Annotated in this window: 48 protein-coding genes, 1 tRNA gene and 1 pseudogene; 25 read left to right on the plus strand and 25 right to left on the minus strand. The window is 64.3% G+C overall.

Translation table 11 applies throughout. The features are described 5' to 3' along the window. Positions 1-64: 64 nt before the first annotated feature. Positions 65-535 (plus strand): hypothetical protein, encoded by a 471-nt coding sequence (locus K225_RS22265; protein WP_155885288.1) that lies wholly within the window; start codon positions 65-67, stop codon positions 533-535. 648 nt (positions 536-1,183) lie between these two features. Here K225_RS22265 and hrcA read toward each other — a convergent pair. Then, positions 1,184-2,188, minus strand: coding sequence for a heat-inducible transcriptional repressor HrcA (hrcA, locus tag K225_RS0114900; protein WP_026437149.1), 1,005 nt, complete (start codon positions 2,186-2,188; stop codon positions 1,184-1,186). 28 nt (positions 2,189-2,216) lie between these two features. Between hrcA and K225_RS0114905 the strand changes: the two genes are divergently transcribed. From K225_RS0114905 to rapZ, 3 genes are read left to right on the plus strand one after another with little or no spacing between them, the layout of a single operon-like run. Next, entirely contained in the window at positions 2,217-3,113 is an 897-nt protein-coding gene (locus K225_RS0114905; RefSeq protein WP_026437150.1) for an NAD kinase, read from the plus strand. Between the two features lie 2 nt (positions 3,114-3,115). Continuing rightward, positions 3,116-4,780, plus strand: a complete 1,665-nt coding sequence (gene recN, locus K225_RS0114910; protein ID WP_026437151.1) for a DNA repair protein RecN — start codon at positions 3,116-3,118, stop codon at positions 4,778-4,780. A gap of 5 nt (positions 4,781-4,785) precedes the next feature. Beyond that, entirely contained in the window at positions 4,786-5,649 is an 864-nt protein-coding gene (rapZ, locus tag K225_RS0114915) for an RNase adapter RapZ (protein ID WP_026437152.1), read from the plus strand. Between the two features lie 31 nt (positions 5,650-5,680). On the opposite strand, the gene mutY is transcribed toward rapZ, so the two are convergent. The 3 genes from mutY to mutM form a co-directional block, all read right to left on the minus strand. Then, the gene (gene mutY, locus K225_RS0114920) at positions 5,681-6,733 is read right to left on the minus strand and encodes an A/G-specific adenine glycosylase (RefSeq protein WP_026437153.1); all 1,053 of its coding nucleotides are present in this window, start codon (positions 6,731-6,733) and stop codon (positions 5,681-5,683) included. Further along, positions 6,730-8,691, minus strand: a complete 1,962-nt coding sequence (locus tag K225_RS0114925; protein ID WP_034712916.1) for a dynamin family protein — start codon at positions 8,689-8,691, stop codon at positions 6,730-6,732. The genes mutY and K225_RS0114925 overlap by 4 nt, the downstream gene beginning before the upstream one ends. A 105-nt stretch (positions 8,692-8,796) precedes the next feature. Next, the gene (gene mutM, locus K225_RS0114930) at positions 8,797-9,612 is read right to left on the minus strand and encodes a bifunctional DNA-formamidopyrimidine glycosylase/DNA-(apurinic or apyrimidinic site) lyase (RefSeq protein ID WP_026437155.1); all 816 of its coding nucleotides are present in this window, start codon (positions 9,610-9,612) and stop codon (positions 8,797-8,799) included. 29 nt (positions 9,613-9,641) lie between these two features. Here mutM and K225_RS0114935 point away from each other — a divergent pair, with 29 nt between their 5' ends. The 7 genes from K225_RS0114935 (at position 9,642) to pth (ending at position 15,475) form a co-directional block, all read left to right on the plus strand. Next, positions 9,642-11,420: a tetratricopeptide repeat protein gene (locus K225_RS0114935; protein ID WP_026437156.1), complete on the plus strand. Its 1,779-nt coding sequence runs from the start codon at positions 9,642-9,644 to the stop codon at positions 11,418-11,420. Then, complete coding sequence (locus K225_RS0114940) at positions 11,420-11,956, plus strand: lipoprotein insertase outer membrane protein LolB (RefSeq protein WP_026437157.1); 537 nt, start codon at positions 11,420-11,422, stop codon at positions 11,954-11,956. Before K225_RS0114935 ends, K225_RS0114940 begins: the two co-directional genes overlap by 1 nt. 9 nt (positions 11,957-11,965) lie before the next feature. Continuing rightward, entirely contained in the window at positions 11,966-12,829 is an 864-nt protein-coding gene (gene ispE, locus K225_RS0114945; protein WP_026437158.1) for a 4-(cytidine 5'-diphospho)-2-C-methyl-D-erythritol kinase, read from the plus strand. A 22-nt stretch (positions 12,830-12,851) separates the two neighbouring features. Continuing rightward, positions 12,852-12,928, plus strand: a tRNA-Gln gene (locus K225_RS0114950). Between the two features lie 46 nt (positions 12,929-12,974). Next, positions 12,975-13,949, plus strand: a complete 975-nt coding sequence (locus tag K225_RS0114955; protein ID WP_026437159.1) for a ribose-phosphate pyrophosphokinase — start codon at positions 12,975-12,977, stop codon at positions 13,947-13,949. 179 nt (positions 13,950-14,128) lie between these two features. Further along, a complete protein-coding gene (locus K225_RS0114960; protein ID WP_026437160.1) occupies positions 14,129-14,767 on the plus strand; it encodes a 50S ribosomal protein L25/general stress protein Ctc in 639 nt (212 codons plus the stop codon). A gap of 99 nt (positions 14,768-14,866) precedes the next feature. Continuing rightward, positions 14,867-15,475 (plus strand): aminoacyl-tRNA hydrolase, encoded by a 609-nt coding sequence (pth, locus tag K225_RS0114965; RefSeq protein ID WP_026437161.1) that lies wholly within the window; start codon positions 14,867-14,869, stop codon positions 15,473-15,475. Between the two features lie 84 nt (positions 15,476-15,559). Here the strand turns inward: pth and K225_RS0114970 are convergent, their stop codons facing one another. Next, positions 15,560-15,817 carry a YfhL family 4Fe-4S dicluster ferredoxin gene (locus tag K225_RS0114970; RefSeq protein WP_026437162.1) on the minus strand — a complete coding sequence of 86 codons (258 nt, stop codon included), beginning with the start codon at positions 15,815-15,817 and terminating at the stop codon, positions 15,560-15,562. A 214-nt stretch (positions 15,818-16,031) separates the two neighbouring features. Here K225_RS0114970 and K225_RS0114975 point away from each other — a divergent pair, with 214 nt between their 5' ends. The 7 genes from K225_RS0114975 (at position 16,032) to K225_RS0115005 (ending at position 23,477) form a co-directional block, all read left to right on the plus strand. After that, positions 16,032-16,994, plus strand: a complete 963-nt coding sequence (locus K225_RS0114975) for an ABC transporter permease (protein ID WP_026437163.1) — start codon at positions 16,032-16,034, stop codon at positions 16,992-16,994. Next, positions 16,991-17,872 (plus strand): ABC transporter permease, encoded by an 882-nt coding sequence (locus tag K225_RS0114980; RefSeq protein WP_026437164.1) that lies wholly within the window; start codon positions 16,991-16,993, stop codon positions 17,870-17,872. Before K225_RS0114975 ends, K225_RS0114980 begins: the two co-directional genes overlap by 4 nt. A gap of 29 nt (positions 17,873-17,901) precedes the next feature. Continuing rightward, positions 17,902-18,909 carry an ABC transporter ATP-binding protein gene (locus K225_RS0114985; protein WP_026437165.1) on the plus strand — a complete coding sequence of 336 codons (1,008 nt, stop codon included), beginning with the start codon at positions 17,902-17,904 and terminating at the stop codon, positions 18,907-18,909. Continuing rightward, positions 18,906-19,856 (plus strand): ATP-binding cassette domain-containing protein, encoded by a 951-nt coding sequence (locus K225_RS0114990; protein WP_081679703.1) that lies wholly within the window; start codon positions 18,906-18,908, stop codon positions 19,854-19,856. The genes K225_RS0114985 and K225_RS0114990 overlap by 4 nt, the downstream gene beginning before the upstream one ends. 73 nt (positions 19,857-19,929) lie before the next feature. After that, the gene (locus K225_RS0114995) at positions 19,930-21,420 is read left to right on the plus strand and encodes an ABC transporter substrate-binding protein (RefSeq protein WP_026437167.1); all 1,491 of its coding nucleotides are present in this window, start codon (positions 19,930-19,932) and stop codon (positions 21,418-21,420) included. 19 nt (positions 21,421-21,439) lie between these two features. Next, a complete protein-coding gene (locus K225_RS0115000) occupies positions 21,440-22,843 on the plus strand; it encodes an amidase (RefSeq protein ID WP_026437168.1) in 1,404 nt (467 codons plus the stop codon). A 7-nt stretch (positions 22,844-22,850) separates the two neighbouring features. Next, positions 22,851-23,477, plus strand: a complete 627-nt coding sequence (locus K225_RS0115005; RefSeq protein ID WP_026437169.1) for a hypothetical protein — start codon at positions 22,851-22,853, stop codon at positions 23,475-23,477. On the opposite strand, the gene K225_RS0115010 is transcribed toward K225_RS0115005, so the two are convergent. From K225_RS0115010 to serA, 20 genes are all read right to left on the minus strand, one after another. Then, positions 23,464-24,162: a histidine phosphatase family protein gene (locus K225_RS0115010; RefSeq protein ID WP_155885289.1), complete on the minus strand. Its 699-nt coding sequence runs from the start codon at positions 24,160-24,162 to the stop codon at positions 23,464-23,466. The two genes, K225_RS0115005 and K225_RS0115010, sit on opposite strands and share 14 nt — an antisense overlap. Positions 24,163-24,310: 148 nt before the next feature. After that, positions 24,311-24,958: a LysE family translocator gene (locus tag K225_RS0115015; protein WP_026437171.1), complete on the minus strand. Its 648-nt coding sequence runs from the start codon at positions 24,956-24,958 to the stop codon at positions 24,311-24,313. A gap of 182 nt (positions 24,959-25,140) precedes the next feature. Continuing rightward, on the minus strand, positions 25,141-25,980 hold the full coding sequence (locus K225_RS0115020) for a DUF429 domain-containing protein (RefSeq protein WP_026437172.1): 840 nt from the start codon (positions 25,978-25,980) through the stop codon (positions 25,141-25,143). Positions 25,981-26,200: 220 nt separating this feature from the next. Continuing rightward, positions 26,201-26,623: a BLUF domain-containing protein gene (locus tag K225_RS0115025; protein ID WP_026437173.1), complete on the minus strand. Its 423-nt coding sequence runs from the start codon at positions 26,621-26,623 to the stop codon at positions 26,201-26,203. Position 26,624: 1 nt separating this feature from the next. Beyond that, positions 26,625-27,350 carry a GTP cyclohydrolase I gene (folE, locus tag K225_RS0115030; protein WP_026437174.1) on the minus strand — a complete coding sequence of 242 codons (726 nt, stop codon included), beginning with the start codon at positions 27,348-27,350 and terminating at the stop codon, positions 26,625-26,627. A gap of 113 nt (positions 27,351-27,463) precedes the next feature. Continuing rightward, the gene (clsB, locus tag K225_RS0115035; protein ID WP_026437175.1) at positions 27,464-28,681 is read right to left on the minus strand and encodes a cardiolipin synthase ClsB; all 1,218 of its coding nucleotides are present in this window, start codon (positions 28,679-28,681) and stop codon (positions 27,464-27,466) included. A 7-nt stretch (positions 28,682-28,688) separates the two neighbouring features. Then, positions 28,689-29,438 carry an endonuclease/exonuclease/phosphatase family protein gene (locus K225_RS0115040; protein WP_026437176.1) on the minus strand — a complete coding sequence of 250 codons (750 nt, stop codon included), beginning with the start codon at positions 29,436-29,438 and terminating at the stop codon, positions 28,689-28,691. Beyond that, positions 29,435-29,923: a dihydroneopterin triphosphate diphosphatase gene (nudB, locus tag K225_RS0115045; protein ID WP_026437177.1), complete on the minus strand. Its 489-nt coding sequence runs from the start codon at positions 29,921-29,923 to the stop codon at positions 29,435-29,437. Before nudB ends, K225_RS0115040 begins: the two co-directional genes overlap by 4 nt. 109 nt (positions 29,924-30,032) lie before the next feature. Then, positions 30,033-31,847: an aspartate--tRNA ligase gene (gene aspS / locus K225_RS0115050; protein ID WP_026437178.1), complete on the minus strand. Its 1,815-nt coding sequence runs from the start codon at positions 31,845-31,847 to the stop codon at positions 30,033-30,035. 40 nt (positions 31,848-31,887) lie between these two features. Continuing rightward, positions 31,888-32,514, minus strand: a complete 627-nt coding sequence (locus K225_RS0115055; protein WP_026437179.1) for a DUF502 domain-containing protein — start codon at positions 32,512-32,514, stop codon at positions 31,888-31,890. An 8-nt stretch (positions 32,515-32,522) separates the two neighbouring features. Next, positions 32,523-32,870 carry an FmdB family zinc ribbon protein gene (locus K225_RS0115060; RefSeq protein ID WP_026437180.1) on the minus strand — a complete coding sequence of 116 codons (348 nt, stop codon included), beginning with the start codon at positions 32,868-32,870 and terminating at the stop codon, positions 32,523-32,525. Positions 32,871-32,940: 70 nt separating this feature from the next. Beyond that, positions 32,941-34,386 carry a sodium:solute symporter family protein gene (locus K225_RS0115065; RefSeq protein WP_026437181.1) on the minus strand — a complete coding sequence of 482 codons (1,446 nt, stop codon included), beginning with the start codon at positions 34,384-34,386 and terminating at the stop codon, positions 32,941-32,943. A 70-nt stretch (positions 34,387-34,456) separates the two neighbouring features. Further along, the gene (ubiB, locus tag K225_RS0115070; RefSeq protein WP_026437182.1) at positions 34,457-36,022 is read right to left on the minus strand and encodes a ubiquinone biosynthesis regulatory protein kinase UbiB; all 1,566 of its coding nucleotides are present in this window, start codon (positions 36,020-36,022) and stop codon (positions 34,457-34,459) included. Then, positions 36,019-36,636 (minus strand): hypothetical protein, encoded by a 618-nt coding sequence (locus K225_RS0115075; RefSeq protein ID WP_026437183.1) that lies wholly within the window; start codon positions 36,634-36,636, stop codon positions 36,019-36,021. Before K225_RS0115075 ends, ubiB begins: the two co-directional genes overlap by 4 nt. A gap of 39 nt (positions 36,637-36,675) precedes the next feature. Next, positions 36,676-37,683 carry a Tim44 domain-containing protein gene (locus K225_RS0115080; protein ID WP_026437184.1) on the minus strand — a complete coding sequence of 336 codons (1,008 nt, stop codon included), beginning with the start codon at positions 37,681-37,683 and terminating at the stop codon, positions 36,676-36,678. Positions 37,684-37,733: 50 nt separating this feature from the next. Continuing rightward, a complete protein-coding gene (gene ubiE / locus K225_RS0115085; RefSeq protein ID WP_026437185.1) occupies positions 37,734-38,465 on the minus strand; it encodes a bifunctional demethylmenaquinone methyltransferase/2-methoxy-6-polyprenyl-1,4-benzoquinol methylase UbiE in 732 nt (243 codons plus the stop codon). Positions 38,466-38,673: 208 nt separating this feature from the next. Further along, a complete protein-coding gene (locus K225_RS0115090) occupies positions 38,674-39,096 on the minus strand; it encodes a gamma-butyrobetaine hydroxylase-like domain-containing protein (protein ID WP_026437186.1) in 423 nt (140 codons plus the stop codon). A 77-nt stretch (positions 39,097-39,173) separates the two neighbouring features. Continuing rightward, entirely contained in the window at positions 39,174-39,605 is a 432-nt protein-coding gene (locus K225_RS0115095) for an HIT family protein (RefSeq protein WP_026437187.1), read from the minus strand. Next, a complete protein-coding gene (locus tag K225_RS0115100) occupies positions 39,605-43,522 on the minus strand; it encodes a DUF3683 domain-containing protein (protein ID WP_026437188.1) in 3,918 nt (1,305 codons plus the stop codon). The genes K225_RS0115095 and K225_RS0115100 overlap by 1 nt, the downstream gene beginning before the upstream one ends. Before the next feature lie 85 nt (positions 43,523-43,607). Further along, positions 43,608-44,837: a phosphoglycerate dehydrogenase gene (gene serA / locus K225_RS0115105; RefSeq protein ID WP_026437189.1), complete on the minus strand. Its 1,230-nt coding sequence runs from the start codon at positions 44,835-44,837 to the stop codon at positions 43,608-43,610. A 297-nt stretch (positions 44,838-45,134) separates the two neighbouring features. On the opposite strand from serA, the gene ugpB reads away from it, so the two are divergent. From ugpB to K225_RS20930, 7 genes and pseudogenes are all read left to right on the plus strand, one after another. Further along, positions 45,135-46,451: a sn-glycerol-3-phosphate ABC transporter substrate-binding protein UgpB gene (gene ugpB / locus K225_RS0115110; protein WP_026437190.1), complete on the plus strand. Its 1,317-nt coding sequence runs from the start codon at positions 45,135-45,137 to the stop codon at positions 46,449-46,451. Positions 46,452-46,569: 118 nt separating this feature from the next. Continuing rightward, entirely contained in the window at positions 46,570-47,451 is an 882-nt protein-coding gene (gene ugpA / locus K225_RS0115115) for a sn-glycerol-3-phosphate ABC transporter permease UgpA (RefSeq protein ID WP_026437191.1), read from the plus strand. Positions 47,452-47,457: 6 nt separating this feature from the next. Further along, the gene (gene ugpE, locus K225_RS0115120; protein ID WP_026437192.1) at positions 47,458-48,306 is read left to right on the plus strand and encodes a sn-glycerol-3-phosphate ABC transporter permease UgpE; all 849 of its coding nucleotides are present in this window, start codon (positions 47,458-47,460) and stop codon (positions 48,304-48,306) included. Between the two features lie 63 nt (positions 48,307-48,369). Beyond that, positions 48,370-49,374 (plus strand): sn-glycerol-3-phosphate import ATP-binding protein UgpC, encoded by a 1,005-nt coding sequence (locus tag K225_RS0115125; protein ID WP_026437193.1) that lies wholly within the window; start codon positions 48,370-48,372, stop codon positions 49,372-49,374. A gap of 22 nt (positions 49,375-49,396) precedes the next feature. Next, on the plus strand, positions 49,397-50,137 hold the full coding sequence (gene ugpQ, locus K225_RS0115130; RefSeq protein ID WP_026437194.1) for a glycerophosphodiester phosphodiesterase: 741 nt from the start codon (positions 49,397-49,399) through the stop codon (positions 50,135-50,137). Between the two features lie 232 nt (positions 50,138-50,369). Then, positions 50,370-52,715: a DUF3772 domain-containing protein gene (locus K225_RS0115135; RefSeq protein ID WP_238323245.1), complete on the plus strand. Its 2,346-nt coding sequence runs from the start codon at positions 50,370-50,372 to the stop codon at positions 52,713-52,715. Between the two features lie 398 nt (positions 52,716-53,113). Next, positions 53,114-53,319, plus strand: a pseudogene (locus K225_RS20930) (IS110 family transposase); the annotation flags it as partial.

Consider the following 53,319-nt stretch of genomic DNA (forward strand, 5'->3'; position numbering starts at 1 on the left):
CGCCGTCACACCCGAGTCGTCATAATCCGACCGTCCTGCCTGGGGGAATTTGGGGTGGCCAAGGGTGGGGGAATTTGACCTGGCCATCGGGGGCCAAAAGGACCTTCCAGCTAACATCTTGGGATACGTTACAGCCTTCGACTCTTCACTTTCCGAAGAGGAGTACAACCATCCACGGTATGCGTATCGTGTTTTATTCATTCCCAAGACTGCCAACAGGAAGGGTCAAGCGGACCAAGTTATTGAGTTTGTCAAGGCTGACTCAGAGCTTGCAAAAGGTGTAAATGCCCAATACACAGTAATCAAAGAGACTGAGAAAAAGAAATATCTCCCTGGTGAAGTTGTTTCAATCATCCAGTCAGAGGGCTTCACCAAGTTCAATATGCATGCGCACACCTCACTGTGGCAGTCACAAGATGCCAAGAACTCATCGAAAGGACTGGGCGTCCAAGTTGCAAAAACTTGGTACTGGTACGAACCTTGGCTTGATCTCGTAAGAGCTCACTGCAGGGAAAATGCGGTGAGCTATTCATGATAGAAATCTGACTATAGATGATGGTGTGGCGACACGGCGACAGTGGCGACACAAACGAAAAAGCCAACCCCGAAAGAGGTTGGCTTTTCGTTTTGGTGGGCCCCCCGAGAGTCGAACTCGGCACCAACGGATTCCGGTTTGTGTGACTTTCGCCACTCCCTGGACTATGCCTTCACCATAGCTTTCGCCTTAGGTGGGTGCCGTCTAGTCTCTACACCTTCAACAGCACTTTCGCACTGAAGCTTGGCTCGGCGTTGCCATACGCATTGCTGCGCTTAGGTTTCGCCGAATTTGACACCATCCCATACGCAGTTTCCAAACGTATGGCACAAATTTTATGAGTCCGCTGCTCTAACCAGGCATGAGCTAGAGGCCCGAAACTTCTAATGCTACAGCTTCTAAGCGCTTCGCTGAAGCGCCCATCACCTGAGCATTTCCTGAGTCGGCCCGGAAATGCACCGGCTCAGGGATTATTTCGACCCACGCACCTCTATGCCTTGCGCGTAAGTCGTTGAAACGTAACAAAGAACACTACAGGGCCACGCTCACTCACAGGGATTATGAGTCCTCTGCTCTAACCAACTGAGCTAACGCCCCCTCGCGCGCCAACGCTGAACCAGACGGGGCACTGCAAGTATTGTAGGGTGTTTATTTGCGGTAACTGAGCGCGTTGGACACCAGCTTGGAAGTGATGTCCACGATCTGAATCATCCGGTCATAGGGCATGCGGGTGGGGCCAATCACCCCCAGCGTACCCACCACCCTGCCATCCACTTCGTAAGGTGCGCTAACAATCGAAAGCTCTTCGAACGGCACAACCTGGCTCTCTCCGCCGATGTAGATACGGACACCCTCTGCCTGGCTGGAGATGTCCAGAAGGCGAAGTATCTGGGTTTTCTGCTCGAACAAATCGAAGGCCCTGCGAAGGTTGCCCATGTCGCTCGAGAAATCGCTCACTGCCAGCAGGTTTCTTTCGCCAGAGATGACGACTTCATCCTGGGCTTCGGAAAGGGCTTCCGAACTGATGTTGACCGCAGCCTGCATCAATGAAGCGATCTCCCCTCGCAGCATGTCCACCTCCGATTTGAGCTTTTCACGGACTTGCTCCATGGCCAAACCGGCATAGTGGGCATTCAGGAAGTTGGCGGCCTCGATCAACTGCGACTGCGAATAGTCCACATCGGTGAAGATGACACGGTTTTGCACATCGCCCTCCGGTGACACAATGATCACCAGCAACCGGCGCTCCGACAGTCGAAGAAATTCGATATGGCGGAACACGGAGGTGCGCCGCGGCGCCATCACTACGCCCACAAACTGGGAGAGGTTCGACAAAAGGTGCGCCGCATTGGCAATCACTTTTTGCGGCTGCTCTGGCGCCAGCTGTGGCGGCGTCAGTGGATCCCGTTGCACCGTCAGCATGGTGTCCACAAACAGGCGGTAGCCGCGCGCCGTGGGGATCCTTCCAGCGGATGTGTGGGGGCTTGCGATCAACCCCAGTTCCTCCAGATCCGCCATGACATTGCGTATCGTTGCCGGGGACAGCTCCAGCCCGGAAGCGCGCGACAGGGTGCGAGAACCCACAGGCTGCCCATCGGCGATGTAGCGCTCGACCAGCGCTTTCAGCAACAACTTGGCACGGTCATCGAGCATGGAATGATTTTAATGATGTAATTTCGCGATGACGTCCAATTTCCGCCATGTTGCGCTTATCGGCAAGTATCAGGCAACTGCTGCAGGCGCCATGGCCGATAGCTCGCGCCACGCCCTCGAAGAGATAGCTCAGTTTCTGGTTCGCCAGGGATGTCAGGTGGTGCTTGAAAAAGAAACCGCCATCAATACCAAACTGACCGCCTATCCCGCCATGGACGTGGACACCATTGGTGCCCAATGCGAACTGGGGCTCGTCGTTGGCGGAGATGGCACCATGCTCGGCATCGGTCGACAGCTCGCGCGCTATGGCACCCCGCTGATCGGAATCAATCAGGGGCGCCTGGGCTTCATCACCGACATCCCCTTCGGCAGCTTTCAGGCGGCGCTCACGCCCATGCTGTGCGGAGAGTACGAAGAGGATTTGCGCCCCCTGATGCGCGCACGCGTGGTTCGTGGGCAGGCCACGGTTTTCGAAGCCCTTGCCATGAACGATGTCGTGGTGAACCGCGGAGCCACATCCGGCATGGTGGAGCTTCGCGTGGAAGTGGGCGGGCAATTCGTGGCCAACCAGAGGGCTGACGGGCTCATCATTGCTTCACCCACCGGATCAACAGCCTACGCACTTTCCGCGGGCGGCCCCATGCTCCATCCATCCATCCCAGGGTGGGTACTGGTTCCGATTGCACCCCATACCCTTTCAAACCGCCCTATCGTTCTATCGGATGCCACCGAAGTGGCCGTCGAGATAGTGAGTGGCAGGGATGTCAGCGCCAATTTCGACATGCAGTCGCTGGCGTCACTGCTGCATGGTGACCGGATTCTTGTCCAGCGCTCCGAGCACAGCGTCCGTTTTTTGCACCCGCTCGGCTGGAACTATTTCGCGACACTGCGCAAGAAGTTACGCTGGAACGAAGGGGGCTCCTGATCATGGCGCTCAGGCGAATCACCCTGCGGGACTTCGTGATTGTTCGAGAACTTGCTCTGGATCTACAGACAGGCTTCACCGTGTTGACCGGGGAAACCGGGGCCGGCAAATCGATTCTGGTGGATGCGCTGCAACTGGCACTGGGCGCTCGCGCGGATGCAGGGTACGTGCGTGAAGGTGCCCGCCATGCCGATGTGTGCGCGGAATTCGATTCCCCCCACCACTTGCAGCCATGGCTCGAAGAAGCGGGGATAGAGGCCAACGATATCTTGCTACTGCGCAGAACCGTAGACACCCAAGGGAAAAGCCGAGCGTGGATCAATGGCACGCCGGCGACCGCAACACAACTGCGCTATCTCGGGGATCAACTATTGGACATTCATGGCCAGCACGCATGGCAGAGTCTGACCCGCCCGGATTCCGTGCGCGGCTTGCTGGACGCTTATGCGGGTATTTCGCTGCAGGAATTGGCCGCAAGCTGGACCCAATGGCGTGTCGCCCAGAAGATCCTGGAGGAAGCACGTGCGGCCCAATCCTCTCTTCAGCAAGAGCGCGAGCGGCTGCAATGGCAAATTGCTGAAATCAGCAAACTGGCCCCCGGAGACGATGAGTGGGTGGATCTGGAAATTCAGCACCAGCGTCTCTCGCACGCCCACACGCTGCTGGAAGCCGCTCAGGATGCACTGGCAACCCTTGACGAGGAGGAATCGGGCGCACATTCCAGGCTGACGCGCGCGGTCTCACGACTGCAAAACCACGAGCAGCTCGAACCCGCATTTGGCGACCTGGCAAATATCCTTTCGTCCAGCCTGGCGCAAACCAGCGATGTCATCCGTTCGCTGCAAGCCTATCTGAGGCGTACCGACCTGGACCCAGACCGTCTTGCAGATCTCGACGCGCGCATATCGCAATGGATGACTCTGGCGAGGCGCTACAAGCGCCAACCTTCGGAGTTGCCCGCCTTGCTGCACACCTGGAAAGCGGAGTTGCTGCGCCTGGACGCTGCAACCGACCTCGCCAGCCTCGAATCAACCCAGGCGAGCACCGCCAAGGCCTACCACACCATCGCACGCACCATCTCGCGCGGTAGAGCAAAGGCTGCCCCCCAGCTGTCCGCAGCCATCACACAGGCGATGCAGGGCCTGGGCATGACGGGAGGCGTGTTTGAGGTTTCGGTGACAAAGGCCTCTGAGCCCGCACTGCATGGATTGGACGACGTTGCCTTTCTCGTGGCAGGCCACCCTGGCATGACGCCGCGCCCCATCGACAAGGTCGCATCTGGCGGAGAGCTGTCACGGCTTTCCCTGGCCATCTCCGTGACCACCAGCGAACTGGGCACGGCGCCCACCCTGGTTTTTGACGAAGTGGATTCCGGCGTCGGAGGGGCCGTGGCAGAAACCGTGGGCAGACTGATGCGGCAACTGGGGCGCGACCGGCAGGTGCTGGCAGTCACCCACTTGCCGCAGGTGGCAGCCTATGCAGACCACCACCTCATGGTGTCCAAACGTCGCGATGCGGCCGGAACCACCAGCACTGTCGCGCCGCTTTCGGGCGAGCAGCGGATTGCAGAAGTGGCCCGCATGCTCGGCGGTGAACACCCCACTGGAACCACCCTGGCGCATGCCAGCGAAATGCTGGGCCTTGCCGCTACCCCCCCAAAGGTGTGATGACCATGTCGCTGGAAATTGTGCTGATCACCGGCATGTCTGGCTCGGGAAAATCCGTGGCATTGCATGCGATGGAAGATTCCGGCTATTACTGCGTTGACAACCTGCCCCCTGAATTGCTCCCCGCCTTTGTGGCACTGGAACACAAGCACCACGGAAACCGCGTGGCAATCGCCATGGATGTGCGCAGCGCCACGTCGCTACCGCAAGTACCCCGGGAACTGGACAGTCTGCGCAAACAGGGGGTGATTGTTCAGTCCATCTTCCTGGATGCCACCACAGAAACACTGGTTCGCCGTTTTTCCGAAACACGTCGTCGCCACCCTTTGTCGCACGATGATGTTCCAGATGGCCGTCGAGCACTCACGCAGGTGATTGAACTGGAGCGCGAATTGCTGGCTGATCTGCGGGAGCAGGCACATGTCATAGACACCAGCACGATCAGGGCATCCCAGCTCCAGAGCTATGTCAAAGACCTGATGCCATCGGCGCCGGGGCAGCTCACACTGGTTTTCCAGTCGTTCGCATTCAAGCGAGGAATTCCCGTGGATGCCGACTATGTGTTCGACGTCCGGATGCTGCCCAATCCCCATTACGAGCCCGCGCTGCGCGACCTGACAGGACTGGATGCCCCCGTCGCGGACTTTCTACGCCAACAGGTGGATGTGGGGCTGATGGGCCAACACATCGAGGAATTTCTCTCCTATTGGCTGGACATGCTGGACCGAAACCACCGAAGCTATGTGACGGTAGCCGTCGGATGCACGGGCGGTCAGCACAGATCCGTCTATCTCGTGGAGCAATTGGCCCAGGCATTCAGCGACCGATGGACCGTTCTGCGGCGCCATCGCGAATTGGATGGTCGCTGAAAACGGGTGCCACAGCGACGTCCCGCCGAAATTACAGCCCGGCCAGTAGCTTGCGAACGGGGGCAGGAAGACCCATGACAGCGATCTGTTGCGCAGTAAACCAGCCTCCGCCATCGTCTGGTGTTGTCTTGCGATATTGCCGCACGATCACAGGATGCAAGTACAGATCACGATGGGTCAGCACATGAAGGAAGGGGGGGGCCTCCTCCATGGTTTTCGCAGAGGGAAGCCCTGCTGCATCGCAAAATGCCGACACATCCGACCGAAGGGGAAAGATTGGCACGCAATACAGGCCAGCCCATATGCCTGCCGAAGGGCGACGGGACAGCCAGAATTTTCCCGCAGGATCCTCCAGGACCATGAGCCACCACGATTCTGAGCGGCGCTTGAGCTTGCGCGTTCTCACGGGATACCGTTCGGGCTCCCCAGCGCGATGTGCGACGCACAAAGTCTGCAAAGGGCATTGCGGACAAGCGGGATTGCGAGGCATGCACAAGCTTGCCCCCAAATCCATCAAACCCTGGGTATAGCGCGGCATCGCCGCATCAATGTCCGCCGATGGCAACAAGGCCTGCGCATGTGCCCACAATGTCCGCTCATTCCGGGCCACGGCGAGATCCTCATCAAAACCCAGCACGCGTGTCAGCACCCTTCGCACGTTGGCGTCCAGGATGGGCGTGCGCTCTGCAAAACAGAAAGCCGCAATCGCGCCGGCCGTTGAGCGCCCAATTCCGGGCAGCGTAGCCAGCACCTGCGCACTGCGGGGAAAAACCCCGCCGTGCTCGCTGACAACGGTCTGCGCACAGCGGTGGAGATTGCGTGCCCGGCTGTAGTACCCGAGGCCACTCCACAGAGCCATGACCTCATCCAGCGAGGCGTTGGCCAATGCGCTCACATCGGGGAACCGCTCCAAAAACCGCGCGTAATAGCCCAGCACCGTACTGACCTGGGTTTGTTGCAGCATGATCTCAGACAGCCAGACCCGATAGGGATCGCGTGTCTGCTGCCAAGGCAGGTGGTTGCGTCCATGGAGTGCCTGCCAACGAACCACCCGCGTGGCGACATCTGTTTCCGAAAGAATCATGCAGGCATAAGCCCGGGGCGTTCTGCGGCGTCTGCCAGGACGGGCAACGCTATCAACTGGGCTGTCAATTCGGTCAAGCGTCGTTCCAGCTGAATGAGTTCCTCTTCACCCGCCTCGATCTCTGAAATTCGCTCCACCAAGCCGGTCGCGGCATGCTGAATCCGGTCAACCGCCTCTATGCGCCTGGTAAAACTCCGACGGCGCTCACGCAACTGGGCGTCCAGTTGAGCCGTAGCAGACTTGCTCCACAACTCCAGATCATTGGCCGCCGACTCGTACACCGTGCGCAAACGCATGGCCAAGGCACGAACCAGGCGCTCGGCGAATTCAGGCTGCGCCAGCTTCAGGACATTGCCAACCCCAAGGTATTGCAGATGGCTCTGCTCAATCTGCGAGAGTTCCTGGACAAAGTGCTCGAGTTTCGGAGGGGGGGGCACCTGCAAAGAAAACCCGAATTCCGCATTCAACTGGCGAAACGTGCCCCCTAGCATCGCCTGTATTTCAATGCTGGATGCCTGCGCCTTATCCATGGTTCCCCTGAGTTTTTCAAAGGTCTGGACGTAGATCTTTCGCACACCGAGCTTCAGCCCTTTTGGCTGCAGCATTTGCGCCAACTCGGTCAGCTCCAGCTTGAGGGACTTCGCCCCCAACTGATGAAAAACGTCCCGCAACAGCTTGAGATGCACCGCACGAACCGCCTGAATCTTGGCAGCGCTCATATCAAACTCGCGCTGTTCCTGCTCAACACGGTGGCGCATCGACGCGATCACCGAGGCATTTTTGCCCCTGAGACTTCGCAGTTCGGCCATCTGGTCATCCAGATCCCTGCGACGAATGTTGATGACACGCGCAGTTTCAGCACGCAAACCCGCCACACCCGTTGCCACGGCAGCACGCAGGATGGCTTGGCGACGGCCCATGATCCCCCTGGCAAGCGCCCCTTCCAACGAAGGCAGGCCGCTGGATTCGAGAAGAAGATCGTCACACGTGATCTTTGCCAGCAACCCCTTTTGCGCAGAAACAGGCACCACCTGCGCCAGCGGCACGCCCAGCATTTCCGCAGAGATCGCGCATTGCCGGTTCATCTGCGCAATGATTTCGTGCGGTGAATTGAGGGTGTCCCACAAGGTGTCAATCTTGTTGAGAACCACCAGCCGTGCTTCCAGGCTTTCCGCAGACGTCGCCAGGTGCTCTCGCCAGATCGCCAGGTCCGAACGGGTAACTCCCGTGTCGGCACTCAAGATGAATACCACCGCATGGGCCTGCGGAATGAGATTGACGGTCAACTCGGGCTCGGCGCCCACCGCATTCAATCCCGGGGTGTCCAGAATCACCAACCCTTGCTTCAGCAAGGGATGGGGGATATTGATGATGGCATGGCGCCACATCGGCACTTCCACCAAGCCATCTGCATCAGGCACCGGGTTGTCATCTGCCAGCTCATCGTGCCAGAACCCAAGCGCCCGTGCGTCATCCAGCGTAACTTTTCGAACCTCTGCGACCTTCTCCAGCGCTTTGGCGATCTGGTCGGCATTGTTGACATCCAGCGGAATTTCCAGCCAGCGATCGGGTTTTAACCGCCATTCGGCCAGGCCCTGCAGCTGCAACCGGGTATCGATTGGCAGCAGCCGAAGGCAAGGTGCCACCAAAGCGTCGTAGCCCAGTTCCGTGGGGCACATCGTCGTGCGGCCGGCGCTGGCAGGCATGATGCGACGGCCATAGCCGGCAAAGAAGATGGCGTTGATCAGCTCTGATTTGCCACGCGAGAACTCCGCGACAAAAGCCACCGTCACCTTATCGCTGCGCACCTGTGCTTCCAGGCGATTCAGCCGCTCCTGAACCGCAGCATCCATGAGCTCGTGATCAGACATCCACTCGGACAGACGGCGAATCTGGTGCGCAAACTCACGCCGCCAGAGGCCGTGCTCCTCGAACTGCTCGTTGAATGATGGTCCCACTTTGCTCCCGGAGTGCAATGCACGGTCTATGCGTAGATAGGCACAAAATATAGCATTGACGGTGCCGTGGATGCGATCTGTGTGCTGACTGTCAACACCGCCCCGTTAAGCGCGTTGGCATCGCGGACAAAAATAGCTGCTGCGCTGTCCCTGGCGAAGCAGCTGGATGGCGCTGCCACAATGGTGGCAGGGAGCACCATCCCGCCCATACACATTCGCTTCGTGCTGGAAATGCCCGGCCATCCCGTCGGCACTGGAAAAGTCCTTCAGCGTACTGCCACCAAGCTCCACCGCACGCGCCAGCACCGCCCGGATGGCGTCAAAAAGCCTGCGCGCCCTCTGCGGACCTATGCGCTGCGCGGCCACGGTGGGACGAATGCCCGCCAGATACAACACCTCGGACGCATAGATATTGCCCACCCCCACGACCAGACGTCCCGCCAGCAACACCTGCTTGATGGGCGCACGACTCGCCTTGAGCCCCGCCTCGAAGGCCGGGTAGGTAAAGACGTCAGACAGCGGCTCCATCCCCAGCCCGCCAAGCAATTTCTGTGCAACTGCAGCCTGCTCGTCTACTGCATACACCACGGCACCAAAACGCCTGGGATCATGCAAGCGCAGCGTCCCCTGGGAGGTCATCACGTCGAAATGATCGTGCACGCCCGGCGGGGGCAGATCAGGGCTGAAGCGCAGGCTTCCGGACATGCCCAGATGCAGCAGCAAAAGACCGGAATCCAGATCCACCAGCAAATATTTGCCCCGTCGGCGTATCGACACCACCTTGTGCCCCACCAGCGATTGCGGCGCACACCCCAGCGGCCACCGCAATGGCTTGCCCACCCGAACCGACTCGATCCGAGCCCCGGCAATGGCCTGCGCAAAACTGCGGCGGGTGACTTCCACTTCAGGCAACTCAGGCATGCCGTCGCCTTGAAAACAGGTTGCAGAGCATGGATTATTATGACCCGATGGTGCTATCTCATCGCTTTCGAACAGTCCTCCTCACTGCCGCTGTGCTGGCCACAGCCACCACAGGATGGACCCAGTCCGGGGGGCGACCCAGCAGCGCTGAAGCCCCCCCCCCGCCCATCCCCAGCGCACAGCTCGATGCCGAGCTTTTCTATGAAATTTTTCTGGGCGAGCTGACCACCCAGTCCGGAGATCCCGGAGCAGGTTACTCGCTGATGCTGGAAGCGGCGCGGCGCAGCGGAGACAGCACCTTGTATCGGCGTGCCGCCGATATTGCCTTGCAAGCCCGGTCTGGCGACTACGCCTTGGCAGCGGCACGGGCATGGAAAGAGGCGCAACCCCAATCGCGAGAAGCCAACCGCTACACATTGCAGATTCTCATTGCACTCAATCGCATCGGCGAGACCCCGGAACTGCTGCGACAGGAGTTGGCGCAAATGCCCGCTGCCTCCAAAGCCGAGGCCCTGTCCGCCCTGCCCCAGATGTATGGCCGCGCCAGCGACAAGTCACTGGCGGCCAATGTGGTGGAGCGGGCGCTCACCGATGAACTTCTGCACCCCGCCACGGGTCCTGCAGCGTGGACCGCACTGGGCCGTATGCGCCTGGCGGCCGGCAACAAGGCGGGCGCTCTGGATGCGGCTCGCCAGGCACTGAAGCTCGACGGAGCCAACGCGGTTGCCATGCCGCTGGCCCTGGAACTGATGGAAGAGGGCGTGCCAGAAGCAGAGTTGCTGGTCACAACCCACCTTGCCAAACACCCCGACCCGGACCTGCGCACGGCATATGCCCGCGTCCTGCTGGGCCAGCAACGCTACCCAGCCGCGCGCCAGCAACTGGAGACAGTGACGCGCGACAAGCCGGATCTGCGGGAAGCATGGCTTGCCCTTGCCACGCTGCAATTTCAGGACAACCGACTACGCAATGCGGAAAAATCACTGCAGCGCTACATGGAGCTGACAAATGCCGCCACTTCAGACCCGGATCTGCAGCGGCGTGGGCTGACCCAGGCCTACCTTCTCTCTGCACAAATTGCCGAGAAGAACAAAGACTACGCCGCGGCCGAGTCCTGGCTCGGCCGCATCGAAAATTCGGAAGAAATGCTCAGCGCACAACGCCGCCGCGCATCCCTGCTTGCACAACAGGGCAAGCTTCCTCAGGCACGCGCCCTGCTGCGCGCACTGCCGGGCAATACCCCCAGCCATGCCCGCATGAAACTGCAGGCAGAGGTGCAGCTGCTGCAGGAAATGCGCTTGTACAAGGAGGCTTTGGCCGTCCAGGCGGAACTGGTAGCCCAGGACCCGCAAGACAACGAACTGGTCTACGACCAGGCCATGCTGGCCGAAAAATCAGGCGATCCGGCCATGATGGAGCAGTTGCTGCGACAGCTGATTGAGCGCAAGCCCGATTACCACCACGCCTACAACGCCTTGGGATACTCCTTCGCAGAACGGGGCTTGCGCCTGGAAGAGGCCAAAGGCCTGATCTCCAAGGCACTGGAATACGCTCCGGGCGATCCCTTCATCACAGACAGCCTGGGCTGGGTCGAATTTCGCCTCGGCAACAGCGCCGAGGCCTTGCGCCTGCTATCGATCGCCTTCAAGGCCCGACCCGATGCTGAAATTGCAGCGCACCTTGGTGAAGTCCTCTGGAGCACCGGAAACCGTGCACAGGCCGCCAGTGTCTGGCGCGAGGGCTTGCGCCTGAACCCGGACAACGAAACGCTCAAAGACACCCTGAAACGGCTGGGAGCCATGCCCTGATGCTGAATGCCACGCCACAGGGCCTGCAGCCGCAAGGCGCCACCCAAAGGCTGCCCCACTGGTTTGCCTCCTGGCTCGCGGTTTTTGTTCTGCTGCTGGCCGGCTGCGCCCATCCGCCGGCCACACCAGAAAGCCCCTATCGCGCCCCGTGGACAGGACGCCTAGCATTGCAAGTGGAAGAAACGGCGTCGCAGTCTTTTTCTGCATCTTTTGAGCTCTCCGGATCGGCGCAGCAAGGCCAATTCGTCTTGTTCAACCCTCTTGGCAACACCCTCGCACGGATCCAGTGGAATGCCAGCCACGCAGAGATCACCACGGGCCAAAACACCCGGGAGTCCGAATCATTGGATGCCCTGCTGCGGGATGTGCTGGGCACGGATATTCCGGTCGCGGCACTGTTCAGCTGGCTCGAAGGCACCCATGTGGATGCCGTTGGCTGGCAGGTCGATCTGTCGGCCATCTCCGCCGGGCGGTTGGTGGCGCAACGCCACACGCCGACGCCACAGGCCACATTGCGAATCATCCTGACCCGCTGATACCACTTCATGCTCGCCCTGTACGACGTGCCGGCTCCGGCCAAGCTCAACCTCTTCCTGCATATCACGGGCCGACGAACTGACGGCTATCACCTGATGCAGTCCGTCTTCATGATGATCGACTGGTGCGATACCCTGCATTTCGAGTTGCGCAACGATGGCCGCATCACCCGCGAGGACCTTGGCCCTCCGCTTCCCGACATCGACCTGACCGTCCGCGCAGCACAGGCCCTGCAAACGGCCACCGCCTGCCCCCTGGGCATCCACATCGGGGTGCAGAAAAGAGTCCCCGCGCAGGCGGGCATGGGAGGCGGCTCGTCAGACGCAGCCTCCACGCTGCTGGCACTCAACCGCCTCTGGAAACTCCACCTGCCCCTCACCGCACTGGAAGCGATCGGATTGAAACTGGGCGCCGACGTGCCATTTTTTTTGCGCGGCCGCAACGCCTGGGTAGAGGGAATTGGTGAGATAATCACGCCGCTCGAGAAGGCATATCAACTACCGCAAGCGCGCTTTGTCGTAGTAAAACCCGAGGCGGGTCTGGAAACGAAATCAATTTTTTCCGCTCCCGACCTGAAACGCGATTCAGATAGTGCTACAATCTTAGGCTTTGCTGCAGCACACTACAATTTCGGTTGTAATGACTTGCAACCAGTCGCCCAGGCCTTGTGCCCCGAAGTGACCCAAGCCATTCAGTGGCTCGAATCACGCGGTTTGCAAGGGCGAATGACCGGTTCAGGCAGTGCAGTGTTTGCGCAAATATCGCATGCTGTTGACCTGCAAAACGCCCCCAGTGGCTGGCAGGTCAGGGTATGTGAAAATCTGATGGTTCATCCTCTGGCAGGATGGGCATCAGGCAAGAATGAAGGTTGACTGCTTTGCAGTGGACCTGTGTAGGGGAGTCGCCAAGCTGGTTAAGGCACCGGATTTTGATTCCGGCATGCAAAGGTTCGAATCCTTTCTCCCCTGCCAAATTTCTTTTCGCGTACGGGCTCTTTTTTCAGACTGCTGGGACGCTATGCAAGCCAACCAACCCGACTTCATGGTTTTCACCGGCAATGCCAATCCTGGCATGGCAGCTGAAATTGCCCAACACCTTGGCACCACGCTGGGCGCCGCTGATGTGGGTCGCTTCTCCGACGGCGAAGTCACCGTCGAAATCAAACAGAACGTGCGGGCCCGCGACGTTTTCGTGGTGCAGTCCACCTGTGCGCCCACCAACGAAAACCTCATGGAGCTGCTGATCATGGTGGATGCGCTCAAGCGCGCCTCCGCAGAGCGCATCAGCGCCGTGATCCCCTACTTCGGCTACGCCCGCCAGGATCGCCGCCCCCGCTCCAGCCGGGTTCCGATCTCAGCCAAGGTGGTCGCCAACATGCTGCAAGCCGTGGGCGTAGCCCGTGTGCTGACCATGGACCTGCATGCCGACCAGATCCAGGGCTTCTTCGACATTCCCGTCGACAACATCTACGCGTCCCCCGTGCTGCTGGGCGATCTGCGCCAGAAAAACTACGAAGACCTGATCGTCGTCTCGCCCGATGTGGGCGGAGTGGTGCGCGCCCGGGCCCTTGCCAAGCAGCTCGGCTGCGACCTCGCCATCATCGACAAGCGTCGCCCCAAGGCCAACGTATCCGAAGTGATGCATGTGATCGGCGAGATCGAAGGCCGCAACTGCGTGATCATGGATGACATGATCGACACCGCCGGCACCCTGGTGAAGGCCGCCGAGGTGCTCAAGGAGCGTGGTGCCAAGAAGGTGTATGCCTACTGCACCCACCCCATTTTCTCGGGTCCCGCCATTGAACGCATCGCCCAGGGCTCTGCCCTCGACGAAGTGGTGGTGACCAATACCATTCCCTTGAACGATAACGCCAAGGGATGCACCAAAATCCGCCAGCTCTCCGTGGCTCCGCTGATCGCCGAGACGATCCAGCGCATCGCCAAGGGTGAGTCGGTGATGAGTTTGTTCTCGGACCAAGAGAATCTTTTCTGAGCGTCAGCCCCGCCTCTCGCGAGGCATGGTGGTTGTCGCCGGTTCAGATGCTTGCAGGCCTCCTTCGGGAGGCTTGCCTGTTCGGGGGCATTGTTGTGGGCTTGCCGCCATCCGGGCGCAACAAGCCTTTTTTCAACAGGGAATGACTGGTCGCGGTCGTCCCTTTTCAGGAGCTAACTATGAACTTCGTCGCTTTTGAGCGCGCCAAGCAGGGTACGGGTGCGAGCCGCCGTCTGCGCAATTCGGGCAAGACGCCTGGCATCGTGTACGGCGGTTCCGCCGAACCCCAACTCATCGAGATCGACCACAACGCACTGTGGCACGCCCTCAAGAAGGAAGCCTTCCACGCCAGCGTGCTGGACATGGAACTGGCCGGCACCACCTCCAAGGTGCTGCTGCGCGACGTGCAATACCACCCCTACAAGCAACTGGTGCTGCACATCGACTTCCAGCGCGTGGACGAAAAGACCAAGCTGCACATGAAGGTGCCACTGCACTACAGCGGCGCCGAAGAATCCGACGCGGTCAAGGTGGACAAGTGCCTGGTGAACCCCATCGTGAACGAACTCGACGTGACCTGCATGCCTTCGGACCTGCCAGAGTTCATCGCCATTGACCTGAGCACGCTGAAGAAGGGTGTCTCCCTGCACCTCAAGGACATCAAGCTGCCCAAGGGTGTGAGCGCCGTGATCCGTGGCGGCCAGAACAACAACCCCGTGCTGGTCTCCGTGGCCAACCCCGTGGTGGAAGTGGCTGCACCTGCTGCCGATGCAGCACCTGCCGCCGATGCCAAGGGCAAGGGCAAGGGCAAGAAGTAAGACCGGCGCACCGGTCTCTGCGGCCTGCCTCGGCAGCGCCGCATCCAACGGCCCACCTGTGTGGGCCGTTTTCATTGGCAGCTACCGATAATGGCGCACATGATCAAACTGTTTGTAGGCCTGGGCAACCCGGGGCCCGACTACGAGGCCACCCGCCACAATGCGGGGTTCTGGTGGATAGATGCGCTGGCCCACGAACTCAAGGCCACGCTGGTGCCCGAGCGCAGCTACCACGGCCTGGTGGCCCGCACCAGCGTGCATGGCCAGAGTGTCTGGCTGCTGCAGCCCCAGACCTTCATGAACCTGTCAGGGAAATCGGTGGCCTCGCTCGCGCGGTTCTTCAAGATCCAGCCCGAGGAAATCCTGGTGGCGCACGATGAACTGGACATTGCGCCCGGCCAGGTAAAGCTCAAGCGCGGCGGCAGCCATGCCGGGCACAACGGACTGCGGGACATCCATGCCCAACTCGGTTCACCCGATTACTGGCGCCTGCGCATCGGCATCGGCCATCCGGGCGTCAAGGCCGAAGTGGCCAACTGGGTCCTGAAAAAACCCTCGCCCGACCAGCGCACCCTGATCGAGGACAGCATCCAGCATTCGCTCAAGGCCCATGCCGCCATGCTGGCGGGCGACATGGAAAAAGCCACGCTGCTGGTCCACACCACCAAGCCCCCGCGTCCCAAGCCGCCGCGCCCCGAAGGCCAGTGACATTCCGCAGCGGCTGCGCCCTCGGGTACTGCAACTTTCATAGCATCCGGCACTGAATGGAAAAGTACCAGAGGCCCTAAACACTCAAACCTTGGTGGCCGCCTGCAGCCTTTGGAACTTCTGCCACAGTGTTTCCCGGCTCTCCACATGTTGCGGGTCCACCGGGATGCACGCCACCGGGCACAGCTGCACGCACTGGGGCTCGTCGAAATGGCCCACGCATTCCGTGCACTTGTCGGGGTCGATCTCGTAGATTTCCTCGCCCACAGAGATGGCCTGATTCGGGCACTCGGGCTCACACACATCGCAGTTGATGCACTCGTCGGTGATCCTCAGCGCCATGCGGGCCTCCCTGCGGAAAGCGGGCAGGCCGGATGCGGATACGGAGAGTTCAAGAAGACGGTCATGCCTTGGATTATCCCGCGCCCCTGCCCTGCACCGCCTTGACCTGCGGCACAACACACCACTGCGATCATGGGTGCTTTGCCGGTATGCTGCGCAAGCCGCTTTCGCCCACCGGCTGAAGCACACGGACAAGCACCACCCGCACCAACCCATGGGTTTCTTTCTTCTCAAGCGATTCCTGACCCTTCTGGCCACGCTGCTCGGTGCATCGGTGGTCGTTTTCCTGGTGCTGGACATCCTGCCGGGCAATGCCGCCCAGGTGCTCATGGGGCCCGATGCCTCGCCCGACGCGGTGGCCTCCCTCGCCACCCAGCTGGGGCTGGACCAGCCCGCTGCGCAGCGCTATGGGCAATGGATGGGTGGCCTGCTGGTGGGCGAGATGGGCGACAGCTACACCTATGGCAGCCCGGTGCTGGAACTGGTGCTGGAGCGCCTGGCGCTGACGGTACCGCTGGCGCTGATGGCCATGGCACTCAGCACGGTGCTGGCGCTCGCGGCCGGCCTTTACGCCGCCGCGCGCCACAACCGCTGGGGCGATGTGGGCACGATGGGCCTGGCCCAGCTGGGCATTGCCATCCCCAACTTCTGGTTCGCCATCCTGCTGATTCTGCTGTTCTCGGTGAAGCTGCAGTGGTTTGCCGCCGGCGGGTTTCCGGGTTGGACCGAAGACAGCGGCGGCAGCCCGCTGGCGGCCCTGAAGGCGCTGCTGCTGCCTGCCATCGCCCTGGCAGTGGTGCAGGCGGCCATATTGGCGCGCATCACGCGCTCGGCCGTGCTGGATGTGCTGCGCGAGGATTTCGTGCGCACCGCGCGCGCCAAGGGACTTTCGCGGCGGGCGGCGCTGTGGGGCCATGTGCTGCGCAATGCCATGATCCCGGTCATCACCGTGATGGGCCTGCAGTTCGCCAACCTGCTGGCCGGCACCATCGTGGTGGAGAACGTGTTTTATCTGCCGGGCCTGGGCCGGCTGATCTTCCAGTCGATCGCCAACCGCGATCTGATCGTAGTGCGCAACTGCGTGATGCTGCTGGCGGCCATGGTGGTGGTGGTGAACTTTGTGGTGGACCTGCTGTATGCAGTGATTGATCCCCGGGTAAAGGCCAGCGACCTATGAACCAGCCCGCCGCCACCAGCACCCCGCCCGCCCCGGCCCTGCCTGCGGGCTGGCTGCACCGCGCCCTGCGCCACCGCAGCTTTGTTGCCGGTGCGGTGCTGGTGTTGCTGCTGCTGGCCGCGGCGGCCCTGTCGCTGGTCTGGACGCCCTGGTCGCCCTACGACATGGACCTGCCAGCCAGGCTGCAGCCGCCCAGCGGCCAGCACTGGCTGGGCACCGATGCCTTTGGCCGCGACGTGGCCGCGCTGCTGCTGGTGGGCGCGCGCAACTCGCTCCTGGTGGGCGTGATCGCGGTGGGCATTGGCATGGGCCTGGGCGTGGCACTGGGGCTGCTTGCCGCCGCGCGGCGTGGCTGGGTGGAAGAAGCCATCATGCGCCTGGCCGACTTCACCTTCGCATTCCCGGCCATCCTGTCGGCCATCATGATGACAGCGGTGTTTGGCGCGGGCATCATCAACTCGATCATCGCCATCGGCATCTTCAACATTCCCACCTTTGCGCGGGTGACGCGGGCTTCGGCCAACGCCGTGGGGTCGCGCGATTTCATCCTGGCGGCGCGGGCCTGCGGCAAGGGCAGTGTGCGCATCACGCTCGAACATGTGCTGCCCAACATCGCCTCGGTGCTGATCGTGCAGGCCACGGTGCAGTTCGCCATCGCCATCCTGGCCGAGGCGGCGCTCTCGTACCTGGGCCTGGGCACGCAGCCGCCGCAGCCGTCCTGGGGCCGCATGCTCAGCGACGCCCAGACCCTGATGTTCCAGGCGCCGCTGCTGGCCGTGTGGCCCGGAGTGGCCATTGCCCTGGCCGTGCTGGGCCTGAACCTGCTGGGCGACGGCCTGCGCGACCTGCTCGACCCCCGCCTGACCCGCCAACGCTGATGCCGACCGACCGCCCACATACCGCACCCATGCCCTTGCTGCAGGTCGCCCAGCTGCGCATCCGCCTGCACACCCACCGGGGCGCCGCCGATGCGGTGCGCGGCATCGATTTCACGCTCCATCGCGGTGAAACCCTGGGCCTGGTGGGCGAATCGGGCTGCGGCAAGTCGCTCACCGCCCTCGCGCTCATGGGCCTGCTGCCCGATGCCGCGCAGGCCAGCGGCAGCCTTCTTCTGGATGGGCAGGAACTGGTGGGGCTGGACGACGCCGCGCTGTGCCGCCTGCGCGGCAACCGCATCGGTATGGTCTTCCAGGAGCCCATGACGGCGCTGAACCCCGTGCACCGCATTGGCGACCAGGTGGCCGAGCCGCTGCGGCTGCACCGCGGCATGGGCCGCACTGCGGCACGCCGCGAGGCCCTGGCCCTGCTGGAGCGCGTGGGCATTGCCGACGCTGCGCGGCGCCTGGATGACTACCCGCACCAGTTCTCGGGCGGGCAGCGCCAGCGCATCACCATTGCCATGGCGCTGGCCTGCGGGCCCGATCTGCTGATTGCCGACGAGCCCACCACGGCGCTCGACGTGACCGTGCAGCAGCAGATCCTTCAGCTTATCGGCGACCTGGTGGCCGAACGCGGCATGGCGCTGATCCTGATCTCGCACGACCTGGGCGTGATTGCGCAGAACACCGACCGCATGCTGGTGATGTATGGCGGCAGCGTGGTGGAGAGCGGCCCCACGGAGGCGGTTTTTTCGGCCATGGCCCACCCCTACACGCGCGGCCTGCTGGCGGCGCGCCCGCAGCTGGTGCCGCGCCGCGCCGGCGAACGCCCGCGCCTGTCCACCATCGCGGGCACCGTGCCCGAGCTGGCCCACCTGCCCGCCGGCTGCCCCTTTGCCGGGCGCTGCGGTTTCACCGTGGCCGCCTGCCACAGCACCGCACCGCCGCCCGTGCCGCTGGTGGCTGGGGGTGCGGGGCACCTGGCACGCTGCATCCGGCTGGATGCGGTGGCCGCCGCGCAAGAGGCCAGCGCATGAATTCCGCAAACACTGCTGAATCGATAGCTTCTGGCGCACACTCCATAAGCGCCACAGAGCCATCTGACTCAAAAATTCCCGCCACTTCGCAGCCCCCCCTGCTGCAGGTCACGCAACTGGTGCGCCACTACCCGCTGCCGCGCACGCACCTGTGTCAAACGCCGCAGCAGGTGCAGGCCCTGCAGGGCGTGGACTTGCGCGTGGAGTCGGGCCGCAGCCTGGGCATCGTGGGCGAATCGGGCTCGGGCAAGTCCACGCTGGCCCGGCTGGTGATGGCGCTCGACACCCCCACCGCTGGCTCGGTGCACCTGCTCGGCCGCGACCTGCACCGCCTGCCCGCCGCCGAGCTGCGGCATGCGCGGCGCGATTTCCAGATGGTGTTCCAGGACCCCTATGGCTCGCTGGACCCGCGCCAGAAGGTGGAGCGCATCGTCACCGAGCCGCTGCAGGCCCAGGGCCGCACCAGCCGTGCCGAGCAACGCGAGCAGGCCGCGCAGGTGCTGGCGCAGGTGGGCCTGCGCAGCACCGACCTGGCCAAGTACCCGCACGAGTTCTCGGGTGGCCAGCGCCAGCGCATCGCGATTGCACGCGCGCTCATCACCCGTCCCCGCCTGATCGTGGCCGACGAGCCCGTGAGTGCGCTCGATGTCTCGGTGCAGGCCCAGGTGCTCAACCTGATGCTGGATTTGCAGCAGCAGTTCGGCATCACCTACCTGCTCATCAGCCACGACCTGGCCGTGGTGAACCACCTGTGCGACGAGGTGGTGGTGCTGTACCAGGGGCGCATCGTGGAGCGCGGCACGCCCGAGGAACTGTTCCACAACGCGCGGCACCCCTACACCCGCGCCCTGGTCGACGCCGTGCCCCGCATCGAGCCGGGGCGCGCCCGGGCACGCCGGGCACCAATGGCACAAAGGGCCGGCGAAGCCCTGCGCCCCATGGTGTAAAAAGAATCCTTTCTGACCAAGGGCGCCCCTGCAAGCGGGCCCCATCGACCTGTTTCGCCTGGAGAACCCGAACATGCTGAACCGCCGCTCCGTCCTGGCCACTGGCGCCATTGCCGCAGCCCCCCTGGTCGCGCCCTGGGGCGCCCTGGCCAAAGCCAGCAAGGACACCGTGGTGCTGGCCATGACGCTGGAGCCACCAGGGCTGGACCCCACGGCCGGCGCCGCTTCGGCCATTGCCGAGATCGTGCACTACAACATCTTCGAGACGCTCACCAAGATCAACGCCGACGGCAGCGTGTCGCCGCTGCTGGCCGAAAGCTGGGAGGTGTCGCCCGATCTGCGAACCTACACCCTGCGCCTGCGCCGGGGGGTGAAGTTCAGCAACGGCGTGCCGCTGACGGCCAGCGCGGTCAAGTTCTCATTCGACCGTGCGGGCAGCGACAAGAGCACCAACAAGGACAAGCGCACCTTTGCCAACCTCACCACCCAGGTGGTGGACGACCACACCGTGGTGCTGATCCACAAGGACATCGACCCCGATTTCCTGTTCGTGCTGGGCCAGGCCACGGCCATCATCGTCGAGCCCCAAAGCGCCGCCACCAACGCAACCCGGCCCGTGGGCACCGGCCCCTACGTGCTGGGCGCCTGGAACCGGGGTGCGTCCATCACGCTGAACGCGTGGCCAGGTTTTCGGGCACCCGGCAGCATCCGAATGCGCCGGGCCACATTCCGCTTTATCTCCGACCCCGCCGCCCAGGTGGCGGCGCTGCTGGCGGGCGATGTGGACCTGTTCGCCCGCGTCACGCCGCGCAGCGTGGCCCAGTTCAAGGCCGACCCGCGCTTTCAGGTGGTGGTGAGCGGCTCGCGCGCCAAGACCATCCTGGCCATCAACAACAACCGAAAACCCCTGAACGACGTGCGCGTGCGCCGCGCCATTGCCGCCGCCATCGACCGCAAGGCCGTCATCGAAGGTGCAGGCGACGGCTACGGCGTGCCCATTGGCAGCCACTATGTGCCGGGCGCGTTTGGCTATATGGACACCACGGGCATCAACCCCTTTGACATCGACAAGGCCAGGAAACTGCTGGCCGAGGCCGGCGTCAAGACCCCGCTGGAGCTGACGCTCACCCTGCCTCCACCGCCCTATGCCCGCCAGGGCGGCGAGGTGATCGCGGCGCAGCTGGCCAAGATCGGCATCGTGTGCAAGCTCCAGAACGTGGAATGGGCCCAGTGGCTCAGCGGCACCTACGGCAACAAGAACTACGACCTCACGCTCATCTCGCATGTCGAGCCCTTCGACCTGGGCAACTTTGCCAAGCCCGACTACTACTGGGGCTACAACTCGCCGCAGTTCAACACGCTGTTCGACAAGATCAAGAACGCCCCGCGCCCGGCCGACCGCGCCCGCCTGCTGGGCGACGCCCAGCGCCTGCTGGCCGAAGAGGCCGTGCACGGTTTCCTCTACCAGCCGCAATGGGTGACGGTGGCGAACAAGAACCTCAAGGGGCTGTGGAAAGACATGCCCATCTTCGTGAACGATCTCTCGGCCCTCTCCTGGTCCTGACACCGGCGCCACCCGCACCATGAGCGCACTGCACGACCTGCCCGCCCACGCCCTGCTCGCGGCCTACCGCCAGCGCACCCTGTCCCCGGTCGAAGTGGTCGCCGATGTGCTGGCCCACATCGGGCGCTGGGAGCCCCACATCCAGGCCACCTACCTGCTGCGCCCCGAAGCCGCCCTGGCGCAGGCCAGGGCATCAGAGGCCCGCTGGCTGCGCAGCGAGCCCCTCGGTGCGCTCGATGGCGTGCCCGCCACCATCAAGGAAAACATCGCCACGCGCGGCGACCCCATGCCCCTGGGCACGGCTGCCACGGCGCTGGTGCCCGCCGCCGCCGACGCCCCGCCCGCCGCGCGCCTGCGTGAAGCCGGCGCCGTGGTCGTGGCCAAGACCACCATGCCCGACTACGGCATGCTGTCCTCGGGACTGTCGAGCTTTCACCCGCTGGCGCGCAACCCCTGGGACCTCTCCAAAGGCCCCGGCGGCTCCAGCGCCGGTGCGGGCGCTGCCGCTGCCGCCGGCTATGGCCCGCTGCACATCGGCACCGACATCGGGGGCTCGCTGCGCCTGCCGGCCAGCTGGTGCGGCATTTTCAGCCTGAAACCCAGCCTGGGCCGCATCCCCATCGACCCGCCCTACACCGGCCGCGCCGCCGGCCCCATGACGCGCACGGTCGCGGACGCCGCACTGGTGATGCAGGTGCTGAGCCAGAGCGACGCGCGCGACAGCATGGCCCTGCCCGCACAGGACATTGCCTGGGGCCGGTTCGACCAGGGTGCCGAACACCTTCGCGGTCTGCGCATCGGCCTGCTGCTGGAGGCCGGCTGCGGCCTTGCCGTCGAGCCCGAGGTCCGCGCCGCCATCGAGCAGGCGGCCCGCTGGCTGGAGCAGGCCGGCGCCCACATCGTGCCCATGCAGCCCTTCATGACCCAGGGCATGCTCGATGGCATGGACCATTTCTGGCGCATGCGCTCGTACATCGACCTGCAGGCCCTGCCCGTCGCGCAGCAGGGCAAGGTGCTGCCCTACATCCGCGCCTGGGCCGAGAGCGCCGCGGGCCTGAGCGGCACCGCGGTGTTCCACGCCAGCCAGCAGTTCCACCTGACCCGCATGGCCGCCGTGCGTGCCTGCAGCGCCTTCGACTACGTGATCTCGCCCGTGGCGCCCATGCCGGCGTTTGCAGCCGAGCTGCCCTCGCCCACCAACGACCCGCTGCGTCCGCTGGAGCACATCGGCTTCACCGTGCCCTTCAACATGTCGGAGCAGCCCGCTGCGTCGGTGAACTGCGGCTACACGGCCAGCGGCCTGCCGATCGGCCTGCAGATCGCCGGGCGGCGCTTTGACGACCTGGGTGTGCTGCAGCTGGCCCATGCGTTCGAGCAGATACGCCCACCGCAACGTACCTGGCCCCAGCCGCCGGGGATATAAACAGGCCATGGACATTCTCACCCTCGCCCTCCTGATCGCCATCGGCAGCTACATCCTCAACCACCAGCAGCAACGCAAGCGCATTGCCCTGCTGGCCAGCCACCTGGGCCATTACCAGATCGAAAAGCTCATGGAGACCCTGACCGAGGGCTATCTGCGCGCGCTGGGCGAGAGCACGCCCGAGCGGCGCGACCAGATCTGGAGCCTGCTCTCCACCACCGAATCGCAGCTGAGCGAGCAGTTCAACCGATTCGCCGCCGAGTTCGCCCAGGTGAACGAGGCCGACGCCCGCGTCAGCCACTTGGCCATGGCCGTTCCATTTGCCAGCCAGCTGTTTCCCGCCACCACCTTCGACATGCGCCAGGCCCTGGCAATCCACGCCCGGGGCATCGAGAACATGGTCCGCAACGCGGCGCACCTGGCCCCGCGCGACAAGGCCTTCACGATGTCGGCCGAGCTGTTTCTGATGCAGCACACCTGCCACTGGTTCTGCAAGTCCAAGACCATCGCCACGGCACGCATGCTGGCGCGGCACAAGACGCCGTATGAACAGCTGGTGAATTCCGTGTCGGCGCAGACCCGCAGCGCCTATCTGGCACTGGTCAGGGGTGACAAGGGCATCAAGCGGCCCTGACGCCTTCGGCGCGCTGCAGCCGGGTCTGGTCGTACACGGGCTGTGCGGGCAGGCCGGCCAGGTGCTGCGTGTCGGCCCAGTGCACGATCTCGACGGCATCGCCCTGCAGGCGCACGCGGTTCAGGCCCGCGTTGGGGATCTCGCTCTGGCGCGGACCGCCCAGTCCCAGGCCGCGCGCGGTGCGCCACACCATGTCGAGCACGCCGCCATGCGTGACCACGATGACGGTCTGCCCCGCATGCTGGTGGGCCAGGCCGCGCAGCGCCTCCATCACCCGTGCGTGGAACTGCCGCGCGGTCTCGCCGCCGGGCATGCCGCCATCGGCATCGAAGCGCAGCCACTGCGCCCAGGCCGATGCGTGCTGCACCTTGATGTCGTCCACGCGCAGGCCATCCACCACGCCAAAATGCTGCTCGCGCAGGCGCGGGTCGGTCAGCGCGTCGAGCGACAGCTGCGGCAGCAACGCGGCCAGCGCGGCCAGCGCGGGCTGTGCCGTCTGCCGGGTCCGCAGGAGGTCGCTGCACACCAGATGATCGACCGCCAGGTTCTCCGCCACCAGGCGCTGCGCCAGGCGCTGCGCCTGCGCGTGCCCGGTGGCGTTCAAGGGCACATCCACCTGGCCCTGGAAGCGCAGCTCGCGGTTCCAGTCGGTTTCACCGTGGCGGATGAGGATGAGTTCGGTCATGCGCCCATTATCAAACCCGGGCATGACAATTCAAGCATTTTTTGGTTTTAGCGCTTATGCAACAAGCGCCAGCAGCTATTGATTTGATAGTCTGCCGATGGTGCAACCTGCCGTGTGCGGCCGTGCGTTGGCGGGGCCGTTGCAGGCGTCAGCGCTCGGCCGTGGCCAGCCGCACCGCCAGGCCCAGAAACACCAGGCCCGCCACGCGGTTGAGCGCGGTCTGCGCGCGCGCCGAGCGCTGCAGCAGCGCCCCGAAGCCCCCGGAAAAGCAGGCGATGGCCCCGAACACCAGCAGCGTGGCCAGCATGAACACCACCCCCAGCAGCATGAGCTGCAGCGCCACGCTGCCGCGCGCCGGGTCGGCAAACTGCGGCAAAAAGGCCAGGAAGAACACCAGCACCTTGGGGTTGGTGAGGTTCATGACCATGCCGCGCCCCACCATGCGCCCCAGGCTGGGACCACCCCGGTTGCCCTGGGCCGTGGCGACGGCGGACTCCTGGGCCGTGGCAGCCGGCGCCCGCAGGGCCTGCCACGCCAGAAAGGCCAGATAGGCCGCGCCGCAGTACTTGAGCACGGTGAACGCCATGGCCGATGCGGCAAACACGGCCGCCAGCCCCAGGGCCACGGCCGCGGTGTGCACCACGAGGCCGGCGCACAGGCCCACCACCACCGCCATGCCGGCGCGCCAGCCGCGCTGGGCCGATTGCAGCAGCACAAACAGATTGTCAGGGCCGGGTGTCAGGCCCAGCAGCACCGACACGCCAAAGAAAGTGAGCAGGGTTTCGAAAGCAGGCATGGCCAGGAGAATCTACAAATGCGGAGTTGTCCATTGTGCCAACGTCGCGGCACAAACCCTCCGCAAGCTGCCACCGCATCGGCCGATGCGTCACGCGTCCAGCCCTTGCCGGGCGAGGTCTGCGCGCAGATGCGGTGGCTGTCCACCGGGCTGCGCCCGCAATACCAGGGCGGCGGCGCAGGTCAGGCCGTGACAATCCAGCCCTCCAGACCATCCAGCCCCTGGGGCAAGCCATAGAGCGCATCGCCCGCCGCATGGCGCTGCTGCGCCCAGGCCGCCTGCAGAAGGCACAGCACGGCGTCCAGGCGGTCGCCGCTGGCATCATCCACCAGCGCATCGCGCTGGGCGTGGCTGAGCTTGAGCCGCAGCCCGAGCCGGGTCTGCCCATGCTCGAGCGCGGTGATCAGGTCCTTGCGCGCGATCAGCCGCTCGGGCGTTTGCTTGGCGCGGTCGTCGCTCTTGTAGCTGCGGCGCGCCAGGATTTCGCGCGCCAGCAGGCCGGGGTAGGCCTCCAGCGCCACGCGTCCAGGGTCGCCGGAATGCAGGCCCGGCAGGTGGGCGTCGGCGTCCAGCAGCAGCGGCACGCCGGCGTGCAGCATGTAGGCCACGGGCGGGTTGACCCATTTCATGGAGGGGCTGGAGCCCGCGGGAGCGTCGGTGGCCCGGTGGGCAAACTTGCCGCCCACGGGGCGTGCAGCACAGAACGCGGCGAACTGGTCGCGGATCTGCGCCCGCGTGAGCGTGCGGTAGTGCTGCATGCAGGCCAGCCAGTCCGTGGGCCAGCCCAGCGCCTGGACCAGCGCGCGTGGCAGGCCAAAGGGCAGATCGAAGCCGCCCACCCAGGCGCGTGGCTGGGCCAGCCAGTGCGCAAAGCCATCGAGGGTGTCAAAGGTTTCCAGCCCCCGCAATTGCACCCGCGTTGCCACGCGCTGGCCCAGCGCCAGCACGATGGGCTTGCGCCGGCTGGGGCTGCTGGAGAAGTCGCAGCCCAGCAGCATGGGGTTGGCCAGGTCGGTCGTCATGGGTGCTTGTCCAAGATCACGGAAGCCGGAATGCAAAAGGCCGCAGCGCCGTGTTGGCGGCTGCGGCCCAAGAAGTTGCATCCCAATGGCATCAAGGAAAAGTGGGAGGGATTGGCATAGCGAGCGGCCTCAGCTTGCGTCGAGGAGCACAGCCGCACTCCCGTGCGGCGAGCACCGCAGGCGCAAGATCATGTCGCGCAGTAGCCAAGCGCCCCACTTTTCAGGCGCGGCCAATGATGCTCGCCGTCGCCATCAGCTCTTCGAGCAGCGCAAACGACACCTTGCCCGACACCGCATACGGGTCGAGCTCGGGTTTTTCGGAATACTTGAGCAGGATGGAGTGGTTGATCTTGGACAGGTTCACCTGCCCCATGGTCCAGCCGCCAAAGCGCCGCTCGGCGATTTCTTCGTAGTGCAGCAGTTCCACATCCTTGTGGCGCGGGTCGCGCTGGATGTGGCCATACAGTTCGTTGACGGCCGAGCGTCCGCCCTCGATGGCCTGCAGGAAGACCCCGCCGCCATAGCACAGGATGCCGGTGATGCCGCAGCCCGGGTTGTGCTGGCGCGACTGGGTGAGGATGGCCTCGATGGCGGCGGGCGAAGTGTCCACCGCACGGCTGGCATAGAGCAGGCGCACAAGCATGTCAGTTCCTTCCGGGAATGAGCGAGAGGAATTCGCGGCGCAGGGCGCTGTCCTTGAGGAACACGCCGCGCATCACGGAGTTGATCATCTTGCTGTCCATGTCGCGCACACCGCGCCAGGACATGCAGAAGTGGCTGGCCTCCATCACGATGGCCAGGCCGTCGGGCTGGGTTTTTTCCATGATGAGATCGGCCAGCTGCACCACGGCCTCTTCCTGGATCTGCGGGCGGCCCATGACCCAGTCGACGATGCGGGCGTATTTGGACAGACCGATCACGTTGGTGTGCTCGTTGGGCATGATGCCGATCCAGATCTTGCCCATGACGGGGCAGAAATGGTGGCTGCAGGCACTGCGCACCGTGAGCGGCCCCACGATCATGAGTTCGTTGAGGTGCTCGGCGTTGGGAAACTCGGTAATGGATGGCGCCTGCACATAGCGGCCCTTGAACACCTCGTTGAGGTACATCTTGGCCACGCGGCGCGCGGTGTTGTTGGTGTTGTGGTCGTCCTGGGTGTTGATGACCAGGCTGTCGAGCACGCCCTGCATCTTCACCTCGACCTCGTCGAGCAGCCGCTCCAGCTCGCCGGGCTCGATGAATTCGGCAATGTTGTCGTTGGCGTTGAAGCGCTTGCGCGCCGCGGCGATGCGCTCGCGGATCTTCACGGAAACAGGCGTGCCTTCATCCGGCGGAATGGGCGTCATATCGGCAACTGGTTGACTGGACATGGCTGCATCCTACCAGTGAATGCCAGCCTGCCAGTTTCAAGGGTTTTAGCCCTCTAGATCTTATAAAACAAGCGTCAATAGCTATATATTAAATAGCAAATCAGTGCGTGCGCTCAGTACCGGTTCCCCGTGACCCACAGGGCCAGGCGCATCAGGCCAAAGGCCATGCGGTCGAGCACGCGCTGGCGCAGGGGGCGGCCGGCGTAGCGGGCCGGGTCCATGCGCCGCCCGGCGTGCTGCATGGCATGCACCAGGCGCTGGCGCAGGTCAACGGCAAAGGCGGCATCTTCGACCACCACATTGGCCTCGCGCGCCAGCAGCAGGCTCAAAGGGTCGAGGTTGGACGATCCCACCGTGGCCCATGGTTTGTCGCCATGGGCGTCGATCACCGCCACCTTGGCGTGCAGGAAGCTGGGCTCGTATTCGTGGATCTCCACCCCGGCCGCCAGCAGCGCGCCATACACTGGCCGCGCCGCGTGGTACTGCATGAAATACTCGTAGCGCCCCTGCAGCAGCAGCTGCACGCGCACGCCCCGGCGGGCCGCCAGGATCAGGGCGCGGCGCAGTTTGCCGCCGGGCACGAAATAGGCGTTGGCGATGATGATCTCGTGGCGCGCGGCACCAATGGCGCGCCGGTAGGCCTTCTCGATGCGGCTGCGGTTGCGCACGTTGTCGCGCAGCACCAGCGCCGCCCGCATGCCAGGTGCGTCCGGGTCGTGCTGCGTGGCGTGCCGGGTGGCGCTGGCGGCCCGCAGGTCGCGCACGGCTTGCGGCAAACGGTGCAGGCGCACGTCGCGTACCGCCTGCAGGCGCCACCACAGGCGCTCCATGGTCTGGCTGGCCTGCCCTGCCAGCGAGCCGGTGGCCTGCACGGCAAAATCAAACCGCGGCGCATCCAGCTCGCCATGGTTGGGGTCGTACAGGTCGTCCAGCACATTGATGCCGCCGCAAAACACCAGCAGGCCATCGACCACGCACAGCTTGCGGTGCAGGCGGCGCCAGCGGTGGGGCAGCAGCAGCCCCAGCGGCCCCAGCGGCGAATACACCCGCACCTGCACACCCGCCGCCCGCAGGCGCTGCTGCCAGGTCTTGGGCAGTGGCCCGGTGCCCACGCCATCCACCACCAGGTGGGTGCGCACACCGCGCTGCGCAGCGCGGATCAGCGCCTCGGCCACCTGCGCGCCCGCGCCGGTGAAGTCAAAGATGTAGGTCTCGAACTGGATATCGGAAAGCGCCGCATCCATGGCCTCGATCAGGGCCGGAAACAGCTCCTGCGCGCCCTGCAGCAGGCGCACCCGGTGGTCTTTGGCAAAATCGGCCACCCGTTTCATCGGTGGGTCAAAGTCTGAACTCGGCAATCAGCGGCAGGTGATCGGACATGCGCCACCAGATGCGCCCGCGCGGCACATGCAACCCGATGGGCGACAGCCCGCGCACATAGACATGGTCCAGCTGCACCAGCGGCAGCCGGGCGGGGTAGGTAAAGGCCCGCGGCGCATCAAACTCATACAGGCCAAAGCCCGCCAGCATGCGCTTGATCTGCGCCCCCCAGTCGTTGAAGTCCCCGGCCACCACCACGGGCGAACCCGGCGGCACCTCGCGCTCGATGAACTGTTGCAGGCGCTCGACCTGCCGCACCCGGCTGCCGGGAATCAGCCCCAGGTGCACCACGATCACATGCACGCGGCGGCCATGCGCGTCCACCTCCACATGCAGCAGGCCGCGCTGCTCGAAGCGATGGTCGGAGATGTCTTCGTGCTGGTGCCCGATCACCGGCCAGCGCGAGAGCAATGCGTTGCCGTGTTCCCCATGTTTGGTGAAGGCGTTGGTGCGGTAGATTGCCTCGTAACCCTCGGGCGCCAGGTATTCAGCCTGCGGCACATCGGGCCAGCGCTGGAAATACGCGGCTTCCCGGCGGTGCAGCTTGCGCACCTCCTGCAGGCAGACGATGTCGGCATCGAGCTGCTCCACCGCCAGGCCCAGGTTGTGGATCTCCAGGCGGCGCGCCGGGCCTATGCCCTGCACCCCCTTGTGGATGTTGTAGGTGGCGACGCGCAGAATGTCGGAAGCGTGGGGCGATGGGTTCATGGCAGGACAAATTGTGGCAGCAACAGAATGGCCTCGGCATTGGACGGCGAGTAGCAGCGATCGGCCGCCTCGCACCAGGGCCACCAGGCCCAGTCCTGGTGCTCTCGCGGGCTCAGCACCACCGGCAGGGCGGCCGGAACCTGCAGGCCCCACAGGTGCTCGGTGTTGCGCCCCACCCCCGGTGCGTAGCGGTGCAGCCATTGCGGATAGATGTCATACACATTTTCCAGGCCCCAGTCGCGCAGCGTACACCCGGGGGCATCCGCGCGGATACCGGTCTCTTCCCACACCTCGCGCACGGCGGTTTCGTGCCAACTCTCCTGCAGGCTGTCCTTGCTGCCGGTGACCGATTGCCAGAATGCCTGGCCATCGGGCGCATCGACCGCGCGGCGGATCAGCAGCACTTCAAGCGCCGGCGTGTGGATCACCACCAGCACCGACTGGGGGATCTTGAATGCCGGCTCCGGCAAGGTCACCCCCCGCATCGCTGCGCCTGCATTGTGGATCTTAGGACTGGGGCGCGTGGCCATCTGGTCTCCCCAAGAAAAAGGGCGCCCCGAAGGCGCCCCTGGATTTTGCACAAAGTCCGGCCGATCAGTCCGCTTTCACGGCATCGGGGTTGCGCAGGCGGATGTGCAGTTCGCGCAGCTGCTTTTCATCGACCACGGATGGCGCCTGGGTCAGCAGGCACTGGGCGCGCTGGGTCTTGGGGAAGGCGATCACGTCGCGGATTGACTCGGCACCGGTCATCAGCGTGACGATGCGATCGAGACCGAAGGCCAGGCCGCCGTGCGGGGGCGCGCCGTATTGCAGGGCGTCGAGCAGGAAGCCGAACTTCTGCTGCGCTTCTTCGGGCGTGATCTTGAGGGCGTCGAACACTTTTTGCTGCACGTCGGCGCGGTGGATACGGACGGAGCCGCCACCCATTTCCCAGCCGTTGAGCACCATGTCGTAGCCCTTGGAGATGCACTTCTCGGGCGCGGTGACCATGTAGTCCTCGTGGCCGTCCTTGGGGGCGGTGAAGGGGTGGTGCACGGCAACCCAGCGGTCGTTTTCCTCGTCGTGCTCGAACATGGGGAAGTCCACCACCCACAGCGGCGCCCAGCGGTCATCGAACAGGCCGTTCTTCTTGCCGAACTCGCTGTGGCCGATCTTGATGCGCAACGCACCGATGGCGTCGTTGACGATCTTTTCCTTGTCGGCACCGAAGAACAGCAAATCGCCGTCCTGGGCGCCCGTGCGCTGCAGGACCGCTTGCAGGGCCGCATCGTGGATGTTTTTCACGATGGGCGACTGCAGGCCGTCGCGCCCCTTGGCCAGCTCGTTGACGCGGATGTAGGCCAGGCCCTTGGCACCGTAGATCTTGACGAACTCGGTGTAGGCGTCGATCTCGCCGCGGCTGATGCCACCGTTCTCTTGGGAGCCACCGGGTACGCGCAAGGCCACGACGCGGCCGTTCTTCATGTTGGCCGCGCCCGAGAAGACCTTGAAGTCCACGTCCTTCATCACGTCGGTCAGCTCGGTGAATTCGAGCTTCACACGCAGGTCGGGCTTGTCCGAACCGTACAGGCGCGCAGCCTCCTGGTAGGTCATGACGGGGAACTCGCCCAGGTCCACGCCCAGCGTGTTCTGGAACACCGTCTTGATCATGCCCTGGAACATGTCGCGGATTTCCTGCTCGTCCATGAACGAGGTCTCGATATCGATCTGCGTGAATTCGGGCTGGCGGTCAGCGCGCAGGTCTTCGTCGCGGAAGCACTTGGTGATCTGGTAGTAACGGTCGAACCCCGCCACCATCAGCAGCTGCTTGAACAGCTGGGGCGACTGGGGCAGCGCAAAGAAGTGGCCATCGTGCACGCGGCTGGGCACGAGGTAGTCGCGTGCGCCTTCGGGCGTGCTCTTGGTGAGCATCGGGGTTTCGATGTCGATGAAGCCGTTGGCATCGAGGAACTTGCGCACCTCCATGGACACGCGGTAGCGCAGCTTCAGGTTGTTCTGCATGTAGGGGCGGCGCAGATCGAGCACACGGTGCGTGAGGCGCGTGGTCTCCGACAGGTTTTCCTCGTCGATCTGGAACGGTGGCGTGACCGAGGGGTTGAGCACGTTCAGTTCGTGGCACAGCACCTCGATCCTGCCGCTTTGGAGGTTGTCATTGGTCGTGCCCTCGGGGCGCGCACGCACCAGACCTCTGACCTGCACGCAGAACTCGTTGCGCACGCCTTCGGCGGTCTTGAACATCTCGGCGCGGTCGGGGTCGCAGACCACCTGCACCGAGCCTTCGCGGTCGCGCAGGTCGATGAAGATCACGCCGCCATGGTCGCGGCGGCGGTTCACCCAGCCCGACAGGGTGACGGTTTGGCCCAGCTGGGCTTCGGTCACAAGACCGCAATAGTGGGAACGCATGGCCATGGCAAAACTTCCGGCGCCGCTGTGGCGCATTAAGAGAGACTCACTTGGAGGAGACAGGGGCAAGGGCGGGGTCGGACGGAGCGACCACGCCCATCGAAATAATGTATTTGAGCGCTGCGTCCACGCTCATGTCGAGCTCGACGCAGTCGCTCTTGCGCACCATCACGAAATACCCACCGGTGGGATTGGGGGTGGTGGGCACATACACGCTGACGAACTCATCGCGCAGATACGCCGCCACTTCGCCGCTGGGAGTGCCCGTGACGAAGGCGACGGTCCAGACCCCTTCACGGGGCCATTGCACCAGCACGGCAGTGCGAAAGGCGTTTCCGCTTTCGGAAAACAGCGTGTCGGAGACCTGCTTGACGCTCGAATAGATGGATCGCACCACCGGAATACGGCTGACCAGCGCATCGCCCCATTGCACCAGCTTGCGCCCGGCGAAGTTGCTGGCCGTCGCCCCCACCACCAGCAGGATCAGCAGGGTCAGCAGCACGCCAAAGCCCGGGATATGGAATCCCAGCAGCTTGTCGGGTTGCCAGGCACCGGGCAGGATCTGCAGGGTCTGGTCGAGCGTGCCCACGATCCAGTTGAGCACCGCGATGGTGATCACCCCCGGAACAATCACCAGCAGGCCGGTGAACAGCCATTTGCGCAAAGCGGACATTGAAGGACTCAGTCAGTAGTGGTGGCGCTGGCAGCCGTGGTGGCCGGGGCTGCACTGGCAACCTCTTTCCTGGCGGCACCGGTGTCGGCCGCGGCGGGCGCGGAAGCCGAAGCACCTGCGGCACCCTGGCCATCACCCTTTGCATCGGTGGCGGGGGCAGAGGTGCCACTGTTGCCACCCCGGAAATCCGTCACATACCAGCCGGAGCCCTTGAGCTGGAAGCCTGCGGCCGTGACCTGCTTGGAGAAGGCTTCGGCGCCGCACGCGGGGCACACCGTGAGTTGAGGATCCGAGATTTTTTGCAGCACATCCTTGGCATGGCCGCAGGAGCCGCATTTGTAGGCGTATATAGGCATGACGAGAGTGTTGGGGGAAAGTGCAAAACCTTTAATTATAGGCGGCAGCGCTTTCTTCAACACCTCTGGCTCATTCCACTCCCACCATGCGATGGTGCCCGGCGTGGCTGTTGCGCACGGCCTGCGGGCCCAGCGAGCCCGCCAGCATGCCCACCAGCGCTGCCAGCAAACCGGCCAGCTGCGCCGGAAACACCTGGCCGGCCGGAGTGGCCAGAAACAGCAGCCAGGTCAGCAGGCCCAGCACGATGGCAAAAACCGCGCCCTGGGTGGTGGCCCGCTTCCAGTAAAGGCCAAACACCAGCGGCACAAAGGCGCCGACCAGCGGCACCTGGTAGGCGCCGGAGACCAGCTCATAGATGGAAGTGCCCTCCATGCGGATGGCATAGGCCAGCACCAGGCCGCTGAACACCAGCGTGGTGATGCGCATGGTGCGCAAATGCTGCCTGTCGGAGGCATGCGGACGGAACTGGCGCCAGATGTTCTCGGTAAACGTCACGCTGGGCGCCAGCAGGGTGGCCGACGCGGTGGACTTGAGTGCCGACAGCAGCGCGCCAAAAAAGAGCACCTGCATGACAAAGGGCATCTTGTTCAGCACCAGCGTGGGCAGCACCTTTTGCGGGTCGTCCTTGAGCAGCGCTGCGGTCTCGGCGGGCATGATGAGGAGCGCGCTGGCCACCAGAAACATCGGGACAAAGGCAAACAGGATGTAGCAGATGCCACCAATCACGGGGCCGCGCGTGGCGGCCTGGATGTTGTTGGCCGACATGACGCGCTGAAACACATCCTGCTGGGGAATCGAGCCAAACATCATCGTGACACCGGCCGCAATGAAGAACACGATGTCGTGGAATTTGGGCTCGGGCAGAAAGCGGAACAGTTCACGGCTGGAGGCCAGCTCGATGACCTTGTCCGCCCCACCGGCCATGTTGCCCGCAAACACGGCAATCAACGTCAGCCCCACCACCAGGATGATCATCTGGATGAAGTCGGTCACGGCCACCGACCACATGCCGCCAAACAAGGTGTACGCCAGGATCGAAACCACCCCGATCGTCATGCCCATGGGGATGCTGATGGCCCCACCGGACAGCAGATTGAACACCAGTCCCAATGCGGTGACCTGGGCCGACACCCAGCCCAGGTAGCTCAGCATGATGATCAGCGAGCACACGACTTCCACCACGCGGCCATAGCGCTCGCGGTAATAGTCGCTGATGGTCAGCAGCGTCATGCGGTAGAGCTTGCCCGCAAAGAAGAGACCCACCAGAATCAGGCAGAAACCCGCACCAAACGGGTCTTCGACCACATTGCCCAGCCCACCCTCGATGAACTTGGCCGGAATCCCCAGCACCGTCTCCGAACCAAACCAGGTGGCGAACGTGGTGGTGACGATCATGTACAGCGGCAGGTGCCGCCCGGCAATCGCGAAATCGGCGGCATTCTTGACCCGCTTGGCGGCAACCAGGCCAATGGCGATGGTGATCAACAGATAGACGATAACCAGGGTCAACAGCACGGCATGTTCCTTGATGTCGCGAATGAAAAGAAAATTGAAAAAGAGAAAGCAATAGCTGAACCAGCCAGCGTCAGAAGAGCCGGACCCTGACCATCAGCTGCATCACCAGCAGGCCCAGCACAAAGCCCAGCCCCCCATAAATGATGCTTTGCAACAGGCGATTGGTGCGCTTTTGCGCCTCCAGCAAGTCGCGCATGGCGCTTTGCGACTCGGCCGGCCGCCGGCTCAGATAGTCATACAGCAGGCGCGGCAGCTCGGGCAAGAGCTTGGCATAGTGCGGCGCCTCGGCCCGCAGCTCGCGCCACAGGCGTTGCGGGCCCATCTGCTCCAGCATCCACTTCTCAAGGAAGGGCTTGGCGGTGCTCCAGAGATCCAGCTCCGGGTCGAGCTGGCGGCCCAGGCCTTCGATGTTGAGCAGGGTTTTTTGCAGCAGCACCAGTTGCGGCTGGATTTCGACCTGAAAGCGCCGCGACGTCTGAAACAGGCGCATCAGCACCATGCCCAGCGATATTTCCTTGAGCGGACGGTCAAAATAGGGTTCGCACACGGCGCGGATCGCCGATTCGAGGTCGTTGACGCGGGTTTCCGGGGGCACCCAGCCGCTTTCGATGTGCAGTTCGGCCACGCGCTTGTAGTCGCGGCGAAAAAAGGCCACGAAGTTCTGCGCCAGATACTCTTTGTCCACTTCGGTGAGCGTGCCCACGATGCCGAAATCCAGCGAGATATAGCGCCCGAAGGTGGCCGGCTCCAGGCTCACCTGGATGTTGCCCGGGTGCATGTCGGCATGAAAGAAGCCGTCGCGGAACACCTGGGTGAAGAAGATCGTGACGCCATCGCGCGCCAACTTGGGGATATCCACCCCTGCATCGCGCAGGCGCTCGACCTGGCTGATGGGCACGCCGTTCATGCGCTGCATCACCATGACTTCGGGGTGGCAGAAATCCCAGTGGATTTCCGGAATCAGCACCAGATCCAGCCCCTGCATGTTGCGGCGCAGCTGCGCGGCGTTGGCTGCTTCACGCACCAGATCCAGTTCATCGTGCAGGTAGTTGTCGAATTCGGCCACCACCTCGCGCGGCTTGAGGCGCTTGCCATCGGCCGACAGGTTCTCCAGCCACCCGGCCATCATGCGCATGAGGCTCAGGTCTTTTTCGATAACCGGCAGCATGCCCGGCCGCAGCACCTTGACGGCCACCTCGCGCTCCACGCCGCCCCGGTCGCGCAAGATGGCGAAATGCACCTGCGCAATCGAGGCACTGGCCACCGGCACGCGGTCGAACGCAACAAACACCTCGTCCACCGGGCGGCGGAAAGCGCGCTCGATGGTGGCAATGGCGATGTCCGGATCAAACGGCGGCACGCGGTCTTGCAGCCGCGCCAACTCATCGGCCATGTCGGCGGGCAGCAGGTCGCGCCGGGTCGAGAGCACTTGGCCAAACTTGACGAAGATGGGGCCGAGTTGCTCCAGCGCCTCGCGCAGGCGCTGGCCGCGCGGCGCCTCCAGATTGCGGCCGATCGAAAGAACGCGTGACAGCAGGCGCAGCCAGGGCTTCTGGAAACTGTCCAGCACCAGGCCATCAAGCCCATACCGGAACACCACCCAGACAATGGTAGCGCCCCGCAGAAAACGCTTCATGGAGCGGTCCGGTCGGCAGTGCCCGACGATGATGCTGGCGCAACAGGGGCCGCCGGAGGGGCAGCAGCGGGCACCGGGTCAGCAGCGGCTGATGCCATGCGCGTGCCCACGAACTGTCGCAACGCCTGCGCCGCCTTGCGCACCACCTGGCCCAGCGTGTGCGCTGGCGCGTCGCCAATCACGCGGGCAACGTCTTCTTCCAGGTCCCAGCGGACATGGTCGACCAGCCAGTTGATCTCGGCCGCCAGTTGCACATCGCCCTCGATTCGGATCGCCGGCTTGTCGCCCCGCAGGGCAACGCTTGCCAGCGCCAGGGGAGAAGTTTCGGTGACTTCCAGCTGCAAATCGGGCACCGCGCCTTCAGGCGCCACGTTGAACAGGCCCGCTGGCGTGATCAGCAAGGCCATCGAATAAGAGCGCCACTGAACGCGTGCCACGCGGTCGCGCTGGCGCACCAGGCGGTCCATGGCTTCTTTTTCCTGCATCAACACATGGTTGAGAAACAGGACCAGACGCTGCTGCATCTCGTGCACCAGCCACTGCGGTGGTTGCGGGCCGGCGGCCACGCGGTCAAGAAGACCATCCAGAAATGAAAAAGGGGACTGTGTTGCCATAGTCCCCGATTATTCCCTGAACCGGGAAGCCCTGCCGCTTTACTGCAGTGCCTGCACGCCCGCCACCAGCCAGCCGCTGGCACCCGCCTTGGCCTTGGTCATGTTCCACACTTCGCGGAACGGGCTGGGCCCGGCGGAAAGTTCTTCACGGATCATGCCCGAGAACTCCACGCTGGCCATATAGCCGTCGTCCAGTTCTTCGATGCCCAGCAACTGGGCCTCGATCATGACCACATCGGTGTGGTTGGGCTGGTCGCCCCGGTGCGATTCGCGCTCGGTCAGCTGGGTGCGAATTTCATCGAGCATGCCGTCGGTCATCATCGAGCGCAGCGTGGCGATGTCGGAGCGGTCCCACGCGGCCTGCAGCGTGACGAAATTGCGCTTGGCCGCCACGAGGAAGCCGTCGGTGTCGAACCCCTCTGGAATGCCCCAGTTTTGCGAACCCGAAAGAGCCGAGCCGATCATCGTGCCCGCACCCTGTTGCTGCCGCGAAGCATCGAACGCCATGCCGCCACGCTCCCATGGCCGGGCCGAGGCATCGTTGCCCACCTTGTCAGGGCTGTATTGGGGGGGCACTTGCGCTGCTGCAGGCGTCGCGGCACCGGCACCCTGGAAGGCAAACGGAGCCCCGCCAGCCACGGCGCCAGCGCCCCCGCCGCTGCGGTTGCGCATCACCATCTTGAACACAGCAAAAGCGGCCATGGCCAACAAGGCAACCATCAGGATATTGCCAAAGCCTTCACCCAAACCAAGAGAGCTGGCGAGCCAGGCCAGCCCCAGGCCGGCAGCCAGGCCGCCCAGCATGGCGCCCCAGGGTTTCTTGGCGGCTGCGGCCGGTGCCGCGGCGGCAGCGGGCTTGGCAGCCGTTGTGTTGGTGGCCGTCTGCGCCGGTGCGCCCGGCGTTGCGGGCGGCGTGGCCGACTCGCGCTGGGTCACATTGCTGGACTGCTTGCCCACCGACTTGCCACCACCCATGCGGCCGGCATCCGCATCGGCATGTGCAAACGCCAGCATCGCCACCAACACCACAGACCACAGTTTCATCATGATTTCTCCGTCTCCGTTAATTCATTCCAAGCGAAGCGCTCGGTATCTGCTCAGCACTTGATTCCAACATGCAAGGCCACAATGCCCGCCGTCATGTTGTGATAGTCCACATGCCCAAAGCCATTTTTCTGCATGAGGCTTTTGAGCTCTTCCTGCCCCGGATGCATGCGGATGGACTCCGCCAGGTAGCGGTAGCTGGCATCGTCGCCCGCCACCAGCTTGCCCAGCCGGGGGAGCACCTTGAAGGAATACCAGTCGTACGCCTTGGTGAGCGGCTGGGCCACCTTGGAAAATTCCAGCACCAGCAACTTGCCGCCGGGCTTGAGCACACGGCACATTTCGGCAATCGCCTGGTCCTTGTGCGTCATGTTGCGCAGGCCAAAAGCGACGCTCACCACGTCGAAATGCGCGTCGGGGAAAGGCAGCTTTTCCGCATCACACACCAGCGTGGGCAACACCACGCCCGCATCGATGAGGCGGTCGCGCCCCACGCGCAGCATGGCTTCGTTGATATCGGTGTGCACCACGCGGCCCGAGGTGCCCACCTTCCTGGAGAACGCCAGTGCCAGATCGCCCGTGCCACCGGCAATGTCCAGCACCTGGCTGCCTTCGCGCAGGTTGGCCACCATCACGGTGTAGGCCTTCCAGGCGCGGTGCAGGCCCGCCGACATGAGGTCGTTCATCACGTCGTATTTGGAGGCCACGGAGTCGAACACGCCGCGCACGCGGCGCGCCTTGTCCTGCTCGTCCACCGACTGGAAACCGAAATGCGTGGTGCTCATAGAAATCATGCTAGGCGCGTGAACGCCAGAGGTACAGCGACAACCCCGCGCTGACTTGGGGCATCTGTCGCAATTAAGACAATGCCATTTCAACAAAAAATGGCCGCCAGCGCTCATTTATAAAGCGCCAATAGCTACATTTTAAGTAGCAAACTGATCCGCGGGGGCAAGCTCCGCTGGTACGGCGGCCCGCCTGCCCCGCCAGCCTTCAGTGGCTGCCACACGCATGACCGCCCGCCCGCCCCTTGGGCGCCATGGGCGCATCGCGGTCCACCCCGGCGGCGGCCAGGCGTTCGGTGTACTGCGCCCACAGCGCATCCTGCTGCTGGCCCAGTTCGTAGAGGTAGTCCCAGGTGAAGATGCCGCTGTCGTGTCCATCGGAGAACGTGGGCTTGACGGCATAGTTGCCCACAGGTTCCAGATGGACCAGTGCCACGTCACGCTTGCCCGTCTGCAGCACCTCCTGGCCCGGGCCGTGGCCCTGCACCTCCGCAGACGGCGAGTACACGCGCATCAGCTCGAATGGAATGCGGAACGTGGCGCCATCGGAAAAGCCCACCTCCAGCACCCGCGATGCCTCGTGCACCGTGAGTGCCTGTGGCGTGGGAGCGCCCGCTTTCAAACCTGCCATGGAGTCACCTGTAGAAAAACTGCTGTCGAAGAATGTTGCGATTGTCCTCCCGCGCCGGAGAATCCAATGCGTCAGGTTCAAGGGGCCTGCAAAGCGGCCAGTTGCGACTGCATCCAGCCCTCCAGCTGCGGCAGCCGGGCTCGTACCGCAGCCTCTTGCGCTGGGGGGCTGGGCCGCTGCGCTGCCGCCCAGACGGGCGCGGGAAAGTGGCTGTCCCAGCCAAACCGCGCAATCACATGCCAGTGCAGGTGCGGCACCATGTTGCCCAGCGCCGCGAGGTTGACCTTGGTCGGCGACAGGTGCTGGCGCAGGGCCTGCTCCACCACGGTGACGGCATCCATGCAGTGCAGTCGCGCGCCCGCATCGAGGTCGGAGAACTCGGGCACATGCGCGTTCCAGACCACGCGGTAGAACGCGGGAAAGCCCGCCTCGTCGGCACGGATCACGCGCAGCTTCTCGCCGCGCCAGACGAGCTGGCCGCCGTCGGCGTCGCACAGCGGGCAGGCCATCAGACCAGCACCCGCTCAATGCCGCCGCTGTTGGCGCGCTGCACGTATTCGGGCAGCCAGTTCTCGCCCAGAATCTGCCTGGCCATCTCGATGACGATGTAGTCGGCTTCGAGCAGGCCAGTCTGCAGATCGTCGCCGTAGCGCGTGATGCCCTGCAGGCAGCTGGGGCAGCTGGTCAGGATCTTGATATTGTCCTGCGCCCCCACGGCGCCGCTGGCGCGCAGCTGGGCCTCGCCCTTGCGGATTTCCTCTTCCTTGCGAAAGCGCACCTGAGTTGACACGTCGGGTCGCGTCACGCCCAGGGTGCCAGACTCGCCGCAGCAGCGCTCGCTCTTAAGCACCTTGTCGCCCACCAAGGCACGCACGGTCTTCATCGAGTCGCCCTGCTTCATCGGGTTGTGGCAGGGCTCGTGGTACAGGTAGCCGCCCTGCCCTGCGGGCAGCGTGATGCCTTTTTCCAGCAGGTATTCGTGGATGTCGATGATGCGGCAGCCCGGGAAGATCTTGTCGAACTCGTAGCCCTGCAGCTGGTCGTAGCAGGTGCCGCAGCTCACCACCACGGTCTTGATGTCGAGGTAGTTCAGCGTGTTGGCCACGCGGTGGAAGAGCACGCGGTTGTCCGTGATCATCTTCTCGGCCTTGTCGAACTGGCCGCTGCCGCGCTGCGGGTAGCCGCAGCACAGGTAGCCCGGCGGCAGCACCGTCTGCACGCCCGCGTGCCAGAGCATGGCCTGCGTGGCCAGACCCACCTGGCTGAACAGGCGCTCGGAGCCGCAACCGGGGAAGTAGAACACCGCCTCGGTCTCGGCCGTGGTGGCTTGCGGATTGCGGATGATGGGCACGTAGTCCTTGTCCTCGATGTCCAGCAGCGCGCGCGCGGTTTTCTTGGGCAGGCCACCCGGCAGCTTCTTGTTGACGAAGTGGATCACCTGCTCCTTGATCGGCGCCGTACCCACCGTGGCCGGCGGGTGCGCCGTCTGTTTGCGCGAGACCTTGCGCAGCAGGTCCACGGCCATGCGCTGCGCCTTGAAGCCCACATCGACCATGGCCGTGCGCAGCAGCTTGATGGTGTCCGGGTTGGTGGCGTTGAGCATGGTCATGGCCAGCGCGTTGCCCGGGCGGAAGCTCTTCTTGCCCATCTTGCGCAGCAGGTTGCGCATGTTCATGGTGACGTCGCCGAAGTCGATCTTCACCGGGCAGGGGCTCTCGCACTTGTGGCACACCGTGCAGTGGTCGGCCACGTCTTCAAATTCCTGCCAGTGCTTGATGCTCACGCCGCGGCGGGTCTGCTCTTCGTACAGGAAGGCCTCGACCAGCAGCGAGGTCGCCAGGATCTTGTTGCGCGGGCTGTACAGCAGGTTGGCGCGCGGCACGTGCGTGGAGCACACGGGCTTGCACTTGCCGCAGCGCAAGCAGTCCTTGACCGAATCGGCAATCGCGCCGATGTCGCTCTGCTGCATGATCAGCGACTCGTGGCCCATCAGGCCAAAGCTGGGCGTGTAGGCGTTGGTCAGATCGGCATGCAGCAGTGGATTGGCGGCCAAACCGGCCTCTTTCGCTTGCCCGTCCAGCACCGGAAGCTCCTGATTGCGGAGCAACTTGCCCTTGTTGAAGCGCCCTTGCGGGTCCACCTTCTGCTTGTACTGCGCAAAGGGGCGCAGTTCGTCGTCGGTCAGAAACTCCAGCTTGGTGATGCCGATGCCGTGCTCACCCGAGATCACGCCATCGAGGCTGCGCGCCAGCACCATGATGCGTTCGACCGCCTGGTGCGCGGTCTGCAGCATGTCGTAGTCGTCGCTGTTGACCGGCAGGTTGGTATGCACATTGCCGTCGCCCGCGTGCATGTGCAGCGCCACCCACACGCGGCCCTTGAGCACACGCTTGTGGATGGCGGTGGCTTCGTCGAGGATGGGCAGGAACGCCGCACCCGAGAAGATGCCCTGCAGGGGTGCGCGCAGCTGGGTTTTCCAGCTCGCGCGCAGGGTGTGGTCCTGCAGTTGCGGAAACAGGGTGTCCACGTTCTGCAGCCAGCCGGACCACAGCGCACGCACCTCGGCCACCAGCGCAAGGGCCTGGGCCACGCGGTCTTCCAGCAGTTCGGCCGAGGGGATTTCGCTCGCGTCGTCGTGCCTGCCCAGCGGCAGGTTGCCGCGCTCGAAAAACTCGGTGAGCGCGTCGCACAGCTTGATCTTGTTGCGCAGGGAGAGCTCGATGTTGATGCGCTCGATGCCGTCGGTGTACTCGGCCATGCGCGGCAGCGGGATCACCACGTCCTCATTGATCTTGAAGGCGTTGGTGTGGCGGCTGATGGCGGCCGTGCGCTTGCGGTCGAGCCAGAATTTCTTGCGCGCCTCGGGGCTGATGGCGATGAAGCCTTCGCCGCTGCGCGAATTGGCAATGCGCACGACTTCGCTGGCCACGCGCGCCACGTCGTCAGCGTTGTCGCCCGCGATGTCGCCGAACAGCACCATCTTGGGCAGGCCGCCGCCGTGCTTCTTGCTCTTGGTGGTGTAACCCACGGCCTTCAGGTAGCGGTCGTCCAGATGCTCCAGGCCGGCCAGCAAGACGCCACTGCGCTTTTGCTCGGCGAACATGAAGTCCTTGATTTCGACGATGCTGGGCACGGCGTTCTTGGCGTTGCCAAAGAACTCCAGGCACACGGTGCGCGTGTGCTCGGGCATGCGGTGCACCACCCAGCGCGCGCTCGTGATGAGGCCGTCGCAGCCCTCCTTCTGGATGCCGGGCAGGCCCGAGAGGAACTTGTCGGTCACGTCCTTGCCCAGGCCTTCCTTGCGGAAGGTCTTGCCCGGGATGGCCAGGCGCTCGGTGCGCACGGGCGTCCTGCCGTCGGCCTCGAAGTACTGCAACTCGAAAGTGGCAGTCTCCACGTCATGGATCTTGCCCATGTTGTGGTCCAGGCGGGTCACTTCCAGCCACTGGGCCTCGGGCGTCACCATGCGCCAGCTGGCCAGGTTGTCGAGTGCCGTGCCCCACAGCACGGCTTTCTTGCCACCGGCGTTCATGGCGATGTTGCCGCCGATGCACGAGGCCTCGGCGCTGGTCGGGTCCACGGCAAACACAAAGCCTGCACGCTCGGCGGCGTCGGCCACGCGCTGGGTGACCACACCGGCTTCGGTCCACACCGTGCCCACCTCGCGGTCCAGGCCCGGCAGGCGGCGCATCTCCACCTCGGTCATGGCTTCGAGCTTCTCGGTGTTGATGACCACACTCTTCCAGGTCAGCGGAATCGCGCCGCCGGTGTAGCCCGTGCCGCCCCCGCGCGGGATGATGGTCAGCCCGAGCTCGATGCAGCCCTTGACCAGGCCGGCCATCTCGGCCTCGGTGTCGGGCGTGAGCACGACGAAGGGGTATTCGACGCGCCAGTCGGTGGCGTCCGTCACGTGGCTCACACGCGAGAGGCCATCGAACTTGATGTTGTCGCGGGCCGTGAGGCGGCCCAGGGTCTTCTGGATCTGGCGGCGCAGCGTGGCGGCCTGTTCGAACGTGGCATCGAACTGAGCCACCGCGCGGCGCGCGGCCTGCGCCAACTCGCCCACCAGGCGGTCGCGCTCGGCGTCGTCGTCGGGCGTGCGGCGCTTGTCGATCTCGCCCAGGCGGTGCTGCAGGGCATCGACCAGCAGCTTGCGGCGCGCGGGGTTGTCCAGCAGATCATCCTGTAGGTAGGGGTTGCGCTGCACCACCCAGATATCGCCCAGCACCTCGTACAGCATGCGGGCCGAACGGCCCGTGCGGCGCTCGTTGCGCAACTGGTCGAGCACCTCCCAGGCAGGCGCCCCCAGCAGGCGGATCACGATCTCCCGGTCGGAGAACGAGGTGTAGTTGTAGGGAATCTCGCGCAGACGCACAGGCTCGGCGGCCTGGGTCTGCAGGGCAGCCAACGCAATCGGAACATTCATGGGATCAACCTGGGCGGGCGCTCTGCGCCCATGAGCCTTGGGGGGAAGATTTTATGCCACGGGCCGCTGGCGCGCCCGGGGCCGGCTAGAACAGCACGCGGCTGCGCAGTGTTCCAGGCACCTGGGCCAGCCTGTCCAGCGCCAGGTCGGACGAAGCGGCGTCGATATCGATCACCACATAGCCAATCTGCTCGTTGGTCTGCAAATACTGCGCCGAGACGTTGATCTGGTTGTCCGAGAAGATGCGGTTGATCTCGGACAGCACGCCAGGCACGTTGCGGTGGATATGCAGCAGGCGGTGCTTGCCGGGGTGCGCGGGCAGCGCCACCTCAGGGAAGTTGACCGAAGAGGTGCTGGTGCCGTTGTCGCTGTATTTCACGAGCTTTTCCGCGACCTCCAGGCCGATGTTGGCCTGCGCCTCCATGGTGGAGCCGCCGATGTGGGGCGTGAGGATGACGTTGTCGAACCCGCGCAGGGGCGACACGAATTCGTCCTTGTTGGTGCGCGGCTCGACCGGGAACACGTCGATGGCGGCGCCCAGCAGCTTCTTGGCTTTCAGCGCCTCGGCCAGCGGCTCGATCTGCACCACCGTGCCGCGCGCTGCGTTGATGAGGATGCCGCCGGGCTTCATGGCCGCAATTTCAGCCGCACCAATCATCCCTTCGGTGGACGGCAGCTCGGGCACATGCAGGCTCACGATGTCGCTCTGGCCCAGCAGCTCGTGCAGGTGCTGCACCTGGCGCGCATTGCCCAGGGGCAGCTTGTTGACCACATCGAAAAATGCCACATGCATGCCCAGCGCCTCGGCCAGCACCGACAGCTGCGTGCCAATGGAGCCATAACCCACGATACCGAGCGTCTTGCCGCGGATCTCATAGGCGTTTTCAGCCGATTTGAGCCAGCCGCCCCGGTGCGCCACCGCATTCTTTTCAGGGATCCCGCGCAACAGCAGGATGGCCTCGGCCAGCACCAGCTCGGCCACCGAACGGGTGTTCGAATAAGGCGCATTGAAGACGGCAATGCCGCGCTCGCGTGCTGCGTTCAGGTCCACCTGGTTGGTACCAATACAGAAGCAGCCCACCGCCACCAGCTTGGGCGCGTGGGCAAACACCTCCTGCGTCAGCTGGGTGCGCGAGCGGATGCCCACGAAATGGGCGTCCGCGATCTTGCGGCGCAGATCGTCATCGGCAAGCGCCCCAGACACCGTCTCGATCTGGCTGTAACCCGCCGCCCGGATCACGTCCACTGCAGACGCATGGATGCCCTCCAGCAACAGGAATTTGATCTTGCTTTTGTCCAGAGAAGTGGTGGCCATGGCGAAGTGAGGATGGAGAAAAGACCAGGCTTGCCTGGGCACGAGGCGCTGCAATCCGGCAAGGCACCAAGCATGATGCATTGCACAAAAAACCGCCACCTTGCCCGCAATGGCCTTGATGTCAACGGTGAATTTTCACAATTAGTTACATGACGGTCACAATGCAGAACCACCATGAACGCGCAAGGGGTTTCCCCGGTTGCCGGGGTAAATGGCCTGTGCGACAACGACATACCACTGACACAAGGGCTGCCTAGCATGGCCCCTTTATGTCTTCGTCATCCTGGAGGAGTATTCATGCAATTCAAGCATCTGGCCTTGACCGCCGCCCTTGCCACCACCGTGTGCGTTTCTGCCAAAGCACAGACCGAAATCCAGTGGTGGCATTCGATGACGGCCGTGAACAACGAGTGGGTCACCGACCTGGCCCGGCAGTTCAATGAAAGCCAGAAGGAATACAAGGTGGTGCCCACCTTCAAGGGTGCCTATGACGAAAGCATGACCGCCGCCATTGCGGCCTTCCGCTCGGGCAACGCACCGCACATCCTGCAGGTGTTCGAGGTGGGCACAGCCACCATGATGGCCAGCAAGGGCGCCACCGTGCCCGTGGCCAAGGTGATGCAGGACGCCGGCGCCGACTTCGACCCCAAGGCCTACATCCCCGCCGTGGCAGCCTACTACACGGCCCCCAATGGCCAGATGCTGAGCTTCCCGTTCAACAGCTCCACCACCATCTTCTATTACAACAAGGACGCCTTCAAGAAGGCCGGCCTGAACCCCGACAAGGCCCCCGCCACCTGGCCCGAAGTGTTCGAAGCCGCCAAGAAGCTCAAGGCCAGCGGCCACAGCTGCCCCATGACGCTGGCCTGGAACGGCTGGACCCAGCTGGAGTCGTTCTCCGCCTGGCACAACGTCGAGTTCGCCACCGAAAAGAACGGCCTGAGCGCCAATGGCCACAAGGCCCGCATGAAGATCAACTCGCCGCTGCATGTGCGGCACATCGACAACCTGGCCAAGGCCGCCAAGGCGGGCGAGTACCTGTACAAGGGCCGCGGCTCCGCGGCACAGGCTTCGTTCACCGCCGGTGAATGCGCCATGATCCAGACCTCGTCGGGCTTCTATGGCGACGTGGCCAAGAACGCCAAATTCACCTACGGCCTGGCCCCCATGCCCTACTACCCCGACGTCAAGGGCGCGCCGCAGAACACCGTGATCGGCGGCGCCTCGCTATGGGTCATGGCCGGCAAGAAGCCCGAGGAATACAAGGGCGTGGCCAAGTTCTTCGAATTCCTGTCGCAAACCAAGGTGCAGGCCGCCAGCCACCAGCGCACGGGCTACCTGCCCATCACCATGGGCGCCTATGAGCTGACGGACAAGTCCGGCTTCTACGCCAAGCACCCCGGCACCGACGTGGCCGTGAACCAGATGGTGCGCAAGGTGACCGACAACTCGCGCGGCATCCGCCTGGGCAACTACGTGCAGATCCGCACCATCGAGGACGAGGAAATGGAACAGGTGTGGGCCGGCAAGAAGACAGCCAAGGAAGCCCTGGACGCCATCGTGAGCCGCGGCAACGAGCTGCTGGCCCGCTTCGAGCGCTCGTACAAGCAATAAGATCAGGGGCCGGGCGCCACTGGGCGCCAGCCCTGCCTCTGCGGCCCCGAAACTGGGGCCGCTCCACCTTTCCCGACGGTTGCACCCAGCACCGGCGGTTTTTTTGTTGGTGACCGTCATGGAAAAACGCGTACTTTTCCGCTCGGCCTGGCTGCCCTGGGTGCTGATCGCCCCCCAGCTGCTCATCATCGGCATCTTCTTCTTCTGGCCCGCCGCCCAGGCCGTGATCCAGTCCTTCCAGATGGAGGACGCCTTCGGCATGAGCACCGAATGGGTGGGGCTGGACAACTTCCGCCAGCTGGTGGACAACCCCTCGTATCTCGGCTCCTTCCAGCGCACGGCCGTGTTCTCGGTGCTGGTGGCGGGCATCGGCATCGTCGTGTCGCTCGCGCTGGCGATCTTTGCCGACCGCATCGTGCGCTTTGCCCTGGTCTACAAGACCCTGCTCATCGTGCCCTATGCGGTGGCGCCGGTGATTGCGGGCGTGCTGTGGGTGTTCCTGTTCTCGCCCTCCATTGGCGTGGTCACCTACTACCTGGGTGCGCTGGGATACAACTGGAACCACATGATGAACGACGGGCAGGCCATGGCGCTCATCGTGATCGCCTCGGTGTGGAAGCAGATTTCCTACAACTTCCTGTTCTTCCTGGCGGGCCTGCAATCGATACCGAAGGCACTGATCGAGGCCGCATCCATCGACGGCGCCGGCCCCTGGCGCCGGTTCTGGAACATCCAGCTGCCGCTGCTGTCGCCCACCACGTTCTTTTTGCTGGTGATCAACATCGTCTACGCGTTCTTTGACACCTTCGGCATCATCGACGCGGCCACCCAGGGCGGCCCCGGCCAGTCCACCTCCATCCTGGTCTACAAGGTGTACCAGGACGGCTTCAAGGCGCTGGACCTGGGCGGCTCGGCCGCCCAGTCGGTGATCCTGATGTGCATCGTGGTGGCGCTCACGGTGGTGCAGTTCCGCTACGTCGAGAAAAAAGTCCAATACTGAGGCCCCATGGTTGACCGCAATCCCTGGCTCAATTTCCTGTCCCACGCCGTGCTGATCCTCGGCGTGGCCATCGTGGCCTTTCCGCTGTACCTGGCGCTGATCGCATCCACCCACACGGCCGAGGCCATCGTGCAGTCGCCCATGCCGCTGCTGCCCGGTGCCCACCTGTGGGACAACTACCGGGCCGCGCTGCTCGGCTCCGGCAAGCTGGGCTCCAACACCAACGTTTTGCACATGATGTGGGTGAGCTTCGTGGTGGCCATGGTCATCACCGTGGGCAAGATCGCGATTTCGCTGCTGTCGGCGTTCGCCATCGTGTACTTCCGCTTCCCGTTCAAGATGCTGTGCTTCTGGGCCATCTTCGTGACGCTGATGCTGCCCGTGGAAGTGCGCATCCTGCCCACCTACAAGGTGGTGGCCGACCTGGGCCTGCTCAACAGCTACGCGGGCCTCACGCTGCCGCTGATCGCCTCGGCCACTGCCACCTTTCTGTTCCGCCAGTTCTTCCTGACGGTGCCCGACGAACTGGTGGAAGCCGCGCGCATGGATGGGGCGGGCCCGATGCGCTTTTTCAAGGACGTGCTGGTGCCGCTGTCACGCACCTCGATTGCCGCGCTGTTCGTGATCCAGTTCATCTACGGCTGGAACCAGTACCTGTGGCCCCTGCTGATGACCACCACGGAAGACATGTACCCCGTGGTGATCGGTATCAAGCGCATGCTGGCCGGCGGAGAGGCCGCCGTGGACTGGAACATCGTGATGGCCACCGCCGTCGTGGCCATGCTGCCGCCCACCGCCGTCGTCATCCTGATGCAGAAGTGGTTCGTCAAGGGCTTGGTAGATACCGAGAAATAAGCGTCAAAACCACCTGCAACGCTTATGAAGAAAGCGCTTGCAGCTGTTCATTCAATAGCAAATATGGCATCCATCACCCTTCGCAACATCATCAAGCGCTACGGCCACGGCCCCAAGGCCAACCCGGTGATCCACGGCGTGAACGCCGAGATCCACGACGGCGAATTCATCGTCATCGTCGGTCCTTCGGGCTGCGGCAAATCCACGCTGCTGCGCATGGTGGCCGGCCTGGAAGAAATCACCGACGGCACGATCTCCATCGGCGAGCGCGTGGTCAACAACCTCGAACCCGCGCAGCGCGACATCGCCATGGTGTTCCAGAACTACGCGCTGTACCCGCACATGAGCGTGTTCGACAACATGGCCTACGGCCTCAAGATCGCCAGCGTGCCCAAGGACGAGATCAAGGCCCGCGTGGACAAGGCGGCCAAGATCCTGGAGCTCGCCCACCTGCTCGAACGCAAGCCGCGCGAGCTGTCGGGCGGCCAGCGCCAGCGCGTGGCCATGGGCCGGGCCATCGTGCGCCAGCCGCAGGTTTTTTTGTTCGACGAACCGCTGTCCAACCTCGACGCCAAGCTGCGCGCGCAGACGCGCATCGAAATCCAGAAGCTGCACCGCGAGCTGGGCATCACCAGCCTGTTCGTCACCCACGACCAGGTCGAGGCCATGACGCTGGCCCAGCGCATGATCGTGATGAACGCCGGCAACATGGAACAGTTCGGCACGCCCGAAGAGGTCTACCACACACCGGCATCGATCTTCGTGGCCAGCTTCATCGGCTCGCCGCCCATGAACCTGCTGCGCCATGCGCCGGGCAGCAAGCCTGGCACCATTCTCGGCATTCGCCCCGAACACCTGGACATCACCGCCACCGGCTGGCAGGTGCAGGTGGACACGGTCGAACTGCTGGGCGCCGAGCGCCTGGTCTACGCCACCATGGGCGGCGACCACCTGATCGTGCGCATTGACGAAGGCAGCGCCTCGCCCCAGGCAGGCGACACCATCCACATCACGCCGCGCGCAGACCGCCTGCACTGGTTCGATGCCCAGTCCGGCAAACGCCTCTGACCAGCCCCGACGGATGCAACCCATGGAGAACCTCTGGCCCTATCCCCGCTGGATCGCCCACCGTGGCGCCGGCAAGCTGGCGCCCGAAAACACGATGTCGGCATTCCGACTGGGCGCGCAATACGGTTACCGCATGTTCGAATGCGACGCCAAGCTGAGCAGCGATGGCGTGCTGTTCCTGCTGCACGATGCCACGCTGCAGCGCACCACCAACGGCCACGGCACGGGCGGCGAGCTGTCCTGGTCGGCCCTCTCGCAGCTGGATGCAGGTGCATGGCATTCGCGCGCCTACGCCGGCGAAAACCTGCCCACGCTGGAGGCGCTGGCCCGCTGGTGCCTGGCCAACCATTTCTGCCTGAATGTGGAAATCAAGCCCACGCCCGGCACCGAAGCCGCCACCGGCCGCGCCGTGGCCGAGCTGCTGGCACGCCTCTGGCCCGCCACGGCCATTGCGCCCTTGCTCACCTCGTTCCGGCCCGATGCGCTGGCGGCGGTCCAGGCTGCTGCGCCGCAGTTTCCGCGCGGCCTGCTGATCGACACCCTGCAGCCGGGCTGCCTTGACCTGGTGCAGCAACTGGGCTGCCAGGCGCTGGTGTGCAACCACGCACTGTGGGATGCGGCCCTGGTGGCGCAAGTGCATGCGCTCGGCCTGCGTGCCCTGAGCTACACGGTGAACGACGAGTGGGCGGCCCAACGCCTGATCGACCTGGGAACCGACGGCATCATCACCGACCGCGTCGATCTGTTCAGCCCCGCCCGATAGCGGAGGGCCCGCCCGCACGGTTGCGCACGCGCCGCACCCCGCGCAGGCTGAGAATACGCGCATGCACCGCCGCCACACCTTCCCCCCGCCCAAACCACCTGCACTGCCGAGCCGCCTGCCGGCAGCACCCTGGCCGCTGGCGCGCCTGCTGCTGTGCTGGCTGCTCGCGGGCTGGTTCGGGGCACTGGGCCCAGCCCCTGCGCTGGCCCAGGAACCGTCGACGAAGTCCACCATGGACCAGACCGGCAAGGACAACACACCCCTGCCCCAGGTGGACGAACTGCGCAAGCAGCTGGACGCGATTCCCAGGAAACTTGACGAAGCGGACAGCAACCGCCAGCTGCTGGACGAAATCAACGCCGTGGGCACGGCGGCCGAACGCCTGGCGGACCATCGCACCACCGAGCTGGCCGAGCTGGACCTGCGCCTTGCCGGCCTGGGCCCGGCGCCCGCCAAGGGCACGCCGGCCGAAGCACCTGACGTGGCCGCGCAACGCGCGAGCCTGAACAAGCAGCGCACCGATATTGATGCCGAACTCAAGCTCGCGCGCCTGATCGCCGTGGATGCAGAACAGCGCGGTGCCGACCTCGTGCGCCAGCGCCGCTTGCAGTTTCAGGCCGCGCTGACCACGCACGCCGACTCGCCCTTGAGCCCCTCCTTCTGGCGCACCCTGCGCCAGGCCGCCCCGGGCGACTTCGCGCGCCTGCAGGTGCTGGGCGCAGATCTGCTCGGCGCAGCGCGCGCGGCGCTGGACTCCAAGCACCGCAACGCCTTCCAGGGCTACCTGCTGCTGGCCCTGCTGCTGGCCGTGGCGGGCACCTGGCTGGCCGAGCGCATCCTCGTGCGGGTTCTGCCGTCGCGCCTGCCGGCGGGGCGGCTGCGACGCTCCCTGCTGGCCATGGCCGCCATCGTGGCCAACGTACTCATCATCGGCACCGCCATGCAATTTGCCTGGAGCGCGCTCAAGCTCGGCGGGCCGCTGCCGGACAACCTGCTGGCGCTGCAGCAGGCCACCGTGCGCGCCGCCGCCTATGCCGCCTTCGTGGTCACGCTGGGCCATGGGCTGCTGTCGCGCCGACGCAGCTCCTGGCGCCTACTGCCCATCTCCGACGATCTGGCCCGGCGCCTGAGCCCCCTTCCGTGGTGGACGGCCGCGCTGTCGGCACTGGGCGCTGTGGTGACCGACGTCAACGCGATCATCGGCGCCAGCCTGGCGGCCGAGGTGCTGGTTCACGCTGTCTTCGCGCTGCTGCTGTCCTTCTCGGTGGCCGTGGCGCTGGGCCGTCTGCACGCCACGCCCGATGGCGCTGCGGCCGGCGACGAGGCAGCCCACGGACGGCCAGACAGCGAGGCCAGCCGGCCCCTGTGGGTGGGCCTGATCCTGGCCGGTGCCGGCGTTGCGGTGGTGCTCACCGTGGCGGCGGTGGCCTTCGGCTTCATCGCGCTGGCCGGCACGCTGGCGCGGCAGATGGTGTGGTCTGGCGTGGTCTTTGCCACCACCTATCTTTTGTTCCAGCTGGCCGACGATCTGAGCCAGGCGCTGCTGTCGTCCAAGGGCCACGTCGGCGCACGCATCCACACCACGCTGGGCATCAGCGCGCAACTGCTCGACCAGTCCGCGGTGGTGCTCTCGGGCGTGCTGCGCGTGCTGCTGTTTTTCTACATGGTCATCGCGCTGATGGCACCGCTGGGCACCAACCCGGACGAGCTGTTTCGCCGCGGCAGCAATGTGGACCACAACCTGAAGGTGGGCGATCTGACGCTCGCCCCCCAGGCGCTGTTGACCGCGCTGGCGGTGGTTTGCGCGGGCTTTGTCGCCATCCGCATTGGCAAGCACTGGCTCAGCGAACGCTACTTTCCACACACCTCGCTGGAGCCGGGCATGCGCAGCTCCATCGTCACGCTGCTGGGCTATGCGGGCGGAGTGGTGGTGATCGCGGTGGCGCTGGCGGGCCTGGGGATCAGCGTGGAGCGCATCGCCTGGGTGGCCAGCGCGCTGTCGGTGGGCATCGGCTTTGGCCTGCAGGCCATCGTGCAGAACTTCATCTCGGGCCTGATCCTGCTGGCCGAGCGGCCGGTGAAGGTGGGCGACTGGGTGGTGCTGGGCGACACCGAGGGCGACGTGCGCCGCGTCAACGTGCGCGCCACCGAGATCCAGCTGGGCGACCGCTCCACGGTGATCGTGCCCAACTCCGAGTTCATCACCAAGACCGTGCGCAACATGACGCTGGGCAGCGCCCAGGGCCGCGTGCTGCTGCGCCTGCCCGCGCCGCTCGATACCGACGCGCGGCGCATGCGCGCGCTGATCCTGCAGGCCTTCCATGCGCACGAAGACATCCTGGAAAACCCCGCACCGTCGGTGACGCTGGAGGGCGTCCAGAGCGGCACGCTCACCTTCCTGGCGATCGGCTACGTGAGCAGCCCGCGCAACGCCGCGGGCGTGCGCAGCGACGTGCTGTTCGCCATCCTGGATGCACTGCACGAGGCAGGCCTGGCGCTGTCGCCGCCAGCCACCACCTCGGTGGCCCAGGCACAGCGCGACGCCACGCCGGAGCCGCCGCTGTCGGCGCCCGCATGACGCTCCTTTTTCAATAGCTTCTTGCGCTTGCCATACCCGCGCTTAGAGCCTGTTTACGATCTCCCAGGGGTCGCGCAGCGGTCTTTGCGCGATGGGATGCAAGGCGCGGTGCGCAGTGGATAGCCCGGCTATCCACCAGCGCCGCAACGCCGCAGACCGCCCGCAAAGACCGCTGCCCGAAGGGTTGGAGCGCAATCGGGCGATTGCACGCCCCGGCTGCTGGCATGGGCACGAGCCCATGCGGCGCAACCGAAGCATCCACTCATCCCGATGGCGCTCCAACGCGATCCCCTGCGAGATCGTAAACCAATGGGATGGACGCCCCCGCCCTAAACGGCATCGAAAGTGCCACAGTGGAGACGTTAGTTATTCCACTTGAACCAGCAGGAGCGTCCACCATGAAGATTACAACCATTGGCATCGATTTGGCCAAGAATGTGTTTCAGGTTCACGGCGTCGATGAGCACGGCAAGACGGTGTTCAACAAACCGCTCAAGCGCGAGCAGATGGCAAGTTTCTTTGTCAATCTGCCCGCCTGCCTGATTGGCATGGAGGCCTGCGGCAGTGCCCACCACTGGGCCCGCAAGCTCCAGAGCATGGGCCA

The organism is Acidovorax sp. JHL-9 (assembly GCF_000426205.1).
GTDB lineage: Bacteria > Pseudomonadota > Gammaproteobacteria > Burkholderiales > Burkholderiaceae_C > Acidovorax > Acidovorax soli.

Coding starts and splice junctions, on each gene's coding strand:
- hrcA (WP_026437149.1), bottom strand. CDS start 2,188: ATGCTCGATGACCGTGCCAAGTTGTTGCTGAAAGCGCTGGTCGAGCGC.
- K225_RS0114905 (WP_026437150.1), top strand. CDS start 2,217: ATGACGTCCAATTTCCGCCATGTTGCGCTTATCGGCAAGTATCAGGCA.
- recN (WP_026437151.1), top strand. CDS start 3,116: ATGGCGCTCAGGCGAATCACCCTGCGGGACTTCGTGATTGTTCGAGAA.
- rapZ (WP_026437152.1), top strand. CDS start 4,786: ATGTCGCTGGAAATTGTGCTGATCACCGGCATGTCTGGCTCGGGAAAA.
- mutY (WP_026437153.1), bottom strand. CDS start 6,733: ATGATTCTTTCGGAAACAGATGTCGCCACGCGGGTGGTTCGTTGGCAG.
- mutM (WP_026437155.1), bottom strand. CDS start 9,612: ATGCCTGAGTTGCCTGAAGTGGAAGTCACCCGCCGCAGTTTTGCGCAG.
- K225_RS0114935 (WP_026437156.1), top strand. CDS start 9,642: ATGGATTATTATGACCCGATGGTGCTATCTCATCGCTTTCGAACAGTC.
- K225_RS0114940 (WP_026437157.1), top strand. CDS start 11,420: ATGCTGAATGCCACGCCACAGGGCCTGCAGCCGCAAGGCGCCACCCAA.
- ispE (WP_026437158.1), top strand. CDS start 11,966: ATGCTCGCCCTGTACGACGTGCCGGCTCCGGCCAAGCTCAACCTCTTC.
- K225_RS0114955 (WP_026437159.1), top strand. CDS start 12,975: ATGCAAGCCAACCAACCCGACTTCATGGTTTTCACCGGCAATGCCAAT.
- K225_RS0114960 (WP_026437160.1), top strand. CDS start 14,129: ATGAACTTCGTCGCTTTTGAGCGCGCCAAGCAGGGTACGGGTGCGAGC.
- pth (WP_026437161.1), top strand. CDS start 14,867: ATGATCAAACTGTTTGTAGGCCTGGGCAACCCGGGGCCCGACTACGAG.
- K225_RS0114970 (WP_026437162.1), bottom strand. CDS start 15,817: ATGGCGCTGAGGATCACCGACGAGTGCATCAACTGCGATGTGTGTGAG.
- K225_RS0114975 (WP_026437163.1), top strand. CDS start 16,032: ATGGGTTTCTTTCTTCTCAAGCGATTCCTGACCCTTCTGGCCACGCTG.
- K225_RS0114980 (WP_026437164.1), top strand. CDS start 16,991: ATGAACCAGCCCGCCGCCACCAGCACCCCGCCCGCCCCGGCCCTGCCT.
- K225_RS0114985 (WP_026437165.1), top strand. CDS start 17,902: ATGCCCTTGCTGCAGGTCGCCCAGCTGCGCATCCGCCTGCACACCCAC.
- K225_RS0114990 (WP_081679703.1), top strand. CDS start 18,906: ATGAATTCCGCAAACACTGCTGAATCGATAGCTTCTGGCGCACACTCC.
- K225_RS0114995 (WP_026437167.1), top strand. CDS start 19,930: ATGCTGAACCGCCGCTCCGTCCTGGCCACTGGCGCCATTGCCGCAGCC.
- K225_RS0115000 (WP_026437168.1), top strand. CDS start 21,440: ATGAGCGCACTGCACGACCTGCCCGCCCACGCCCTGCTCGCGGCCTAC.
- K225_RS0115005 (WP_026437169.1), top strand. CDS start 22,851: ATGGACATTCTCACCCTCGCCCTCCTGATCGCCATCGGCAGCTACATC.
- K225_RS0115010 (WP_155885289.1), bottom strand. CDS start 24,162: ATGACCGAACTCATCCTCATCCGCCACGGTGAAACCGACTGGAACCGC.
- K225_RS0115015 (WP_026437171.1), bottom strand. CDS start 24,958: ATGCCTGCTTTCGAAACCCTGCTCACTTTCTTTGGCGTGTCGGTGCTG.
- K225_RS0115020 (WP_026437172.1), bottom strand. CDS start 25,980: ATGACGACCGACCTGGCCAACCCCATGCTGCTGGGCTGCGACTTCTCC.
- K225_RS0115025 (WP_026437173.1), bottom strand. CDS start 26,623: ATGCTTGTGCGCCTGCTCTATGCCAGCCGTGCGGTGGACACTTCGCCC.
- folE (WP_026437174.1), bottom strand. CDS start 27,350: ATGTCCAGTCAACCAGTTGCCGATATGACGCCCATTCCGCCGGATGAA.
- clsB (WP_026437175.1), bottom strand. CDS start 28,681: ATGAAACGGGTGGCCGATTTTGCCAAAGACCACCGGGTGCGCCTGCTG.
- K225_RS0115040 (WP_026437176.1), bottom strand. CDS start 29,438: ATGAACCCATCGCCCCACGCTTCCGACATTCTGCGCGTCGCCACCTAC.
- nudB (WP_026437177.1), bottom strand. CDS start 29,923: ATGCGGGGGGTGACCTTGCCGGAGCCGGCATTCAAGATCCCCCAGTCG.
- aspS (WP_026437178.1), bottom strand. CDS start 31,847: ATGGCCATGCGTTCCCACTATTGCGGTCTTGTGACCGAAGCCCAGCTG.
- K225_RS0115055 (WP_026437179.1), bottom strand. CDS start 32,514: ATGTCCGCTTTGCGCAAATGGCTGTTCACCGGCCTGCTGGTGATTGTT.
- K225_RS0115060 (WP_026437180.1), bottom strand. CDS start 32,870: ATGCCTATATACGCCTACAAATGCGGCTCCTGCGGCCATGCCAAGGAT.
- ubiB (WP_026437182.1), bottom strand. CDS start 36,022: ATGAAGCGTTTTCTGCGGGGCGCTACCATTGTCTGGGTGGTGTTCCGG.
- K225_RS0115075 (WP_026437183.1), bottom strand. CDS start 36,636: ATGGCAACACAGTCCCCTTTTTCATTTCTGGATGGTCTTCTTGACCGC.
- K225_RS0115080 (WP_026437184.1), bottom strand. CDS start 37,683: ATGATGAAACTGTGGTCTGTGGTGTTGGTGGCGATGCTGGCGTTTGCA.
- ubiE (WP_026437185.1), bottom strand. CDS start 38,465: ATGAGCACCACGCATTTCGGTTTCCAGTCGGTGGACGAGCAGGACAAG.
- K225_RS0115090 (WP_026437186.1), bottom strand. CDS start 39,096: ATGGCAGGTTTGAAAGCGGGCGCTCCCACGCCACAGGCACTCACGGTG.
- K225_RS0115095 (WP_026437187.1), bottom strand. CDS start 39,605: ATGGCCTGCCCGCTGTGCGACGCCGACGGCGGCCAGCTCGTCTGGCGC.
- K225_RS0115100 (WP_026437188.1), bottom strand. CDS start 43,522: ATGAATGTTCCGATTGCGTTGGCTGCCCTGCAGACCCAGGCCGCCGAG.
- serA (WP_026437189.1), bottom strand. CDS start 44,837: ATGGCCACCACTTCTCTGGACAAAAGCAAGATCAAATTCCTGTTGCTG.
- ugpB (WP_026437190.1), top strand. CDS start 45,135: ATGCAATTCAAGCATCTGGCCTTGACCGCCGCCCTTGCCACCACCGTG.
- ugpA (WP_026437191.1), top strand. CDS start 46,570: ATGGAAAAACGCGTACTTTTCCGCTCGGCCTGGCTGCCCTGGGTGCTG.
- ugpE (WP_026437192.1), top strand. CDS start 47,458: ATGGTTGACCGCAATCCCTGGCTCAATTTCCTGTCCCACGCCGTGCTG.
- K225_RS0115125 (WP_026437193.1), top strand. CDS start 48,370: ATGGCATCCATCACCCTTCGCAACATCATCAAGCGCTACGGCCACGGC.
- ugpQ (WP_026437194.1), top strand. CDS start 49,397: ATGGAGAACCTCTGGCCCTATCCCCGCTGGATCGCCCACCGTGGCGCC.
- K225_RS0115135 (WP_238323245.1), top strand. CDS start 50,370: ATGGACCAGACCGGCAAGGACAACACACCCCTGCCCCAGGTGGACGAA.